Origin of the sequence: Thalassorhabdus alkalitolerans, assembly GCF_042656525.1 — a bacterium.
In the GTDB taxonomy this organism is placed as follows: domain Bacteria; phylum Bacillota; class Bacilli; order Bacillales; family Marinococcaceae; genus Thalassorhabdus; species Thalassorhabdus alkalitolerans.
This window is the reverse complement of sequence record NZ_JBHSOZ010000003.1, coordinates 1,153,432-1,211,102: the sequence shown is the minus strand read 5'-3', so window position 1 is coordinate 1,211,102 and position 57,671 is coordinate 1,153,432. Positions and strand designations below refer to the sequence as shown.

Annotated in this window: 55 protein-coding genes, 2 pseudogenes, 1 riboswitch and 1 other annotated feature (2 of these 59 only partly in view); of the genes and pseudogenes, 42 read left to right on the top strand and 15 right to left on the bottom strand. The window is 41.3% G+C overall.

Features of this window, described 5'->3' with window-relative positions:
• The 4 genes from preA to ACFPU1_RS08670 all read left to right on the top strand — a co-directional run.
• A protein-coding gene (gene preA / locus ACFPU1_RS08685) for an NAD-dependent dihydropyrimidine dehydrogenase subunit PreA (RefSeq protein ID WP_385940174.1) crosses the window boundary here: on the top strand, positions 1-908 show its 3' portion. Its footprint begins 376 nt before the window's first position; only the last 908 of its 1,284 coding nucleotides appear in the window; the start codon falls outside the window, past its left edge; the stop codon is at positions 906-908.
• Positions 909-922: 14 nt separating this feature from the next.
• Complete coding sequence (hydA, locus tag ACFPU1_RS08680) at positions 923-2,341, top strand: dihydropyrimidinase (protein ID WP_385940172.1); 1,419 nt, start codon at positions 923-925, stop codon at positions 2,339-2,341.
• Positions 2,342-2,472: 131 nt separating this feature from the next.
• Entirely contained in the window at positions 2,473-3,960 is a 1,488-nt protein-coding gene (locus ACFPU1_RS08675; protein WP_385940170.1) for an NCS1 family transporter, read from the top strand.
• A 71-nt stretch (positions 3,961-4,031) separates the two neighbouring features.
• Positions 4,032-4,247 carry a hypothetical protein gene (locus ACFPU1_RS08670; protein ID WP_385940168.1) on the top strand — a complete coding sequence of 72 codons (216 nt, stop codon included), beginning with the start codon at positions 4,032-4,034 and terminating at the stop codon, positions 4,245-4,247.
• Positions 4,248-4,419: 172 nt separating this feature from the next.
• Here ACFPU1_RS08670 and ACFPU1_RS08665 read toward each other — a convergent pair whose 3' ends face one another.
• Positions 4,420-6,060: a PucR family transcriptional regulator gene (locus ACFPU1_RS08665; protein WP_385940166.1), complete on the bottom strand. Its 1,641-nt coding sequence runs from the start codon at positions 6,058-6,060 to the stop codon at positions 4,420-4,422.
• Between the two features lie 304 nt (positions 6,061-6,364).
• On the opposite strand from ACFPU1_RS08665, the gene ACFPU1_RS08660 reads away from it, so the two are divergent.
• The 4 genes from ACFPU1_RS08660 to ACFPU1_RS08645 all read left to right on the top strand — a co-directional run bounded on the left by ACFPU1_RS08660 (position 6,365) and on the right by ACFPU1_RS08645 (position 9,466).
• Positions 6,365-7,174 (top strand): C40 family peptidase, encoded by an 810-nt coding sequence (locus ACFPU1_RS08660; RefSeq protein WP_385940164.1) that lies wholly within the window; start codon positions 6,365-6,367, stop codon positions 7,172-7,174.
• A 273-nt stretch (positions 7,175-7,447) separates the two neighbouring features.
• Entirely contained in the window at positions 7,448-8,620 is a 1,173-nt protein-coding gene (locus ACFPU1_RS08655; protein ID WP_385940162.1) for a MalY/PatB family protein, read from the top strand.
• 103 nt (positions 8,621-8,723) lie between these two features.
• A complete protein-coding gene (locus tag ACFPU1_RS08650) occupies positions 8,724-8,876 on the top strand; it encodes a hypothetical protein (protein ID WP_157049844.1) in 153 nt (50 codons plus the stop codon).
• A gap of 95 nt (positions 8,877-8,971) precedes the next feature.
• Positions 8,972-9,466 carry a YwpF family protein gene (locus ACFPU1_RS08645; RefSeq protein ID WP_054636372.1) on the top strand — a complete coding sequence of 165 codons (495 nt, stop codon included), beginning with the start codon at positions 8,972-8,974 and terminating at the stop codon, positions 9,464-9,466.
• 13 nt (positions 9,467-9,479) lie between these two features.
• Here ACFPU1_RS08645 and ACFPU1_RS08640 read toward each other — a convergent pair whose 3' ends face one another.
• Positions 9,480-10,103 (bottom strand): stage II sporulation protein M, encoded by a 624-nt coding sequence (locus tag ACFPU1_RS08640; protein WP_385940160.1) that lies wholly within the window; start codon positions 10,101-10,103, stop codon positions 9,480-9,482.
• Positions 10,104-10,337: 234 nt separating this feature from the next.
• Between ACFPU1_RS08640 and ytkD the strand changes: the two genes are divergently transcribed.
• Entirely contained in the window at positions 10,338-10,847 is a 510-nt protein-coding gene (gene ytkD, locus ACFPU1_RS08635) for an RNA deprotection pyrophosphohydrolase (RefSeq protein ID WP_054636400.1), read from the top strand.
• 470 nt (positions 10,848-11,317) lie between these two features.
• On the top strand, positions 11,318-12,115 hold the full coding sequence (locus tag ACFPU1_RS08630) for an alpha/beta hydrolase family protein (RefSeq protein ID WP_385940158.1): 798 nt from the start codon (positions 11,318-11,320) through the stop codon (positions 12,113-12,115).
• A 17-nt stretch (positions 12,116-12,132) separates the two neighbouring features.
• Here the strand turns inward: ACFPU1_RS08630 and pckA are convergent, their stop codons facing one another.
• Positions 12,133-13,719: a phosphoenolpyruvate carboxykinase (ATP) gene (gene pckA, locus ACFPU1_RS08625; RefSeq protein ID WP_385940156.1), complete on the bottom strand. Its 1,587-nt coding sequence runs from the start codon at positions 13,717-13,719 to the stop codon at positions 12,133-12,135.
• 360 nt (positions 13,720-14,079) lie between these two features.
• Between pckA and ACFPU1_RS08620 the strand changes: the two genes are divergently transcribed.
• Both ACFPU1_RS08620 and metK read left to right on the top strand, forming a co-directional pair.
• Complete coding sequence (locus tag ACFPU1_RS08620) at positions 14,080-14,490, top strand: thiol-disulfide oxidoreductase DCC family protein (protein WP_385940154.1); 411 nt, start codon at positions 14,080-14,082, stop codon at positions 14,488-14,490.
• A 106-nt stretch (positions 14,491-14,596) separates the two neighbouring features.
• A riboswitch (SAM riboswitch) is annotated at positions 14,597-14,707 on the top strand.
• 203 nt (positions 14,708-14,910) lie between these two features.
• Entirely contained in the window at positions 14,911-16,119 is a 1,209-nt protein-coding gene (gene metK / locus ACFPU1_RS08615; protein ID WP_054636375.1) for a methionine adenosyltransferase, read from the top strand.
• 189 nt (positions 16,120-16,308) lie between these two features.
• On the opposite strand, the gene ACFPU1_RS08610 is transcribed toward metK, so the two are convergent.
• Positions 16,309-17,199, bottom strand: coding sequence for a helix-turn-helix domain-containing protein (locus tag ACFPU1_RS08610; protein WP_385940151.1), 891 nt, complete (start codon positions 17,197-17,199; stop codon positions 16,309-16,311).
• Positions 17,200-17,360: 161 nt separating this feature from the next.
• Here ACFPU1_RS08610 and ACFPU1_RS08605 point away from each other — a divergent pair, with 161 nt between their 5' ends.
• A complete protein-coding gene (locus tag ACFPU1_RS08605) occupies positions 17,361-17,489 on the top strand; it encodes a hypothetical protein (protein ID WP_269758149.1) in 129 nt (42 codons plus the stop codon).
• Positions 17,490-17,588: 99 nt separating this feature from the next.
• On the opposite strand, the gene ACFPU1_RS08600 is transcribed toward ACFPU1_RS08605, so the two are convergent.
• Entirely contained in the window at positions 17,589-18,143 is a 555-nt protein-coding gene (locus ACFPU1_RS08600) for a gamma carbonic anhydrase (protein ID WP_385940149.1), read from the bottom strand.
• Positions 18,144-18,269: 126 nt separating this feature from the next.
• Here ACFPU1_RS08600 and ACFPU1_RS08595 point away from each other — a divergent pair, with 126 nt between their 5' ends.
• Both ACFPU1_RS08595 and ACFPU1_RS08590 read left to right on the top strand, forming a co-directional pair.
• Positions 18,270-19,052: an alpha/beta hydrolase gene (locus ACFPU1_RS08595; protein WP_385940147.1), complete on the top strand. Its 783-nt coding sequence runs from the start codon at positions 18,270-18,272 to the stop codon at positions 19,050-19,052.
• A gap of 69 nt (positions 19,053-19,121) precedes the next feature.
• Positions 19,122-20,177, top strand: a complete 1,056-nt coding sequence (locus ACFPU1_RS08590; protein WP_385940145.1) for a tetraprenyl-beta-curcumene synthase family protein — start codon at positions 19,122-19,124, stop codon at positions 20,175-20,177.
• A 31-nt stretch (positions 20,178-20,208) separates the two neighbouring features.
• On the opposite strand, the gene mnmM is transcribed toward ACFPU1_RS08590, so the two are convergent.
• Both mnmM and mnmL read right to left on the bottom strand, forming a co-directional pair.
• Positions 20,209-20,784: a tRNA 5-(aminomethyl)-2-thiouridylate-methyltransferase MnmM gene (gene mnmM, locus ACFPU1_RS08585; RefSeq protein WP_385940143.1), complete on the bottom strand. Its 576-nt coding sequence runs from the start codon at positions 20,782-20,784 to the stop codon at positions 20,209-20,211.
• Entirely contained in the window at positions 20,781-21,752 is a 972-nt protein-coding gene (mnmL, locus tag ACFPU1_RS08580) for a tRNA modification radical SAM protein MnmL/YtqA (protein WP_385940141.1), read from the bottom strand. The genes mnmM and mnmL overlap by 4 nt, the downstream gene beginning before the upstream one ends.
• 247 nt (positions 21,753-21,999) lie before the next feature.
• Here mnmL and ACFPU1_RS08575 point away from each other — a divergent pair, with 247 nt between their 5' ends.
• Positions 22,000-22,140: a hypothetical protein gene (locus ACFPU1_RS08575; RefSeq protein ID WP_385940140.1), complete on the top strand. Its 141-nt coding sequence runs from the start codon at positions 22,000-22,002 to the stop codon at positions 22,138-22,140.
• 92 nt (positions 22,141-22,232) lie between these two features.
• Positions 22,233-22,457: a binding site (T-box leader), on the top strand.
• Between the two features lie 107 nt (positions 22,458-22,564).
• On the top strand, positions 22,565-24,982 hold the full coding sequence (gene leuS, locus ACFPU1_RS08570; protein ID WP_385940138.1) for a leucine--tRNA ligase: 2,418 nt from the start codon (positions 22,565-22,567) through the stop codon (positions 24,980-24,982).
• A gap of 294 nt (positions 24,983-25,276) precedes the next feature.
• Here leuS and ACFPU1_RS08565 read toward each other — a convergent pair whose 3' ends face one another.
• The gene (locus ACFPU1_RS08565) at positions 25,277-26,563 is read right to left on the bottom strand and encodes a BaiN/RdsA family NAD(P)/FAD-dependent oxidoreductase (RefSeq protein ID WP_385940136.1); all 1,287 of its coding nucleotides are present in this window, start codon (positions 26,561-26,563) and stop codon (positions 25,277-25,279) included.
• 181 nt (positions 26,564-26,744) lie between these two features.
• On the opposite strand from ACFPU1_RS08565, the gene ACFPU1_RS08560 reads away from it, so the two are divergent.
• From ACFPU1_RS08560 to ACFPU1_RS08540, 5 genes are all read left to right on the top strand, one after another.
• Positions 26,745-27,149, top strand: a complete 405-nt coding sequence (locus tag ACFPU1_RS08560; protein ID WP_385940134.1) for a secondary thiamine-phosphate synthase enzyme YjbQ — start codon at positions 26,745-26,747, stop codon at positions 27,147-27,149.
• Positions 27,150-27,307: 158 nt separating this feature from the next.
• Complete coding sequence (locus ACFPU1_RS08555; RefSeq protein ID WP_385940132.1) at positions 27,308-28,939, top strand: putative polysaccharide biosynthesis protein; 1,632 nt, start codon at positions 27,308-27,310, stop codon at positions 28,937-28,939.
• Between the two features lie 206 nt (positions 28,940-29,145).
• Entirely contained in the window at positions 29,146-30,318 is a 1,173-nt protein-coding gene (ftsW, locus tag ACFPU1_RS08550) for a putative lipid II flippase FtsW (protein WP_385940130.1), read from the top strand.
• 84 nt (positions 30,319-30,402) lie between these two features.
• Positions 30,403-31,074 carry a hypothetical protein gene (locus ACFPU1_RS08545; protein ID WP_054636381.1) on the top strand — a complete coding sequence of 224 codons (672 nt, stop codon included), beginning with the start codon at positions 30,403-30,405 and terminating at the stop codon, positions 31,072-31,074.
• Between the two features lie 2 nt (positions 31,075-31,076).
• Positions 31,077-31,808, top strand: a complete 732-nt coding sequence (locus ACFPU1_RS08540; protein ID WP_385940128.1) for a pseudouridine synthase — start codon at positions 31,077-31,079, stop codon at positions 31,806-31,808.
• A 199-nt stretch (positions 31,809-32,007) separates the two neighbouring features.
• Here the strand turns inward: ACFPU1_RS08540 and ACFPU1_RS08535 are convergent, their stop codons facing one another.
• A complete protein-coding gene (locus ACFPU1_RS08535; RefSeq protein ID WP_083465399.1) occupies positions 32,008-32,226 on the bottom strand; it encodes a DeoR family transcriptional regulator in 219 nt (72 codons plus the stop codon).
• Positions 32,227-32,487: 261 nt separating this feature from the next.
• On the opposite strand from ACFPU1_RS08535, the gene pepV reads away from it, so the two are divergent.
• Positions 32,488-33,903 (top strand): dipeptidase PepV, encoded by a 1,416-nt coding sequence (gene pepV, locus ACFPU1_RS08530; RefSeq protein ID WP_385940126.1) that lies wholly within the window; start codon positions 32,488-32,490, stop codon positions 33,901-33,903.
• A gap of 43 nt (positions 33,904-33,946) precedes the next feature.
• Here the strand turns inward: pepV and cysK are convergent, their stop codons facing one another.
• Positions 33,947-34,879, bottom strand: coding sequence for a cysteine synthase A (gene cysK / locus ACFPU1_RS08525; protein ID WP_054636383.1), 933 nt, complete (start codon positions 34,877-34,879; stop codon positions 33,947-33,949).
• Between the two features lie 135 nt (positions 34,880-35,014).
• Between cysK and ACFPU1_RS08520 the strand changes: the two genes are divergently transcribed.
• The 5 genes from ACFPU1_RS08520 to ACFPU1_RS08500 all read left to right on the top strand — a co-directional run bounded on the left by ACFPU1_RS08520 (position 35,015) and on the right by ACFPU1_RS08500 (position 38,440).
• Positions 35,015-35,683, top strand: coding sequence for an HAD family hydrolase (locus tag ACFPU1_RS08520; RefSeq protein ID WP_385940124.1), 669 nt, complete (start codon positions 35,015-35,017; stop codon positions 35,681-35,683).
• A gap of 26 nt (positions 35,684-35,709) precedes the next feature.
• Positions 35,710-36,291, top strand: a complete 582-nt coding sequence (gene thpR, locus ACFPU1_RS08515; RefSeq protein ID WP_385940122.1) for an RNA 2',3'-cyclic phosphodiesterase — start codon at positions 35,710-35,712, stop codon at positions 36,289-36,291.
• A complete protein-coding gene (locus ACFPU1_RS08510) occupies positions 36,291-36,671 on the top strand; it encodes a CidA/LrgA family protein (protein ID WP_385940120.1) in 381 nt (126 codons plus the stop codon). Before thpR ends, ACFPU1_RS08510 begins: the two co-directional genes overlap by 1 nt.
• Positions 36,652-37,341 carry an LrgB family protein gene (locus ACFPU1_RS08505; RefSeq protein ID WP_385940118.1) on the top strand — a complete coding sequence of 230 codons (690 nt, stop codon included), beginning with the start codon at positions 36,652-36,654 and terminating at the stop codon, positions 37,339-37,341. The genes ACFPU1_RS08510 and ACFPU1_RS08505 overlap by 20 nt, the downstream gene beginning before the upstream one ends.
• Positions 37,342-37,462: 121 nt before the next feature.
• Positions 37,463-38,440, top strand: coding sequence for an NERD domain-containing protein (locus ACFPU1_RS08500; RefSeq protein ID WP_385940116.1), 978 nt, complete (start codon positions 37,463-37,465; stop codon positions 38,438-38,440).
• A 43-nt stretch (positions 38,441-38,483) separates the two neighbouring features.
• Here ACFPU1_RS08500 and purU read toward each other — a convergent pair whose 3' ends face one another.
• A complete protein-coding gene (gene purU / locus ACFPU1_RS08495; RefSeq protein WP_385940114.1) occupies positions 38,484-39,356 on the bottom strand; it encodes a formyltetrahydrofolate deformylase in 873 nt (290 codons plus the stop codon).
• Between the two features lie 178 nt (positions 39,357-39,534).
• On the opposite strand from purU, the gene pulA reads away from it, so the two are divergent.
• From pulA to ACFPU1_RS08455, 8 genes are all read left to right on the top strand, one after another.
• Positions 39,535-41,703 (top strand): type I pullulanase, encoded by a 2,169-nt coding sequence (gene pulA / locus ACFPU1_RS08490; protein ID WP_385940112.1) that lies wholly within the window; start codon positions 39,535-39,537, stop codon positions 41,701-41,703.
• A gap of 102 nt (positions 41,704-41,805) precedes the next feature.
• Complete coding sequence (locus ACFPU1_RS08485) at positions 41,806-42,648, top strand: phosphotransferase (RefSeq protein WP_385940110.1); 843 nt, start codon at positions 41,806-41,808, stop codon at positions 42,646-42,648.
• A 193-nt stretch (positions 42,649-42,841) separates the two neighbouring features.
• Entirely contained in the window at positions 42,842-43,492 is a 651-nt protein-coding gene (gene trmB / locus ACFPU1_RS08480) for a tRNA (guanosine(46)-N7)-methyltransferase TrmB (protein ID WP_385940108.1), read from the top strand.
• A gap of 86 nt (positions 43,493-43,578) precedes the next feature.
• Positions 43,579-44,421: a YtnP family quorum-quenching lactonase gene (locus ACFPU1_RS08475; RefSeq protein WP_385940106.1), complete on the top strand. Its 843-nt coding sequence runs from the start codon at positions 43,579-43,581 to the stop codon at positions 44,419-44,421.
• A 715-nt stretch (positions 44,422-45,136) separates the two neighbouring features.
• Positions 45,137-46,681 carry a BCCT family transporter gene (locus ACFPU1_RS08470; RefSeq protein ID WP_385940505.1) on the top strand — a complete coding sequence of 515 codons (1,545 nt, stop codon included), beginning with the start codon at positions 45,137-45,139 and terminating at the stop codon, positions 46,679-46,681.
• Positions 46,682-46,851: 170 nt separating this feature from the next.
• Positions 46,852-47,610: a DeoR/GlpR family DNA-binding transcription regulator gene (locus ACFPU1_RS08465; protein WP_385940104.1), complete on the top strand. Its 759-nt coding sequence runs from the start codon at positions 46,852-46,854 to the stop codon at positions 47,608-47,610.
• Positions 47,607-48,527 carry a 1-phosphofructokinase gene (pfkB, locus tag ACFPU1_RS08460; protein ID WP_385940102.1) on the top strand — a complete coding sequence of 307 codons (921 nt, stop codon included), beginning with the start codon at positions 47,607-47,609 and terminating at the stop codon, positions 48,525-48,527. The genes ACFPU1_RS08465 and pfkB overlap by 4 nt, the downstream gene beginning before the upstream one ends.
• Before the next feature lie 21 nt (positions 48,528-48,548).
• On the top strand, positions 48,549-50,444 hold the full coding sequence (locus ACFPU1_RS08455) for a PTS fructose transporter subunit IIABC (protein ID WP_385940100.1): 1,896 nt from the start codon (positions 48,549-48,551) through the stop codon (positions 50,442-50,444).
• Positions 50,445-50,588: 144 nt separating this feature from the next.
• On the opposite strand, the gene ACFPU1_RS08450 is transcribed toward ACFPU1_RS08455, so the two are convergent.
• The gene (locus ACFPU1_RS08450) at positions 50,589-50,894 is read right to left on the bottom strand and encodes a PepSY domain-containing protein (RefSeq protein WP_054637670.1); all 306 of its coding nucleotides are present in this window, start codon (positions 50,892-50,894) and stop codon (positions 50,589-50,591) included.
• Positions 50,895-51,076: 182 nt separating this feature from the next.
• Here ACFPU1_RS08450 and ACFPU1_RS08445 point away from each other — a divergent pair, with 182 nt between their 5' ends.
• Both ACFPU1_RS08445 and ACFPU1_RS08440 read left to right on the top strand, forming a co-directional pair.
• Entirely contained in the window at positions 51,077-52,150 is a 1,074-nt protein-coding gene (locus ACFPU1_RS08445; RefSeq protein WP_385940097.1) for a M42 family metallopeptidase, read from the top strand.
• A gap of 208 nt (positions 52,151-52,358) precedes the next feature.
• Positions 52,359-53,486 (top strand): zinc-dependent alcohol dehydrogenase, encoded by a 1,128-nt coding sequence (locus ACFPU1_RS08440; RefSeq protein ID WP_054637669.1) that lies wholly within the window; start codon positions 52,359-52,361, stop codon positions 53,484-53,486.
• A gap of 132 nt (positions 53,487-53,618) precedes the next feature.
• Here the strand turns inward: ACFPU1_RS08440 and ACFPU1_RS08435 are convergent.
• Together ACFPU1_RS08435 and ACFPU1_RS08430 are read right to left on the bottom strand one after the other, a co-directional pair.
• A pseudogene (locus tag ACFPU1_RS08435) lies at positions 53,619-53,806 on the bottom strand (transposase); the annotation flags it as partial.
• A 74-nt stretch (positions 53,807-53,880) separates the two neighbouring features.
• Positions 53,881-54,063, bottom strand: a pseudogene (locus tag ACFPU1_RS08430) (transposase); the annotation flags it as partial.
• Positions 54,064-54,450: 387 nt separating this feature from the next.
• On the opposite strand from ACFPU1_RS08430, the gene ACFPU1_RS08425 reads away from it, so the two are divergent.
• Positions 54,451-54,990: a DUF84 family protein gene (locus ACFPU1_RS08425; RefSeq protein ID WP_385940095.1), complete on the top strand. Its 540-nt coding sequence runs from the start codon at positions 54,451-54,453 to the stop codon at positions 54,988-54,990.
• Between the two features lie 153 nt (positions 54,991-55,143).
• Here the strand turns inward: ACFPU1_RS08425 and ACFPU1_RS08420 are convergent, their stop codons facing one another.
• Positions 55,144-55,590, bottom strand: a complete 447-nt coding sequence (locus ACFPU1_RS08420; protein WP_385940093.1) for a YtoQ family protein — start codon at positions 55,588-55,590, stop codon at positions 55,144-55,146.
• Between the two features lie 135 nt (positions 55,591-55,725).
• Here ACFPU1_RS08420 and ACFPU1_RS08415 point away from each other — a divergent pair, with 135 nt between their 5' ends.
• From ACFPU1_RS08415 to ACFPU1_RS08405, 3 genes are all read left to right on the top strand, one after another.
• Positions 55,726-56,748, top strand: a complete 1,023-nt coding sequence (locus ACFPU1_RS08415) for a PTS sugar transporter subunit IIC (RefSeq protein ID WP_385940091.1) — start codon at positions 55,726-55,728, stop codon at positions 56,746-56,748.
• Positions 56,749-56,766: 18 nt separating this feature from the next.
• Positions 56,767-57,090, top strand: a complete 324-nt coding sequence (locus ACFPU1_RS08410) for a thioredoxin family protein (RefSeq protein WP_385940089.1) — start codon at positions 56,767-56,769, stop codon at positions 57,088-57,090.
• A 187-nt stretch (positions 57,091-57,277) separates the two neighbouring features.
• A protein-coding gene (locus tag ACFPU1_RS08405; protein WP_385940503.1) for a DUF1444 family protein crosses the window boundary here: on the top strand, positions 57,278-57,671 show its start. It continues 407 nt past the right edge of the window; the window shows 394 of its 801 coding nt (coding positions 1-394); its start codon is at positions 57,278-57,280; its stop codon lies off the right edge, out of view.

Genomic DNA, 57,671 nt, shown 5'->3' with positions numbered 1-57,671 from the left:
TCGATGGTTTGGAATTGAATTTTGGTTGTCCTCACGGAATGGCTGAAAGAGGCATGGGGGCAGCGTCTGGCCAGGTGCCTGAACTTGTACAGCAGCAGACGGAGTGGGTAAAAGAAGTTGCAACGTCTCCTGTTATTGTCAAGCTTACTCCAAATATCACGGATATCACTTATACGGCTCAAGCAGCTGTGCAAGGCGGAGCAGATGCAGTCAGCATGATTAACACAATTAACAGTTTGGCTGGGGTTGATCTGGATTCATGGGACACTGTACCTAATGTTGCAGGAAAAGGAGCCCACGGAGGGTATTGCGGCCCGGCAGTAAAGCCTATTGCCTTAAATATGGTCGCAGAATGTGCACGACGTTTGGATATTGATGTTCCAATATCTGGAATGGGAGGAGTTTCAAGCTGGAGAGAAGCAGTTGAATTTATGCTTATGGGAGCTTCAAACGTTCAAGTCTGCACAGCTGCCATGCATCATGGCTTCAGAATTGTAGAAGACATGATCGATGGTCTAAGCAACTATTTAGATGATAAAGGAATAGAGTCCTTGCAGGGTATTATTGGAAAATCTGTTCCTAACTACTCAGACTGGGGTGATTTGGATTTAAACCACCGTGTTGTGGCCCGTATTAATAATGATACCTGTATTAACTGCAATAAATGTCATATCGCTTGTGAGGATACGTCCCATCAATGTATTGATATGTTGACAGACACCGAGGGCCAGCCCGTGCTAAAAGTCAGAGAAGAAGATTGTGTAGGGTGCAATCTTTGTTCCATTGTATGTCCCGTTGATGGAGCGATTGATATGGTGCAGGCACCCAGTAAAACTGGAGAAGGTTCAATGACCTGGAATGAACGCCAGACTGTGTTATCCAACATGGCTGAAATGCCTGTGAAATAAAAAGGAGGGATTAGATGTCAAAAAAATTGATAACAAATGGGACAATCGTGACAGCCAGTGAAGTGTATGAAGGTGATGTCTTGATCGAAGGAGGAAAAGTTTCAGCTATTGGAAAAAATCTTGCCAGGGAGGGAGCTGAAGTAATTGATGCCAAGAACCATTATTTGTTCCCTGGGGGCATAGATCCTCATACTCATCTTGAAATGCCTTTTGGAGGAACCGTAACAAAGGACGACTTTGAAACAGGAACGATAGCAGCTGCTTTTGGCGGAACCACCACTATTATTGATTTCTGTCTTACTGAAAAAGGAAAACCTCTAAAGGAGGCAATTGATGTCTGGCATAACAAGTCAAAAGACAAAGCAGTGGTTGACTACAGTTTTCATTTAATGATAGGGGAGATAAATGAAGAAGTTCTCAGCCAACTTCCGGAAGTAATTGAAGAAGAAGGCATCACCTCTTTTAAAGTGTTTATGGCGTATAAAGATGTGTTTCAGGCTGATGATGAAACTTTATACCAGACATTAATTGCAGCCAAAGAGTTGGGAGCTCTCGTGATGGTTCATGCCGAAAATGGTGATGTCATCCATTACTTAACGAAGAAGGCTCTTGAAGAAGGAAAGACTGATCCTATCTTTCACGCTCTGACTCGTCCTCCAGAAGCTGAAGGGGAAGCGACTGGAAGAGCTGCACAGCTTACACATATGGCTGATTCTCAGCTATATGTAGTCCATGTTTCCTGTAATGAAGCAGTAGAGAAAATTTCCGAAGCGAGAAGAAAGGGGGCCGAGGTTTATGGAGAGACATGCCCCCAATACCTGGTTCTTGATCAGTCATATATGGAAAAGCCTGATTTTGAGGGAGCGAAATATGTATGGTCTCCTCCACTGCGGGATAAATCAAACCAAGAATTATTGTGGCGTGCTTTAAAGAATGGGGAGTTACAAACTATTGGATCAGATCAATGTTCCTTTGATTTCAATGGGCAAAAGGATCTAGGGAGAGGGGACTTTACAAAAATCCCTAATGGCGGACCGATAATAGAAGACCGCTTTAGTCTCCTATATTCAGAAGGTGTTGCCAAAGGAAGGATTTCCCTGCAGAAGTTTGTTGAGGTTACGTCGACAAATACTGCAAGATTATTTGGGCTTGCACCGGAAAAAGGAACAATCGCAGTTGGAAGTGACGCTGATATTGTAATTTTTAATCCTGATGCTTCAAGAACTATCTCAGCAAAAACTCACCATATGGCTGTTGACTATAGTGCCTTTGAAGGAATGGAGGTAGAAGGAGAAATCGTTTCTGTATTATCGAGAGGTGATTTCATTGTTAAAAACAAAGAACTCACCGCTGTACCAGGAAGAGGAGAATTTCTTAAACGGCAAAAATTTAATACTTCAGAGAGATCAGAAGAGAGATTTACTGTCATGTAAAAAAGACTTATGTCTTTGATGAATTCTCCCTGCTAAAAACTCCCTGCTTGCAAAGATAAATATACACAGCTTCCAGCCCGGAATGAATGCCCCTTTCATATATCTGAATATTCAGTAATAGGAGGATGAACATGAAAAAAGATAGTTATTTAAAATCTCCGGATTTGCTGCCTGTAAAGCACTCTGGAAAGAAGATAAGCACATTTGGGTTTTCTGTGATGTGGGTAGGAATGGCTGTGGTACTTGCTGCCTTTGCCATAGGGGGTGAAGGGGTAATAAATTTACCGCTTGGCATGGTGCTTCTTGCTACGCTTATCGGGACGATTGCGATAGGCTTGTTTATTACAATCGTTGGTGATATTGGGATTGAACATGGACTCTCATTTCCTGTTTATATGAGAGCGCCATTCGGAACGGTTGGTACCCATCTCCCCTCTATTACCAGAGGTGTAACAGCATCTTTCTGGTTTGGGATTAACACGTTTTTTGGTTCAACTGCTATTAACGGAATATTAAACATTTTGACAGGGTTTGATAACTGGCTTCTTTGCTATGCGGTATTTGCCACGGTACAGCTTGTAAATACGGCTATTGGAATCAAAGCAGTAGAAAGATTTGCAGACTTAGCAGCTCCTGTTATTATTCTTATCTCCATATGGATGTTCTATGTGCTTGCAGGGTCAGCAACATCGCAAGGAATTAATATTTGGACATGGGTGGAAGCTCCTGTCTCGGGGACTTCTGCATTGATGGCATTTATCGTGGTTATTTTTGCTAACATGGGTTTTTGGGCGACTCTGGGAGCAGATATCCCCTCAATTTCCAGGTTCATTAAGGCTCCAAAGAATGAAAGAAGCTGGCTGAAAAGAAACAAAGGTACGCTTGTGGGCAGTGTGGTTGTGCTTCCAATCATTCAAACATTCATTGTCAGCATCGGTGCAGTAGCTTACATTTCATTAGGGGTGTTTGACCCCGTAGAAGCTTTGCAGCAGACAGCTACTGGGGCAGCGCTGGCGGTATTACTTCTTATGATAGTCTTTTCTCAGTGGTCAACAAACACATCAGCAAATGTAATTCCTGCTGCAACAATTTTTTCAAACGTAGGCGGCCCTAAAGTTCCGTTTTATGTTGGTGTATTTATGGCTGGGGTGGTAGGGACTGTTGTACAGCCCTGGAACCTATTTAATATTCTTGTCCCATTTCTTTTAATTATTGGAGGCATTCTCTCGGCGATAGTAGGGATTTTAATCGTAGACTACTATGTTATTCGGAAACGTCGGGTAAATGTCCCTGATTTATATAAAAGTGAGGGCCAATACGCCTATTACAAAGGAATTAATGCAGCTGGGTTTATTGCATGGACTATCGGCGGAATCAGTGCCTATCTATTCATGGATTTCTCCTTTATTGTCGGTTTGGCAGCTGGAGGCACAAGCTATTATATTCTGGCAAAATACTGGTGGTTTAAGAAGTATAATCAAGCTGAACTAGAAGATGAAAATGATGAGAAGTACCTTGGTATCACTGTGGGAAGAGACTGGGTGATTGAAGAAGAAGCGGTGGGAGCAGAAGATCATGAAGGGGCCGACGAAGAAGTTGCCGGCACGGGGACGATATAAAAGTTCAGCTTTATAGATTAATGTCTAGGCAGTAAATTCTTAAAATCAAAGAGACAGACAGGAGGGATAGGATGAGAGAACATGAGGAATACATGGAAGAAAAAAATGAAATCGATAGACTGCTCGAAGAAGGGTATACAATTTCAGGGGTGATAGAAAACCTCGAAGGAGCTTTTGTGAACTTTACAAAAGATACAGATATGGTACAGCTTCACATTCAAAATTCAGATGCCAGGAAGTACTTTTCCTTTGTACTGATGAAACAAAAAGAACAATTTAATAGGTAAAGAGGCTGGGACAAATCAGCCTTACTAAATATAAAAAGGTACCGATTATCTTCCTATGATGATAATCGGTACCTTTTTATATTAATCATAGACGAGTCGTGATATGCCGGTCGGTATATGTGTCCACGTTCATCACCATCACTGGCCCTCATTATTTAGTGTTTCTCTTTTGTTACTTATTATTGAGGTTGAATGAACCGAAACGGTATTCATACGCGTAAAGAGCCATCTCTAATGAGAGACGTTTTGGATTCTCTAATATATCATGACCTAGGAGTTCTTCAATTTTCTCCAACCGGTTATATAGGGTTTGACGAACAATAAAAAGAGATGAGGCTGTTTCTTGTTTTGCACCAAGGCAGGATAGATAGGTTTGGAGTGTCTGTAGAAGAACTCTTGATTTATCGGAACTTTCAAAAAGAAGAGGCCCTAAATATTCATTTATAAAGTCATCCAGTTCTCCCCTTTCATCCATTTGAAGAATGCTGCGATAAATATGAAGGTTTTCATAAAAAGGGATGTTCATAGGGCCGATCTTTTGTTGAATTCGAAGTGTTTCTTTTGCGGTGCAAAAGCTTTTTTGTATGTCCCTACTCGATGTAACAAACTTACCAAAGGCAAGCTGCTCATACATTTTTGCTTGGCCTTCTTGCTCTGTTTTTTGAAGCTTTTTGTAGCATTCATAGACTCGCTGAGGAAAAGAAACTGTTGGATTTCCAGCCGTATTAATGAGGACATACACGATGAAATTTTGAAGAATAGCAGGAATAAATAATATCTTCTTTGCTTCAAAATATGCTCTGGCTACCATTGATTTTTGGATGAAATAAGATTCAAAGCTTTGCTGGTTCACTTGGATGGAAGTCTTATCAATCACACATATGGAGCCTTCCGTGAAAGAAACACCAGGATGCAATTCCATTAGTTTCGTGGTCAGCTCTTCCTCGTCATGGGCACCCTGAAGCCAATCATGAACCCATGCCTCTTCCTCATATCTTTTTCTCTCTTCTATATAAACAGTGCGCATGACTTCTTGAGCTGCTGCCGTGGCACAGCGATCAGCTGCCAGTTCATTAAATTCTGTTATTTTCTTACCAGGTGAGTAAAAAATCAGATCAGCAAAATGGTGTCCTAAAATAGTAACGGGTTTACACAAACTAGAACATGCTGGAAGAGATGACTGCTTATTTATCCATTCATTTATAAAATTTTGTTGTTGTTTAGTTGAAAGTGGAGGAAAAAAATAACTGTCTCCCTGGATAGGCACAAAGAAAACATGAAGTGATGTTAAACGATGAAACTCCTTTAATAGGGCGAAAAGTCCTTTTCCATTTAAAAGACATTCATTAAGTGCAGTAGAAACATTTTCAATTTCTTTAAGCATGTAATGATAATGATTAATGAAAAAGCTGTGAAGATCCTGTGTAATATCTATATACCTTACTTCCTCATGAAAAAGAATTAAAGGAAAATCATGCTCCTTTGCTAGATTAATCATACTCTCGGGCAGTGAAGAAGTATATGTTCCAAGCTCGATACATAACCCTGAGGCATTGCTTTCAATTAGCTGCTGCAAAAACGTATAAGAAAGCGTCTCGTCATCATGCCATCCTATACCGGTGGTAAGTATAAGTTCGTTTCCGTTAAGAAGTTCTTTTACTTGCGTAACCTCTATGATATGAACCCAGGAAACAGGACGAGTAAGGGATTTGTCGTTTCCTATAAGAGACACATGTTGAAAAAGGGGACGGGTTAAAATATCACGAATTGTAATTTGGGTTACGGGCCGAAGTAATTCTGTATTAGTACTCATAAATTCCTCCTTTAAACGATTATGTTCACCAGGCAGAAATTGTACAGGTTGTCTACTAAGTTACATTAATTGGATAATCCTTTTGTTTTAGTGTATAGAACAATTATTTGAATAACAGGCGGGTTGTAATGTATTCTTACAAAAAATTTCAAGTTTTAGTAAGCGACAAGTTGTCTATATTTAGGGATGAAATTATAAAAGGCTACTGAAGAGAAAAAACAGAAAAAAGTCGAAATCAAATGATTTAAAAGTAATCTTGGATCGGGTAAAATGAATGGGAAATTAATAGATGGAGTGTGAATCTTTGAAAAAACTTTTACTATTTTTCTTGTTTCTAAGTGTTCCTTCCGCTGTGTATTTATATTATGAAGCCGCCGCAGGAGATGAGGAAGCAATCGTCCGAGTGGAGGGCCATGAGCTGTCTGTGCATCAAAGCCCTCTTATTACTGAGGAAACAGTATTTCTTCCTGTTAAAGATATAGTAGAGGAAGCAGGTTATGAAGTTGATTGGCTTCCCGTTAATGAAGAGATAGTCATATACAATGGTGAAAGAGAAATTTCCTTTCGTGTGGGTGCAAATACGGCAAGAGTGAATGAAGAAAACGCAGATCTTCCATCTACTTATGTCAGTGAAGAAGGAAGCGTTATGGCAGAAATAGCTTTTTTTGAAGAAATACTCAAACTGGAAACCGTGTGGGATAGCAGCAGCCTTACTGCTGATCTCTATCTACCAAGAGAGATGAAAGTAAACGGGGTAATAGAATCAGCAGAACAATATTTGGACACTCCTTATGAATTTGGGGCTTCTCCTCATACAGTCGATTATTTTGATTGTTCCTCTTTTACTCAGAGAGTGTATAAAGAGAATGGTATATCCCTCCCTCGCGTTTCTAGAAACCAAATTACAGCGGGAGACCAAGTTAACAAAAGTGAAATAAAAAAAGGAGACTTGGTTTTTTTTGATACAGAAGAAGATGATACTATTAATCATGTAGCAATATATATCGATTCAGAAACCTTACTCCATGCTACCGATACGAACGGGGTTGATTATACTCCTTACACCGACTACTGGAAGGATAGTTACGCAGGAGCAGCAAGAGTCATAAATTAGAGAATTGTCCTGAAAAAAGGAACCCGGATATTAGTGCAGCCCCCCCGTATTTGTTGGGGGTTTTTTTGTGGTGAAGAAGAGCGCCAGTCCCAACAGTTTAAGAGTCAGCTTCCTTTGGTTTGAGTGAAACTTTTTGAGAAAAAGGTTGAAAAACAGGAGAAAATAGTGTTTCTTGAAAAATCACAAAAATAAGTGCAAACTATTAAGAAATGTGAATTCTGAAATACAGTAAGAAACTGAGTACATAAAGAGGTCCAAGGGAGGCAGCGAGATATGAATTTTGATGAGGTTTTTGAAAGAAAACAAACAAATTCAATGAAATGGGACTTATTAAAGGAACGATATCAATCAGAAGATTTATGGCCAATGTGGGTGGCTGACATGGACTTTCAAGCTCCACAACCAGTATTAGATGCGATGAGACAGGTGGTGGACCACGGAATTTTTGGTTACCATGCACGGCCTGATTCCTTGCGTGAAGTAACAGCTGGGTGGCTGAAGAAAAGGTTCAAGTGGGAAGTTCAAAAAGAGGATTTTGTTTTTACGCCAGGAGTAGTCCCGGCGATCAGTCATCTGATTAAGACATTTACCGCTAAAGGAGATCAAGTAATCATCCAAACACCTGTTTATTATCCTTTTTATTCATTAATCAAAAATAGTGAGAGGACTCTTGTAAAAAACCCTCTTAAAGAAACTGATGATGGATTTGTCATGGATCTTGATGACCTGGAAGAAAAAATGAAGGCAGGGGCAAGGATGCTCCTTTTATGCAGTCCACACAATCCAATTGGACGTGTATGGAAAAAAGAAGAGCTAAGAAAAGTTGGGGAATTAGCCGAAAAATACAACGTGCTTGTTGTATCAGATGAAATTCATGCTGATTTAATATTAAAAGGAGAACATGTGCCTTTTGCTAAGGTTAATAACGATTTAGATGTTTCAGTCATTACTTGTATGGCCCCGAGTAAAACGTTTAATTTGGCTGCCCTGCAGCTGTCCTACGTAATATTTCAGGATAGTGAAGATAGAACGTCATATGAAAAACATTTAAGTAATGAATTTGTCGGCATTGATAACCCGTTTGCTACTGTTGCTGCTGAAGCCGCCTACCTTCATGGAGAACCATGGCTTGAAGCACTTCTTGAATACATTAAGGGCAATGTGGAATTAGTTAAGCAAGATATTGAAACAAATATGCCGAAGATAAAAGTAGTTGAGCCGGAAGGTACTTATTTAATCTGGCTGGACTTTAGAGAGTTTGGTATGTCCGGATTGGAGCTCCAGGAGTGGCTTAGAAAAGAAGGGAACCTTGCTTTGAGTGACGGGCACATTTTTGGCCCGGAAGGCAGTGGTTTTGCCCGCATGAATCTAGCATGTCCAAGGTCTCATGTCGAGGAGGGTCTTCGTCGACTTAATCAAGCCTATAACTCATATAAGGTAAAATAAACAGGAATTTAGCAGGAATATTATTTTTCTCCCCGAAATAGAAGGCGTATAGGCTTGGGACAGAGAGAACCTGGAGAAAGTTTGTTGTAAAGGGGCTTACAGGATGGAGAAGGAAGTACTGCAGGATTTTTTAATACAACAATGCAAAATAGAATTAAAACGGGACTTAACAACAGGTGAAAAAGAGTTTTTGCAGTGGGTGGTCACTAGAAAAGATGCAGGGGACAAAAAGCAGGCATCATTAAGGCTTTGTTAAACAAATAGTAAGAAAAGGCGGGCTGCAGAGAGAGCCTGCCTTTTTTTAATTATGGTACAATTAAAGAAAAGATACGGTCGTTTAGGAGTGATGGAATGAAGACGTTTCGGCTTGTAGCTATGCAATTGGTACTTTCTGAAGAGGACAAAATTATTCAAGAAGCTCTTCCATTGCAGGATGGATTAATCATAAATCGTGAAGAGAAAAACAGCCTTTGGTTAATTGAAGCAGTGATCCCCAAAGAGAAACAAGAATTATTTGAGAAATGGAAAGAAACTCAGGAAAAGTTTGTAGTAGAAGTAACGATAACTGACGAGAGAAACGACCCCGCCACAATGACTGCTCAGGTAAGGGATGTTATTACCTTATCCAATTCTATAAGTGTTTTATTTGATGGGAAAATGGCAGTACAAAAAGATGATGTCTTTAATGTCATTCTTGAAGGCCTCATTGAAGACGGTTTTTCGGGAGAAAAGCTTTTAGAGGAGTTCAAGAACAGAAAAGAAGACCAAGGCTCATGGTCTCACAGAGTTGCGGAAAACTTATACAAAGAAGTAAAAGGAGAAAGAAGCGAGGATTCCCGCTCCTAATATCACATCCCCTTTACTCCATCATGTCGAGAAAATGAGGAGTGACAAATCCTTCAATAAGTGCTGCAATAATAATAAGTGGAACGACCACTCCAAAGTAAGTTTTAAAAGCCTGTCCGATCCTGAGTGTCAACTCAATGGAATCCCTGTTCGGGGAAAAGATTTTCTTGGCAATACTCAGGCTAATATATATTCCTGCTGCACTGCATAAAAACAAGCCGATCATTTCAATTATTCCATGAGGAAGGATCCCCAAAGCGAATACAGATAGAGGGTTTTCCCCAGCTGCTTGTGTAAAGGCTAACACAACGCTAACGGATAAGCCGGTAATGACAGGGCTGAGAGCTGGCAGGAAAAGGACGGGAATAAATCCAAGGATTAAAACGAAGAAAGAAACTTGAAGATTATTTAAAACGATGACCCAAAACAAAGTTGAATGTTCTGCGTCTGGACCCGCTCCCATATTTTCAAATTGCGCTCCCAATTGTTCCATGGCTGCATGAACGATTGGAGGATTACTTATCAGAAAGATATAGCCTCCGGCAGCGATGGCCAACGTTAGAATAAAGACGATGAGAAAAGGGAGTTTATAAATATCTTTAGCTTTCTCCCATTCTTTTTGATAAAACTCTTTCATCGTGAATAACTCCTTTAACAACTCCTTTGCTGAGCACACATACAGGATTAATGAACTGTTCAGCAGGGAAAGAGTAATACTGAAAATCTTGTTCCCTCGTCCTATAAAAAGCAAACATAACCAGTGAAAAAAGCTTGTTGTATTACGTTACTGTTTAAGTGAATAATCAGGAATGGTATGATGATAAACAAAGTAACGGAATTTTATTTTGGTGCAAGAGATGAGGCAGGTACAATGAATTTTTTTACTTTCCATGATTATTACAACAATCAAGTTAAACTAGCCTTTTCTTCCAATCCCTTTTCAGAGCAGCCAGGCCATGTTTGGGTGATTTGTGTGTTTAAGGATCAATGGCTTCTTACTCATCATCCTAGAAGAGGTCTTGAGTTTCCTGGTGGAAAGGTTGAAGCTGGAGAAACGCCTCAAGAAGCTGCCAAACGTGAAGTGTGGGAGGAAACAGGAGGAGAAGTGAACACCATAGAATACATTGGTCAATATGAGGTAAAAGGAAAAGCTGATACCGTGGTCAAAAATATTTATTTTGCCACCATTGAAGACTTAATTGAAAAAGCTGATTACATGGAAACAAAAGGACCAGTTATACTAGAAAACCTTCCCAGAGACCGGAAGAGCCTTTCAAATTATAGCTTTATTATGAAAGATGAAGTACTTACGCATTCTTTGCAATTTTTGTCTGATAATGGATTGCTTCCTGCCTCACAACAAAGAGACCTTCCTAGCTAATGAACTCCAGCCCCATTGTTAGACACCTCATCTAACAATGGGGGTTTTTTATGGCTGAATGTAAAATAGAAGGGAAGTTACAAGCTGTTGCTCGTACTTGAATAGAAACGATAATGAGAAAGTATCGTTTCTATCGGCTCCATCCGTTAAGAGGGCAGTCATCGTTTTGGTCTTCTCCCGAAAACGGTTGACAGGATGCCATTTACCTCTTTCTCTTAAAAAAAGCCTTTTTCAATTGCTGCATAAAGGGGAGTATAGAAAGTAGGACAAATTCCCTCGGCTATTGTAACGGTTTCGGGCGACGAAGAATGGATGCATGACGTTGCAGAAATAAGCCGGTGGAAACAGAACAAGAGCGACTCGGTTCTGCAATCCCTTCGCAGCTACTCTCCATGAGTGTTTTGAGGATGGTGTAAACGTAAAGAGAGTGGATGGTCATACCTATAATAAAACAAAGGAGAGGATGATCTTTGACTACCTTTCAACAAGTACCCTCCACGTCTAGTACTGTGAAGCTGTATGAAGTGACTTATCAAAGTGGTCCTTATCAAGTAAAAGGGTGTCTGGCAAAACCTGTTAACCATACTGCTACATTGCCAGGTTTGTTATATCTGCGCGGAGGATATAAATCATTCGGCATGGTTAGCAAGGAGTGGGTAACCACACTTGCAAAAGAGGGATATGTAGTGTTTGCCCCATACTACCGGGGAAATGAAGGAGGGGAAGGCTCAGAAGATTTCATTGGGGAGGACCGGGAGGATGCTGCAGCTGCATTTGACGTATTAGCCGGCCTTGAGGGGGTTGATGAGAGAAGAATTCACATAATGGGTTTTTCAAGAGGGGGAGCAATGGCTTTGTTCACAGCCATTGCCAGGCCTCAGTCTTCTTCTGTGGTAGTATGGAGCGGTGTAACCGATATGCGGCTGACGTATGAGGAAAGGGAGGACTTACAAAAGACATTTCGAAAGGTTACAGGCGGCACTCCCGCTCAAGAGCCGGAAGAATATGAAAGGCGGACCCCTATAAAGTATATTGAAAAATTATCCGTCCCATTGTTAATTATTCACAGCAGAAAAGATGAGAATGTTTCAATCAATCATGCATACTTACTCCAGCGTGAAATGGAAAAGTATGAAAACCCATGCGAAGCAAAAATATATAATGATTTTTCGCACCATCTAAATGACCTTGATCGCAAGAAGGTACTTCAAGAGGCTTGTGACTGGATGAAAAAATGGGAGGAAAACAAAAGAAAAGACGCCCTCTAAGGCGTCTTTTTCATCATTTAGATTGTAGGTCCAGCATTTTTAATTTCTTCTAACGTGTTTTCAAACTTTGAGAAGTTCTGTTTGAATTTAGAAGCAAGCTCTTTTGCTTTTTTCTCGTAAGCTTCAGGATCTTCCCACGTTTGCTTTGGCTGCAGGACTTCATCTGGCACTCCCGGACACTGAACAGGAATGTTTAAGCCAAAGATTGGATCTACGGCTGTCTCGACAGAATCAAGCTCCCCTTGAAGTGCAGATTGAATCATAGCCCGAGTATAAGGGAGGTTCATTCTCTTTCCGACTCCGTATGGGCCGCCGGACCAACCGGTGTTGACTAAGAAAACCTGGACGTTATGCTGAGTGATCTTTTCTCCTAGCATTTCAGCGTAATGAGAAGCTTCTAATGGGAGGAAAGGAGAACCAAAGCATGTTGAGAACGTTGCTTCAGGTTCCGTTACCCCTCTTTCAGTACCAGCCAGCTTACTCGTATAACCGCTTAAGAAATGGTACATTGCCTGTTCTTTTGTTAACTTGCTGATAGGAGGCAGGACGCCAAACGCATCAGCAGTTAAGAAGATAATTGTTGTTGGATGCCCGGCCATACTTGGCACAAGAGCATTATCAATATTATCAAGAGGGTAGGCTGCACGCGTGTTTTCCGTCAAAGCCGTGTCTTCATAGTCAGGCTTTCCTGTTTTCGCATCAACCATTACATTTTCAAGAACAGAACCAAAACGGATCGCATCCCAGATTTGTGGTTCCTTGTCGTAAGAAAGATTCACACATTTTGCGTAGCAGCCGCCTTCGATATTAAAGACACCGTTATTTGACCAGCCATGTTCATCATCACCGATTAAAAAACGATGAGGGTCAGCTGAAAGAGTCGTTTTCCCTGTACCTGAAAGCCCGAAGAATAATGCTACATCACCTTCTTCTCCCACATTTGCAGAGCAGTGCATCGGTAGAACATCCTTTTCCGGGAGAAGGTAGTTCATTACTGAAAAGATTGACTTCTTCATTTCCCCTGCGTATTCCGTTCCGCCGATCAATACAATTCTCTCTTCAAAAGAAACGATGATAAACGTTTCCGATTTTGTGCCATCAACTTCAGGATCGGCCTTAAATTCAGGAGCAGAGATAATCGTAAATTCCGCTTCATGGCGGTCAAGTTCGTCTTCCGTTGGACGAATGAAAAGCTGCTTTGCAAACAGGTTATGCCAGGCGTATTCATTTATGACCTGAAGAGGAAGACGATAAGCAGGGTCAACACCAGCATATCCACGTGTAACATATACTTCGTCTTTTTCTTGAAGGTGAGCAAGTACTTTTTTATACAGATTAGAAAAAATTTCTTTATCAATAGGCTGGTTGACAGGACCCCAGTCCACCTTTTCACGTGCAGGAGACTCATCAACAATATATTTATCTTTAGGAGAGCGGCCAGTATATTTTCCGGTATCTACACTAAGGGCTCCAGAAGCTGTCAGTTTCCCTTCGTTCCTCATTAAAGATTTCTCTACTAATTTAGAAACAGGCAAATCATAAAGGACATTTCCCCCGTGTAACACATTTTTTAATTCGGTAGTGAAGCAGACGGTATTATTCATGGCAGCAAAATCCTTTCTATCCAAAAAGTTAAAATTAAAGTAACCTTTATCCTCTATGTTGAAATTAGTATAACACATTTAAAGATATAGTCTATACTATTTTTAAAAATTTAAGTGTGTTTATGATTTTTTTGGAAAAAAGCCCAGTAAAAGCGGTCTTCAGGGGATGGTTTAATATTAGAGTATGGACTACTGTGTTTTATGTACCTTATGTTAGTCCTTTTACCTTTTGTGGAATATGTCACTACAACGATATTTTTACTTCCTATAATTAATTGTGCTTTTTGGAAAGTGATTTCTGTGATTTTTAGATGCTGTGGAGGTAGAAACATACTATAAAAGTAGAGGAAGGTGGACGCTATGGCAGCCAGCTGGTCAAATAAATCTTACATCGTCTTTTATGACAGTTTATGTCCTTTGTGTAAAAAAACAAAGAGATACTTTGAACGTATGGATTGGTTCAATCGAATGCACTGGGTTTCTATTCATGAACCTGGATTGAAAGAGAAATTTCCATTTTTACAGCAGCAAAAAATTCAAGAAGAGATTCACTTTATTGTTAACGGTACTTACCTGTATACAGGTTTTGAAGCGGTACGAAGAATGATGCTCTTAATGCCTGCTACTTCTCTTATTGGGGCACTCCTGCATTCTCCCGGAATGTTAAAAGCCGGCCGGAGATCCTACAAATGGATTGCAAAAAATCGTTATTCTATGCTGAATGAAACATGCGAAGGCGGTGCTTGCTCGATTCAGCAAAGATCGAATTAAGTTATGCTATTTTAAAAAAAGGTAACGTATTTCTTTAGAACAGCTTATAGATGTTTCTAAGTTGACATAGCAATGTGACTACGTTATGATATGTCGCGAACGGATACTCTTATCCCGAGTTGGTGGAGGGACAGGCCCTGTGAAACCCAGCAACCACCCCAGCGAAATGGGGGAAAGGTGCTAACCTGGCAAGACAGTTTGTCTTGGAAGATAAGAGGCGAAAAAGGTGAAACGATCAAAACCCTTTTCCTCGCCAAGGAAAAGGGTTTTATGCTATACGATCAGTCTTATAAGATCGTATGAAAATAAGGAGTGCTGACCATAGCCGCCTTGTTTAGATTTTTCTTTCTCCTTTTACACTTGCCGCATCTGGGAATGAGTGCCGTATTATTCGTAATCGGAAAAGGAGGATATAATTAGATGGAAGCAAAAGGAAAAAGACTTTTCACTTCAGAATCTGTAACAGAAGGACATCCAGATAAAATTTGTGACCAGATCTCAGACGCTATTCTGGATGAAATCTTAAAAGAAGATCCAAATGCAAGGGTAGCATGCGAAACAACAGTTAACACTGGCTTAGTACTGGTGGCAGGTGAAATTACGACATCTACATATGTCGATATCCCTAAAATTGCAAGAGAAACGTTAAAAAACATTGGGTATACAAGGGCAAAGTATGGTTTTGACTATGAAACGTGTGCCGTTTTAACGTCCATTGATGAGCAGTCAGCTGATATAGCCCAGGGTGTGGACAAAGCACTTGAAGCAAGAGAAGGAAATATGACAGAGGAAGAAATTGAGGCAATTGGGGCAGGAGACCAAGGATTAATGTTTGGTTATGCAGATAACGAAACAAAAGAGCTTATGCCTTTGCCAATTTCACTTTCTCATAAGCTTGCCCGCCGTCTCACGGAGGTACGTAAAAAAGAAATTCTTCCATATTTACGTCCTGACGGAAAGACTCAGGTAACGGTTGAATATGGTGAAGATGGAAAGCCAGTCAGAGTGGATACCATTGTTATTTCTTCCCAGCATCACGCGGATGTGACACTTGAGCAGATTGACCTCGATTTGAAGGAGCATGTGATTGAGCCAGTAGTGCCTGCAGAACTATTAGATGCAGAAACGAAATACTTTATTAACCCTACAGGCCGTTTTGTTATTGGCGGACCCCAAGGTGATGCTGGCTTGACCGGCCGTAAGATTATTGTTGATACTTATGGAGGGTATGCCCGCCACGGAGGCGGTGCGTTTTCCGGTAAGGATCCTACAAAGGTCGACCGCTCTGCTTCTTACGCTGCCCGCTATGTTGCAAAGAACATCGTTGCAGCAGAATTGGCAGACAAATGTGAAGTGCAGCTTGCTTACGCGATCGGAGTAGCACAGCCAGTATCCATTTCAATCGAAACGTTTGGCACAGGAAAGGTTTCAGAAGAAACACTTGTAAAAGTGGTGCGGGAAAACTTTGACCTGAGACCGGCAGGAATTATTAAAATGATGGACCTTCGTCGTCCTATTTATAAGCAGACTGCTGCCTACGGCCACTTTGGACGGACTGATATCGAGCTTCCATGGGAAAACACCGATAAAGCAGAAGCGTTGTCTTCCATGGCCCAGCAATATGAGTAAGTAAATAAACAGGCTGTTGAGAAGTCTTTCTCAGCAGCCTGTTTTTCTATGAGTCAGCTTATTCAATAATTCAATTCCCCAAGCCCGTGCCTGCCAGGGTTTTGTCGGACTCTTTATTCTGCAGGTGTCTGGAACATATGTGAAAGCTCAAAAAAACCATGATCATATATCATGGTTAAAGGTGAAGTACTATTGATCATAAGATTTTAATTTTTCTCTGAGAAAAGCTTGTTCTTTTTCAACGATTCTCCTGAAATGATCCTGGTTCGTAGCTTTAAAAATTGCAAATGCGTTGTTGCAGCAGGAAAGAGCCTCGTCGTAATCATTGAGTAATACCAGGTTTTTTCCTTTTTGATAATAAAGTTCTCCAAGTATATAAAGACTTCGTGCGTGCAAGGATAAGGTAATACCTTCTTCACAACAAGAAATAGATTCTTCGTAATCTTTTACTTTTGTAAGCGATTTAGATAATGTGTACAAAAGTCTGATTGGAATCGATGGATCTTTAATTCTTTGAAACGCCTGTAGTTGCTTTAAGGTTTTTTCACAGATTGCAATAGCTTCTTCGCACTTATCCTCAAGGTTGAGAATAACAGCTATACTATTATATATTTCCCCTTTTCGTTCTGTAAAATCAGACATTTCATCTACCTGTAACGATTGCTGAAGCAATGACAGGGCATTAGCTGGATCCTTATCTACATGGTAAGCACAGATTCCTTTGTGCCACAAAAAGAACTGAAGATTAGACCCAGACTGAAAAAGCGGATTGTTTCTTTCTTGTTCCATTACATTCCTGACTTCCTTATAATCCTGAGAGGTAATAAGTTCTCTGATCTGATAAAACACCTCTTCGGCATAATAGGGACGGTCAGACCGCAGATCATCAAAAAAGTAATAAATATCGGTGCCCAGGCGTTCAGCAATTTCAAAAAGAGTATTTGAATAAGGGATTATTGTTCCATTTTCTATTTTGCTGATTTGAGCTTGAGTACATATTCCTTTGGCTAGGTCTGCTTGTGTCATTTTTTGATATTTTCGTAGTTCGTAGATCTTTTTACCTACTCTTGAGAAATCCATAGGATCCTCACTCCCCCGCTATGCTTAAAATTATTTTACTCTATGTTTTCAAGAGAAGGAAGAAGAAAATTGTGGTTTTTTTTAACAGGACGCTGAATAAAAGGGATTTTTCAAAATTATTCAGTGATTATAATAGGAAGTAGAAGAGGGAGGGGAAGAAATTGATCATTTTACCATTTGTTTTTATTGGGGGAACGTTTGGGAGTCTTATGTTACTTAATAAACAAATTAATAAAAAAGAAGCTGAGGAAAACAGAGCTGACTTACGTGATCTGCCTTATCATCATTAATAGAAAACAAAAAGAAGAGAAAGGCTTCCCTTTCTCTTCTTTACATATTGGTTTTGGTCCATCTTGTTTTGATGCATTAATGATTCACTATATTCGCATTTAAAAAGATGCAGTGACATCTTCTCTGCTAAGCTCCATCTTACTTTCCTGCATTTCTCTGTAATACTGTCCTTTGTCCCGATATGATTGCCTGACTCTTTCCATTTCTTTTAAATCTTCTTCATTCAGCTCTCTGACAACTTTTGCCGGTCTGCCTAAAGCAAGAGTATTAGGGGGAATTTTCTTCCCAGGCGGAATTAGGCTTCCTGCCCCTATGAAGGCCCCTTCACCAACCTCTGCCTTATCAAGTATTTGCGCTCCCATCCCTACGAGGGCACCTTTTCGTATAATGCAGCTATGTAGAAGAGCCATATGACCCACGGTCACATCATCCTCTAGGAGCAGTGTATTTTCCGGACTCTGATGGAGAACCGAATTGTCTTGTATATTTACTCGGCTGCCAATAATAGTGGGGGCTACATCCCCTCGGATGGCAGTATTAAACCATACACTTGATTCTTCCCCAATTGTTACATCACCTGTAATTGTCACGTATTCAGAAATATAAGCACTCTTAGCTATCCTGGGAGATTTCCCTTTAAATGGATAAAACATAACATCCCTTCCTTTTTGTAAGATAGTACTGTAAGTGTAGCAAATAACATGTAAAATAAATAGAATAGAGACAGCTGTTATCTAGTAACGGGGAAGTCGACTTTCTAGAAAGGCAGGACGATCCAAATGAAGAAATGGAACAGCGAACATGCTATCGGAGTAGTAATCATAATTCACGGGGCTGGCGAGCATCATGGACGCTATCGCTGGGTCATAGATAAATTTAATAAGGAACGTTTACATGTGGTAGCAGGTGACTTGCCAGGGCAAGGACAGACTCGTGGAAAGCGGGGCCATATAGATAGTTTTGATCAATATATAGATACAATTTATAACTGGTATAAGGAGGCTGCTGAATATGACCTCCCGGTTTTTCTATATGGTCACAGCATGGGAGGATTGATTGCGATTCGCTCAATGATGGAGAAGCATATGCCTATGAAGGGAGTCATTTTGTCTTCCCCTTGTCTTGGCTTATACGAATATCCAGGAAAAATGAAGGAATGGGCAACGAAGCTTCTTCATAGAGTTACCCCTACATGGGGCGGTGAATCAGGGATTCGCACAGAATATGTAACGAGAAGCCCGGAAATCAGAGAAGCCTACAGGAATGATGAACTCCGGGTCACAAAGGTGAGTTACCGCTGGTATCAGGAATTAATCAAAGCAATGAGAATCAGCTTGATGGAAGCTGAGCGCTTCCCGGATGTTCCTCTTCTCACTATGGTTTCCGGTGATGATTATGTAGTTGATAAATATGCCGCTCATCGCTGGTTTAACCAGCTAACAACAAGTGACCGCTCTTTAAAGGAATGGAAAGGGCTATACCATGAACTATTGAACGAACCAGAAAGGGATTTGGTCTTCCGCTATGTTATGCGATTTATCCATACAAGATTGGAAGAGTAATCAGTAGTTTTGTGAATCAAAGCATGGTATCTTGATTAAATGAACAAATAAGTTTTAGGAGGACCAACGTTGAAAGTTCCAACTCAACCATGGACGATACTATATAAATTAAACAAAGAAACGATACCAGCCGCTCATTACTTCTTAAAAGAATGGAAGAAAAAAGCCAGCGAAATTCCTAACCAGGAACTGAGAGAGCAAGCATTGGACAGTCTTACAAAAAAATATTTTCATTGTGAGGGTGGCTCGGCCTTTGGATTGCTAGCCGGTCAGAGACAAAATCAAGTCATTCAGTTTATGGTAGCCTACCAGACAATCTGTGATTATTTAGACAACTTATGTGATCAAAGTGAATCACTGGACCCGAATGATTTCAGGACTCTCCATAATGCCTTGGACGATGCCTTGACACCTGGTGCAGAGCTTAAAAACTATTACTATTACAGAGAAGAGCAGGAAGACGGCGGTTACCTTCATTCCCTTATTGAAACATGTCAAAATACATTAAGAACCTTTCCTGGTTTTCCAATGGCACAAGAGGATATGAGAGAGCTGTCTTCTTACTATCAGGATCTCCAGGTTTATAAGCATGTAAAAAAGGAAGAAAGAGAGCCTCTTTTAAAAGAGTGGTATAAGAAACATGAAGACGTAATGCCGGATTTAACATGGTATGAGTTTTCTTCTGCCACCGCCTCCACGCTTGGTGTATATACTCTTGCCGGATATGCGGCCCGCGGGGAAGGAACGCCCTGGCTTTTTTCTAACATTAAAAATGCCTACTTTCCTGCTGTTCAGGGTCTTCATATATTACTAGATTATTTTATCGATCAAGAAGAGGATCACGCGGATGATGAACTTAATTTTATAAACTACTATGGAAATGAAGACGAGATGGTGCATCGTATGCACTTTTTTATGGATAAGGTGAAAACCAGTATTGAGAGACTGCCGGACCAAAAGTTTCATCAATTAATTTACCAGGGAGTTATCGCAATTTATCTAACAGATAATAAAGTCCAGTTGAACAAGGAAATGAAAGAAACAGCCAAACAAATCGTTCGATTTGGCGGCTTGTCATCAAGATTCTTTTATGTGAATAGCTGGGTGTTTCGAAGAATTAAATAAAAAAGAAATTGAAAAGAGGCTGACTCTGCTGTCAGCCTCTTTTTTCTATCGCTACTATAAAGGGGGGATTATTCGTTTGATTCGTAAACTGGTAACGTAAAACATGAGCTTCCTGCTGATCCAGGCTTTCAGTAAAGGACAGAAGCTCATCACGTTCAATTTGTCCTTCTGCATGGCCATGATAAATGACGAGAATAATTAACCCCCCATCAGGCATAATGCTAAGAAGGTTTTTTACTGCGGTGATTGTTGTTTGAGGAGACGTGGTGATTGTTTTATCGCCCCCAGGGAGGTACCCAAGATTAAAGATAGCTGCTTTTAGTTTGAGGTGTTCCGACTTGGGAATAACGTCTGCTGCCTTGCAATGACTTTGTTGGAGCAGTGTGACGTGAGTCTCTAAGCCCGCCTTTTTGAGACGTTCCTTTGTGCTTTGTATCGCTTCTGGCTGAATATCAAAGCTGTAGACTCTGCCACTTTCACCTGTACGTTCAGCCAAGTATAACGTATCATGTCCATTCCCGGCAGTGGCGTCAACTGCTATATCGCCTTCCTGGACAACCAGATCTATGAGATGGCGGGCAAAAGGGAGAATGCGGTATAGATTCACGTTCCCCTCACCTCGCTTGGATGATAGTATTTTCCTTGCCATGTATCCCTTTTCTGAAATTCTGCTTCTATTGCATTTAACACTTTCCATTTGTTCATGCTCCACATCGGACCTACTAATAAATCTGCAGGTGCATCTCCTGTTAGACGATGAACAATCACCTGAGGAGGAAGGAGTTCAAGCTGGTCAACCACAAGACTTACATATTCATCAAAGTCCATAAACTCTACAAGACCTTTTTCATATTGCTTAATCATAGGGGTTTTTTTCATCAGATGAAGAAGGTGAATCTTAATCCCCTGGATATCAAGCTTTGACACTTCTCGAACAGTTTCACGCATCATCTCATTTGTTTCCAATGGCAGGCCATTGATAATATGGCAGCAAACCCGGATTCCGTGTTGTCTGAGTTTGTTGACCCCTTCAATATAACAGGCATAATCATGAGCTCTGTTAATCAGTTGAGAGGTTTTTTCATGTACAGTTTGAAGTCCCAGCTCTACCCATAAGTAGGTGCGTTGATTAAGTTCAGCGAGATACTCTACTACATCATCAGGGAGACAATCAGGGCGAGTGGCAATGGAAAGGCCGACAACCCCTTCCTGTTGTAGAATGAGTTCATACATTTCTCTTAACTCTTCCACGGGAGCATAGGTGTTGCTAAAGGCTTGGAAATAGCCAATGTATTTTCCACTTTTCCATTTTTTATGCATACGCTCTTTTATCCCATGAAACTGCGTAAGTAGGTCATCTTTGCGGTCACCTGCAAAATCACCTGAACCCCTTTGGGAGCAAAAAGTACATCCCCCGGATGCTACCTTTCCGTCTCGGTTTGGACAATCAAATCCTCCGTCCAAAGGTACTTTAAAAATTTTTTCTCCAAAATGGCTGCGAAGCTCATAATTCCATGTATGATAACGTTTATCTCCCCATAGCTGAGGAGTGTTCTGATAAGCATTAATAGACATTATTTTCTCTCCTTGTCAGTGTAATCTTGTCTTCCTTTATTGGTGACAAGAGAGTCCTAGTAGTAAACAGTACGTCTTATTGTAGCATGACTGCTTAATGGGAGAAAGTTGATGGGCTGCCTCAAGAGAAAGCAAAATTTTTCAGAAATAGGCTGCTGTTCACATCAGTGGACAAATAAAGCCTTCTTGCTAAACGTTAGCCTTTCCCATACAATCAATTCGAAAGTCGAAATAGGGGAGAGAGGGAATGCCTGAATCGATCTGGCTTTTAACCATTGGCATGATGATTAACGTAACAGGGATATCTTTCATCAAGGAAAAAAGAAACCGCAGCAATACACCGGAAAGGTTATGTTTATATCCTTTTGGATTTGGTGAAAATACTTAAAACGGCAACCTTGACAGGAATTTAGTAAATCCATAAAATATCAAGTATTAGTATGTAAAGCAAAGCTAGTTGTTATACGATTTCATTAATAGACAGCGACGTAGCAGAAGGGCTAGTAGCATTGTATCCGGGATCAGAGAGTTGACGGCTGGTGCGAGTCAATCAAGGAGCAATGTGAACTCACCTTTTAGTCTCAAAAGCGAAAAGGATTAGTAGCTTTTGACGCAGCTCTGCGTTATGGAGGAATAAGTGAGTGCTTTTTTAATAGGCACTAAACAGGGTGGTACCGCGGGAATTGACAGCCTCTCGTCCCTATCGTTTAACGCTAGGGATGGGAGGTTTTTTTACGTGCAAGAACCATGAATCACAATTTGCCTTTATAAAAAGCTAGTAAAATACTTATAAATTTCGAGGAGGACCACACATGGCATTTTCCCATGAAAACATTGAAAAGAAATGGCAGGAATATTGGGAACAAAATAAGACGTTTAAAACAGAAGAAGAAGAAGGAAAGCCTAAATTTTACGCTCTTGATATGTTTCCGTACCCTTCAGGCGCGGGTCTTCATGTCGGGCACCCGGAAGGATACACAGCAACTGACATTTTATCAAGAATGAAAAGAATGCAAGGATATAACGTTCTCCATCCTATGGGATGGGATGCATTTGGACTGCCGGCGGAGCAGTATGCCCTTGATACAGGAAAACACCCTAGAGAATTTACACAGTCAAATATAGATAATTTTCGCCGCCAGATTAAATCATTAGGCTTCTCCTATGATTGGGACCGGGAAATTGATACAACAGACCCAAATTATTATAAGTGGACCCAGTGGATCTTTTTACAATTGTATAAAAAAGGGCTTGCCTATATGGATGAAATTGCTGTTAACTGGTGCCCGGCACTTGGTACTGTTCTTGCGAATGAGGAAGTAGTAGACGGGAAAAGTGAACGAGGCGGCCATCCCGTTGAAAGACGCCCCATGAAGCAATGGATGCTTAAAATAACAGCATACGCAGATCGTCTGCTAGAAGATTTAGAGGAACTGGACTGGCCGGAAAGCGTCAAGGATATGCAGCGCAACTGGATTGGCCGCTCTGAAGGAGCAGACGTGAACTTTACCATTGATGGGACAGACAAGTCATTCACCGTATTTACAACTCGCCCTGATACCCTATACGGAGCTACGTACTGCGTCTTTGCTCCTGAACATGAGCTTGTTGAAGAAATTGTAACCCCAGAGCAGGCTGATAAGGTAAAAGAATACCAGCAAAAAGTAGCCACAAAAAGTGACTTGGAACGTACAGAGCTTCAAAAAGAGAAAACAGGGGTCTTTACGGGTGCTTATGCAGTGAACCCGGTAAATGGTGAAAAGCTTCCAATCTGGATTGCCGATTATGTACTTGTCAGCTACGGAAGCGGAGCCATTATGGCAGTTCCCGCTCATGACGAGCGCGACTATGAGTTTGCAAAACAGTTTGACCTGCCTATTAAAGAAGTAGTAGAAGGCGGTAACATAGAGGAAGAAGCCTATACGGAAGACGGTCCCCACGTCAATTCTGGTTTCTTAAACGGATTAGGTAAAGAAGAAGCGATTAAAAATATGATCGAGTGGCTGGAAGAAGAAAAGAAGGGCACAAAACAAATTACCTACCGCCTACGGGACTGGCTGTTCAGCCGCCAACGGTACTGGGGAGAGCCCATTCCTATTATTCACTGGGAGGACGGCACAATGTCTCCTGTTCCAGAAGAGGAGCTGCCTCTTGAGCTTCCTGAACTGGATGAGTTCAAACCGTCAGGGACTGGTGAATCTCCCCTTGCAAATGCAGAGGGCTGGCTTGAAGTAACAGATCCTGAGACAGGCATGAGAGGCCGCAGGGAAACAAATACGATGCCTCAATGGGCAGGGAGCTGCTGGTACTACCTGCGGTATATCGACCCACAAAACAGTAAGGAAATCGCTGATCAGCAAAAAGTGAACCGCTGGCTGCCAGTGGATATTTACATTGGCGGTGCAGAGCATGCTGTTCTTCACCTTCTTTACGCCCGCTTTTGGCATAAGGTGCTTTATGACATTGGTGTTGTCCCTACCAAGGAGCCATTTCAGCGATTATATAACCAGGGGATGATCCTTGGGGAGAACAACGAAAAAATGAGCAAATCAAAAGGAAACGTAGTAAATCCAGATGAGATTGTAACCAGCCACGGGGCGGATACCCTTCGTCTGTATGAAATGTTTATGGGACCACTTGACGCCTCGATTGCCTGGTCAGAAAATGGCCTGGATGGAGCAAAACGGTTTTTAGACAGAGTGTGGCGCTTGCTTGTGACTGACGATGAGAAGCTTAGCAATGCTGTGACTGAAGACGAAGGCAGCAAAGAGTTTGCTCGTACTTATCACAAAGCTGTTCAAAAGGTTACAGAGGAGTTTGAAAACCTCCGCTTTAATACAGGGATCAGTCAGCTGATGGTATTTATCAATGAAGCCTACAAGCAGGATAAGCTTCCTAAAGAATATGTGGAAGGCTTTGTTAAGCTTCTTTCACCAGTAGCACCTCACATCTCGGAAGAGCTCTGGGAAAAGCTTGGCAATAATGAAAGCATCGCCTACCAAGAATGGCCGACGTATGAGGAAAGCATGCTGGTAGAAAATGAAGTAGAAATTGTTCTGCAAGTTAATGGAAAAGTCCGTTCCAAAACAGTTGTTCCTGCAGATGCCGACAGAGATCAAATGGAAGCTCTTGCAAAAGAAGACGAGAAGATTCAAAGTGCAATTGAAGGGAAAACGATCCGCAAAGTCATTGCGGTTCCAGGGAAACTGGTAAATATCGTTGCTAATTAAGAGAAAAGGCCGCTCGCTAATCGTTTACATTCGTTTAGCGGGCAGCCTTTTTTGTTGAGGTGAAAGTTTATCAGAATTACGGGGAGAGAGCAATCTAAATTTAAGCCAAATCCATAGCAGAAATCTGTAATCATCTCACGCCTATGTTACTTTGTATAAATGAAGGTTGTGTATAACTTTGTGGGTAACTAAGAAAATTTTACACAACTTTTAAAAATAACAGGGTGAAACCCTTAAAGTAAGGCATTTATTATCCACAAATCAGTAACATAGTTATCCACATTATGTGAATAACTATGTTGAGGAACCCTGGTTATGCTCGAGAGCCTGCTCAGCGGCACTTTGTCCTGCAGTAAAGCCTGTAGAAAACGCTACTGTTATATTAAAGCCGCCAGTATATCCATGGATATCAAGAACTTCCCCGCAAAAATACAGTCCTTGCTTTAATCTGGATTCCATTCGTTTTGGATGAATCTCTTTTATGGAAACTCCGCCTCCGGTTACAAACGCTTCTTCAATGCTTAACGTACCATGAACATGAAAACGGAAGTCATGGAGAAGCTGTGCCAGTGTGCGAAGGTCCTGATTATTTGTTTCCCCAAGAGGCACAGATTCCTTAATTTCTGATCGGTGTAAGTAAAAAGAAAGCAGGCGTTCAGGAGCCATGCCTCGCAATGCATTTTTAACAGCTTTGTTTGCCAGCTCTTTCTTTCTTTTGATTAATTCCTGAAAAAAATCTTCTTCATTTTTATCAGGCTCTATGGAGATCCCCATTTCGATCGAGTCCACCGGAAACTTTTTAAATGCTTTCACAACATATTGGCTGCACCGAAGAGCAATAGGACCGGAAACCCCAAAGTGAGTAAAGATCATATCACCACGGTGAGACTTAATTGGCTTTCCTTTAGGGTTATACACAGTAAGTTCTGCCCCTTGAAGAGATAAGCCTTGAAGAGATTTTTCTTTAATAAAGCTCTCCTCGGAAGTAATCGGAACTTCTGTAGGGTAAAGCTCTGTAATTGTATGGCCAGCTGCTTTGGCCCATGGATATCCGTCACCGGTTGACCCGGTATGAGGAACAGATTTGCCCCCCGTAGCGATTATGACTGCATTCGCATCAATTGATTCTTTGTTTTGAAGGGTGATGCCAAGAACTTTTTTATCGCTGTACCTGATTGTTTCCACAGGAGTGTCTGTTAACGTCTCTACCCCAAGTTCCTTCATTTTATTCAATAAAGTTCTTACCACCGTTATTGCCTTATCATTTACCGGAAACATCCGTCCCATGTCTTCCTCTTTTAAAGAGATTCCCATTCCTTCAAAAAATGCGATGATATCCTCGTTGTTAAAAATCGAAAATGGACTGTGCATAAACTTCCCATTGCCAGGAATATGAGCAATCAGATCTTTTGTCTCCATTCTATTGGTGACATTACAGCGTCCGCCGCCAGAGATAGCAAGCTTTCGACCGAGTTTTTTACCTTTATCAACAAGGAGAACGCTTGCACCATTTTTTGCGGCTCCAATAGAGGCCATCAGCCCGGAAGGCCCTCCCCCAATAACAATTACATCATATTTCATCGATCTATCTCCTTTTCCTTGTATAACGATTACATACCAAGTGTGCTATGGTTGCTAAACAATAAATTGTAACGATATCATAACAAAGGAGAGAGAGCATTGCGACTTGAGACATTTTTATAAAAAACGGGTTGAAGTTGTGGAAAGAAGAGGGTATACAAAAAAGGGGAGGAGGATTAGGATGTTAACAAAACTTTCAATTAATACTGCTACAAGAGACGAAATGATTGATATAACTAGTAAAGTAAAGAACTTCATCAAAGAAAGTAATGTAGTTTCAGGTATTGTGACAGTCTATACAGCCCATACTACAGCAGGCATTACTGTAAACGAAAATGCAGATCCAGATGTCAAACATGATATGCTGATGAGGCTTGACGAGGTGTATCCCTGGGATCATTCTAAGTATCGTCACGCAGAAGGAAATTCAGCCTCACATTTAAAAGCGAGTACAGTAGGAACACAGCAAACGTTAATCATAGAAGAGGGAGAACTAATCCTGGGAACGTGGCAGGGAATCTACTTTTGCGAATTTGATGGACCGCGGACCAGAACTGTCTATGTTAAGGTTATGAGTGAAGAATAAGCCATAATCAGGGAGGGCATGGATTATACTTAGTTGTCCTCTCTTTTGTATGGAAGATCTGTACGTATTATATATGTTTTTTACTAGGCGTTTTTATAATCTTATCAAGGCAGCACATGTAACCCTTACAGAGAAAGTACATAATTGGAGATGAAGGAATGGGAGATTCAAAATTTTTACGTGGGACGATGATCATGTCGTTGTCTACATTTTTATCTAAATTCTTAGGAATGATCTATGTCTTTCCTTTTGTTGCGCTTGTTGGAAACCAGGGCATGGCTTTGTACCAGTATGGGTACCTTCCCTACACTCTCTTGTTGAGTTTGGCAACACTAGGGGTGCCGATGGCTGTATCCAAGTTTATCTCCAAGTATAATGCTCTGGGAGATTACCGTACGGGCCAGCGATTGTTTCAATCAGGGCTTATTTTTATGACGATCACAGGGTTTATCGCTTTTATTTTATTATTTATGATGGCGCCAACGATTGCAGGCTGGATCATTAGTGATCCTGATGATTTAAGCGGTAATGCTCTATCAGATGTTGTATTTACGATTCGTATGGTCAGTGTTGCTCTTCTGATTATCCCTGCTATGGCAGTGATCCGCGGTTATTTTCAGGGGTTTCAATCTATGGGGCCGACAGCTGTATCCCAGGTTGTAGAGCAGATCGTACGAATTATTTTCATATTATCAATGGCTTATTCCATCCTCTACATTTGGGACGGGGAACTTGGAACTGCAGTTGGTTTTGCTACCTTCGGAGCGTTTGTCGGAGGAATTGGAGCGCTGGCTGTTCTGTTGTATTACTGGAAAAAAAGAAAACATTTAATTAACAAAAAAATCGAGGAAAGTACTGTCGATCACAATATTTCCTTGCCCTCTATGTACAAGGAGCTTATATCCTATGCACTTCCTATTTCGTTTGTAGGGTTAGCCATCCCTTTGTTTCAGCTGGTAGACCTTTTTTCTTTCAATAATGCATTAATTAACTCCGGGGCATTTATTCAAGGAGAGGCAGAAACTGCTTTTGGTGCTTACTCTGGTTCAGCACACAAATTAATTTTAATCCCAGTGGCTCTGGCGACTGCTATGTCTATCACCTTGATCCCGACTATTACAAACTCCTTTACAAATAAGGACCATAAGCTTTTGCAAAGCCAAATCACGCAGACTTACCAAATTATTTTATTTCTGTCGATTCCGGCAGCAGTAGGTTTATCCATTTTATCTTATCCTTCGTTTGGTGTGCTATTTGGTTTTGAAGACGTATCCGTTGGAGGGTATATCCTTAGATACTATGCACCGGTAGCTATATTCTTTTCATTATTTTCAGTAACCGCAGCAATTTTGCAAGGGATGAACCTGCAAAAATTTGCTGTCGTCTCGCTGACCACCGGGGTAGTCTTGAAGTTGTCATTAAACTACTGGTTTGTATTTATCATGGGGCCTGTGGGAAGCATTATGGCCACTTATATTGGATACGCTGCGGCGATTACGATCAATGTATGGGCAATAGGAAAGTATGCAAAATACGACTATACTCTCCTTGTGAAAAGATTCGGTCTTATTGCAGTGCTTGTTGCAGTAATGGGAATAGCCGTCTGGATTGTACAGGGAGGAGCTATGGTCCTCTTTCCGTTAGATTCTTGGTTTAATGCATTCCTTGTTCTTTCATTTAGTGTCTTTACAGGAGGAGTCCTGTACTTGGCAGCGAGCATGAAAACAGGATTGGCAGGAAAGGTGCTTGGGCATCGTTTTTCTATCTTAAAAACAGGGGACAAGTCATAGGAGATGAGAGGCGTCATTTATTGTTCACGAAAAGGGAGGCTCACTTGCAAAGGCAGGGGAAAGGGCTAATGTGCTGACTCCTTTTGTCGAGCGTTAATAGATGAATAGCCCCTTCATCCTCTTTCTCTAAGTGATGCAGGGTGATATAATAAGACAAACTACAGGTCGTTAATCTGTGGATAGATTGGGAGAAATTGGGGGAGGCCATGAAGTTAGAAAGGTATAAGGATTTTGACTGGATTCTGATAGGAGCTGTCTTTTTATTAAGTTTCTTCGGGATTATCATGGTCTACAGTGCCAGTTACCCACTGGGAATCGACCTTGCCGATGATCCTGCGTACTTTTTTAAGAGACAATTAATATTTTTTATCGTAGGAACTCTTTTATTTTTTGTGGTGATGCATTTTCCCTACCGTTTTTATCGTAAGCTGACTCCTTTTATTATAACTGCATCTATCATTATGCTTGTGCTCGTCCTGCTGGTGGGATCAGAAGTAAATGGAGCTCAACGGTGGCTGGGAGTAGGGGCATTTCGAATTCAGCCCTCTGAAATTGTAAAGCTTGGCATTGTCATATACTTAGCTCAAGTCTATTCTCAAAAGCAGCAATATATCAACTTATTTATTAAAGGGGTTATCCCCCCATTAGTAGTGGTAGTGTTTATTTTTACATTAATTATGCTTCAACCGGACTTGGGGACAGCCACAGCAATTCTGCTGGTGACCGTTATTATTGTCTTTTTATCAGGAGCTCGTTTCCGTCACCTTGCTGTGCTGGGGGGGCTTTCTGCTGTTGTTGTAGCCTGGCTGGCATTTCAGGCTCCTTACCGGGTCCAGCGTTTAGTAGCCTTTAGAGATCCTTTTGAATTTGCTGGTGATGCTGGCGGCTACCAGTTAGTACAATCATATATAGCCATCGCTCACGGCGGAATAACCGGAACGGGTTTAGGGCAAAGTGTACAAAAGCTTCATTATCTTCCGGAGCCTCACACTGACTTTATTCTGGCAGTAATAGCTGAAGAACTAGGAATGCTGGGAGTAGGGTTTCTATTAATCTGTCTCCTCGTTATAGCTGTTAGAGGACTTATGATCGGAATTCGCTGCAAGAACACATTTGGAACGCTGCTTGCTTTGGGTATTATATTTCAAATGATGAGTCAGGCTATTTTTAATGGCGGGGCAGTAACAGGACTTCTTCCTATTACAGGGATTACCCTTCCTTTTATCAGTTATGGCGGATCATCTCTTTTGGTATCTTTAGTCGCAGCAGGTATATTAGCAAACATCTCCAGAGAGAATTCGAAGGAAAAAAGGCTTGCTGAACAAGAGCCTGCTCATTATTCTAAAAAGCCTCATCAGGCTAAAGCGCATCACCTATAAGGATTCGGAAAGAACGTTGTCAGCCAAAGGCGGACAGCGTTTTTCATTCATTAGGATTCATGATTAAGAAGAGGAGGGTGTAAATTGTTACTGGTAGGATACGGGAAACTGGGAAGAGCGGTAGCTGTCTCAAAAAACAATGATCCTGTTAATGTTTATAATCGGACTGAAAGCAAAATAAAAGAAGAGCAAGAGGCTAATCTTATATACTGCGGACCGGAAAATTTTCACTTATTTTCCAGTGTGCTATTGTGTCTGCCTCCGCAAGCTTATGAGTCTTTCTTTACAAAATACGGCAGTTATTTTAAAGAGGGAACCATTATATACCATACAGCAACGGCAATGATGCAAAGTGAAGTCCAGCCTTTAGCTCAAGGATTGAAGGTAGTCCCATGCAAGTTCGCAGGCCATGCCCTACAATCAATAGAAGACCGAAGTGGCGGCGTATTTGTTATTCCAAGGGGTTACCGGGAGGAAAGAAAAGGGCTGGAGGACTGGCTTTCTTCTTCTTTTAAAGTAATAGAAGGAAAGGAAGAAGATGTCCTTGAAGCAAATAAGGCTTCGACTGAAGAAGCAATGAGAATGATCTATTCTCTGCAAAAAAGGCTGGAGAAATCCTCTCTTCCTGATGAAGCAGCAAAGCAGATTATTACTCAAATTCCTCGAGGGGTAATTAAATCGTATTTACAAGGTAATCATGGCCATTTCGCCAAGAAAGTCCTTGAGGAGCTAACGAGCGAAGGTGAGGAGAGATAGGAATGCGATTAGATAAATTACTGGCTAACATTGGTTATGGAAGCCGAAAAGAAGTAAAAAAAATGCTGAAACAAGGAGGTGTCTTAATTGACGGAGTCCCTGCTAAAGGCGGCAATGAACATGTAGAGCCTGAAAAACAGGAGATCAGTGTATTTGGGGAGCCTATTGAATATCAGGAATATATTTATCTAATGATGAATAAGCCCGCTGGTGTGATTTCAGCAACCGAGGATGAAGTCCAGGAAACAGTGATAGATCTCCTTGAATTTGAAGATGCTGTACGTGGAATGTTTCCTGTAGGGCGACTTGATAAAGACACAACAGGACTCCTTCTTCTTACAAATGATGGGAAATTTTCACACGCTCTGACTTCACCGAAAAAAGGATTAACCAAGACATATGAAGCGCTTATCAACAAGCCGATAACAGAAGAGGATGTGCTTGAATTTCGCGACGGGGTTTATTTAGACGATGGCTATAAAACAAAGCCGGCCGTATTAAGCCAAAAAGAAAATGGTCAGCCTAATGAAATTACATTGGTCATAACAGAAGGCAAGTTTCATCAAGTGAAGCGTATGTTTGAATCAGTGGGAAAAAAGGTGCTGCAGCTTAAGCGTACGCACATCGGCTCCTTGCCATTGGATGAAGATCTTGAGCCAGGAGAGTACCGTGAAATGGCCAAGGACGATGTAGAAAAGCTTCTTGAAGAAGCGTACCAGAAACCCGTGGATTAATTTTATTGTCCATTTTTGCGTTTCTTTCAGAACAGACCTGGATTTATCTCATGCTCAAAAAAAGAGAAAATAGGCTGGGGGAGAGCTGGTGATCCATAATCGTGTAGTTGTTTCAAAAGGTTGAATCTGTTAAAAGTGCAAGCAAAAAAAACCGGCCACACGGCCGGAATATATATAAGAATCGTAACAAGTATTGTAATCAGGATACTTTTGTTTTCTTTTTGGTTGTGGTCCAGGTCCCTCGTGACGGGCTTTGGACAAGGTTGTTATACTCCAGAACATTCAAGTCGCGCTGTATGGTGCGCGGGGTGATACCGAACTCATCAACCAATTCCCTGGTTGTCACTGACCCCCTTCTCTTAATATAGAGGTAAATGGACTTAATTCGGGTAAGCATACGGTCGGTTGAAGTTCTCAAAAAACCACTCCTTAACCTTTTTTATGGTTGGAACAACCTGTTACCTGGGCCTCTCTCTTTTTATTACTATATTGATAAGGAGCTCTAACATGCTTCTTCTTTTGTCCTGATGCATATGACTCATATTTTATGGGACAAAATAGAAAAGCGTATGCACAAGAGCCAATAGTCTTATCAATAGCCCTGGTTACTATTTTATTGTACAATAATTCCGAACATTTGGCAAAAAAATCAACTTATAATTCAGGAAGGATGAAAAAAATGACTATAAATTGGATGGACGAAGTCCTGCAAAGAAAAGAAAAAATTTTAAGTGAAACAAGTGAGTTTCTTTCTATTCCAAGCATATTGGACGAAACGACGGCAGCACCGAACGCTCCTTTTGGAAAAAAAGTTGCAGAAGCACTGGAATACATATTAGAAAAAGGGACGAAAGATGGGTTTTCCACTAAAAATGTAGAAGGGTATGCGGGCCATATACATTATGGTTCATACAAAGAAACTGTAGGAGTGCTATGCCATGTTGATGTAGTGCCACCAGGGGACGGATGGACTAATGATCCATTTAGCCCGGTAATTAAAGACGGCAAACTCATTGCACGCGGGGCGATTGATGACAAGGGACCGACAATGGCTGCCTATTTTGCTCTGCAGTTGATTAAGGATCTTGAACTGCCACTATCAAAAAACATAAGGTTAATCATCGGGGCGGACGAGGAAAGCGAGTGGAGATGTGTCAAACGCTACTTTGAAGAGGAACCAGTACCTGATACAGGTTTTGCTCCTGATGCTGAGTTCCCTGTTATATTCGCAGAAAAGGGCATTTGTGATTTTTTCTTTAAGGGGGCAGGAAGCAAATCAAAAGATGGGAAAGCTGACTTCCATTTAGATAAATTTAATGCTGGTCACCGCTTGAACATGGTGCCTGAGAAGGCGGAGGCTCATATTACGGCTGAGAGCGAACAGAAAGCATCAGATATGGCTGAACGTTTTGAATCCTTCCTGAAAAAAGAAGAGGTCACAGGCAGGAAGGAAAGAAGTGGAGATACACTGGTGTTAACACTCGAAGGTAAAGCCGCACATGGCTCTCTTCCTCAGCAAGGAATCAATGCTGGCGTATTAATGGCCCAATTTCTAAATAAGGTACCAATGGATAAACGTGGAGGGTCGTTTGTCGAACTCATTAGTACCCATTTTTCCGATTTTGTAGGAGAAAAAGCCGGTATCGAAATAGAAGATGAGGTAAGCGGCCATTTGACAATCAACCCAGGACTGGTCCGGTACAATGAAGAGACAGATGAGCTTGGTGTAAATATTCGCTACCCCGTAAAAGCGTCTTACGAGACAATTAAAGCTCAATTGGAGCACATCGCCCAGAAGTTTGAGATGAAAATAGATGTGGCGGCTCACAAAGGCCCTCATTTTGTTGATCCTGAAGACCCGTTAGTTCAAACTCTCCAAAAAGTATATGAAAAGTACACAGAGGACAAGTCGTCTCCTATTGCGATAGGAGGGGGAACTTATGCAAGAGCTATGACCTCTGGCGTTGCTTTTGGCCCTCTTTTCCCAGGGAGAGAAGAAGTGGCACACCAAAGGGATGAACATATTTTTGTAGAAGATTTATTGAAGTGCACAGCTATCTATGCGGAAGCGTTGTACGAGCTATCAAAAAAATAAAAGAAGCGCCCGAGAACCGGGCGCTTCCTTTATTAGAACCAGGCTAGAACTCAAACAGGTCTGTTGATAAGTAACGTTCTCCTGTATCACAGGTGATAGCAACGACTGTTTCCTCTGGGGTTAGACGTTTAGCTACTTCTAATGCTGCAAAGCACGCTGCACCCGAGGACGGCCCAACAAGTATTCCCTCTTTTGCGGCAAGTTCCCGTGTGGTTTGGTAGGCATCTTCATCGGTTATTTTGAAAATTTCATCGTAAACCTCTTGGTTCAGGACTGGAGGGATAAAGCCTGGGCTGGTGCCTACAAGTTTATGTGGCCCTGGTTTACCTCCTGATAGAACAGGAGACCCAAAAGGTTCCACTACATGAGCAGTCATACGGGGAAAAAATTTCTTTAATTCCTCGGCTGTTCCCGTAATTGTGCCTCCTGTTCCCGAAGCTGCTACAAAAGCACTTAAAGGCTTTTGTATATCTTCTTCTACTGCTTCTTTGATTTCCACAGCCGTTGTTTTTCGATGAGCATTTGGGTTGGCTTCATTCTCAAACTGCATAGGTAAATAGCTGTTGGGTATTTCTTGTGCCAGCTTGTGAGCTTTGTCAATGGCTCCGGGCATTTTTAAATCTCCTGGGGTTAACACGACTTCTGCCCCGTATGCCTTCAGAAGGTTTATTCTTTCCAAGGACATCGTATCAGGCATGACAAGAATGGAACGATAGCCTCTTGCAGATGCATTCATTGCTAAGCCAATTCCTGTATTTCCTGAAGTTGGTTCAATAATTGTTGTATGCTGATTTATAAGTCCGGCTTTTTCTCCTTCAACAATCATATTTTTAGCTGCTCTGTCTTTCACACTGCCACTTGGGTTTTGAAACTCCAGTTTAAGGTATACAGAGGCGCCGGTATTGCCGGGTAATCTATTCAGTTTTAGAAGAGGAGTATGTCCTACGAGGTCCGACATGTTGTTGACCACTCTCATTATTTCACTTCCTTCTTTGATGCAGCATCTTATAACGATGAAGAACACTGTTAGTTTGTATATTCTTCAATATTTTATCATAATTGAAATTACAAATTCTATCCCCTGATCTGGCGTAAGAAAAGAGTAAGCAAAATGAAAGGCGTGTTGTTAGTGTATAAAGGAGTTATGTTTGATATGGATAATACCTTATTATCCTCTACGATAGATTTTAAAAGAATGCGAAAGGATTGTTTCCAAGTTGTAACCAAATATTATGAGGAAGGCTCTACGCTTTTTTCACCAGACACTGCCGCTCCTGCTGAAATGATAGAATGGGGAAAAAAGCAAGGAAACAAAACAGGTAACCATGCAATGGTTGAGGAAATGCTGGCCTGTGTTGAGGAATGTGAGAAAGAAGGCATGAAAGAAGCGGCCTTAGAGCCTGGGGCAAAAGAGGTTCTTTCTTACCTTTTAACCAAAAAATATCATGTGGTGGTTGTTACTAACAATGCCACAGCCTCAGCCGAGTATGCTTTAAAAAGGACAGGAGTGGACCACCTTTTTAAGGACATCATAGGCAGAGATAAAATGAAAGCTTTAAAGCCATCCTCTGACTCAGTCATGTCTGTTTTAAAAAAGAATCCTGCTATTCCTGCAAAAGGGTGGCTTATGGTGGGGGATTCCTGGATTGACGGGAAAGCAGCAAACGGAGCAGATGTCCCCTTTATATTGTATAAAGGACAAAGGGAAGAGATAAGAGAAAAAGGGGTAAAGCTCTTATCACATATCCAGCACTTAAATGAATTGTACAAAATATGTTAAGTCAAAATGTAAAGGAGGAATGCCCCTTGGCACAGCATCCACATTATTTTATCGGCCTGACTGTCTCTGAGGACGCAAGGAAAGAGCTTCATACGATGGAGCAGCGACACTCTCAAACCTTATTATTTAAAAAGTGGGTACATCCTCAGGATTACCATATTACATTGGCTTTTTTAGGAGGAAGCTCCGATTCACAAATTGAGAAGGTGAAACAAGAGGTGAGAGAATATGTTAAGGATATCCCCCCTTTCTCCCTGGCTTTAAAAGGAGTTGGAACATTTGGCAAAAAAGATGAGCCTAGAATATTCTGGGCGGGTGTAACAGAGCCAAAAGAACTTCACACCCTGCAGCGGCAGGTTGTTCACGCCTGTGAGACACTTGATTTTACTTTTGACAACAAGCCCTTTCGTCCTCACATCACACTTTCCAGAAAGTGGAAAGGGGAAGGGTCTTATCAAAAACATGTGGAAGAATCTCAAATTGAAAAAGATTTAACTTCTAGCTCATGGAAGGTGACAAACTGTGTTCTTTTTCGGACTCACTTAGACCGGACACCGAAATACGAGATCATAGCCACCTTTCCTTTTGGGAACGTGGAGGAGGAATAATGGACGTTATCAGAACGATTTTGCATATTGCTATTTTATATGGTTTTTATGTATTAGGAAGCTGGATTCAGGAATTGTTTAATTTAGTGATACCAGGAAGTATTATAGGAATGCTTCTCCTGCTGTTTCTTTTTTTTACAAAAGTATTGACTCCTAAAATGGTGGAGAGAGGAGCAGTCTCTCTCCTTTCTCATATGCCAATATTGTTTTTGCCCATTACGATTGGCATTATCGAATTTCTGGATGTTCTTTCTGGAGGTGGAGTGCTGCTGATCTTTGTAGCGCTTATTAGTACAGTGATTGTAATGGTCGTTTCATCATTGGTCAGTCAAATACTAGCTAAAAGGAGGGAGAGACAGCTTGAACGAATGGTGGATTAGTCTGATTGCTGTGGCTGCTACCCTGGTTACATACCGGCTGGGGATATCTTTGTACCGGATGCTTCCAAGCCCGTTTATGCTGCCGCTGTTAAGCTCTACATTTCTGATTGTAATTTTTCTTTTAATTACCGATATATCCTATGATACATACATGATTGGCGGGCAATGGATTGAAAGCTTGTTAGGTCCTGCTATTGTGGCACTCGCCTACCCCCTTTATAAGCAGGCGGAAATGTTAAAAAAATATTTTTGGCCAATAATCGGTGGAGTTTTGCTGGGAGCCTTTGTGGGAATTTTGTCAGGGATTTATTTAGCAAGGTTATTTGGTATTGAAGAATTTCTTTTGTTTTCGTTAGTACCCAAGTCTGTAACTACTCCGGTGGCAATGGAAGTTGCAGCTTCAATAGGCGGCGCCCCACCCCTGGCAGCTGTGTTTGTCGTGGTAGCAGGGATAGGCGGTGTTGTCCTCTCAGGTTATTTATTCAAACTATGTAAAATTGATCATTTTCTTGGAAAAGGAATAGGCCTTGGTGCTGCATCTCATGCCATTGGCACTGCGAAAGCTTTGGAAAATAACGAAAAAGAGGGCGCCGCAAGTTCCATTGCTATGACGTTAAGCGCAGTTGTTGTTTCCATCTTAGCCCCGCTTATCATAAGTTTTCTATATTGATTGGCGGCTGCCAGAGAAGAAATAACAAGGTTCTTAGTATCTGGCTGATCAAAAGTTAAAGGACAGTATGGTATAATGAGGAAAATCTGAATTGAAACAAACTTCGTTGGAGGTTGCGTGAGTGGCTCACTTGATTAAGCTAGACGATTACATTTCCAGGTACCAATTAGATTTACAAAGATATCCGAGCCAGTTTACCCGTTTAAAAAAAGAGCGGTGGGAGCTTTTAAAAGGCTCCTGGATCCAGGTAAATACAACAAGGCTTGAGAGCAAAAAAGAAGATGTTTACGATGACTGGTTTGAAGACGTCAATAAAGGGTTTGTAGCAAAGACTTTTGAAAAAGTAAAAAAGCTTCGAAAGCCTGCTAAAGAAGATGGTGCGGGAGAAGACTCTTCATTCTCCTACTTAAAGGGGAAAACAAAAGAAGATATCAGGGAAATATTTTATTATGAGTTATTTCAATCTCAGTTAAAGTGGGCCAGCTCATCTTTATTAGAAGAGTCAAGAGTACATCCTCGCTATAGGTATGATTATCGTCTTCGGGATTTTTTACGAGATTTTCCTGATAATTACTTTTTCATGTATTATCCAGTTTTCGTAGTAAAGGGTGCGCCAGTAGAAATGGAAATTATTATTTTGTCACCCACTGAAGTATGGTGTTTATCTGTTCTTGAAGGCAAAGATCATAGTGTGTTTGAAGCATCATCTGACCGCTTCTGGAATGAGTACATTGATAAGGAAAGAAAAAAAAGGCTTAGCCCTTTACTCTCTCTAAATCGAATGTCAGCAATTATAAAGGCAGTTATGAAAGAAGAAGGGTTTTTTATGCCTGTCAGGCAAGGAGTACTTGCGCCTTCATCCATGATTGATAATAAAATCGCGGGAACCAAGGTAGAAATGATTGATAAACGGACTTATCCCGAATGGCTTACTAAAATGAAGCGACATCCTTCTCCTGTCAAAGGACTGCAGCTTAAGACAGCAGCTGCCTTATTAAAGCATACTCATACTGTAGCCTGCGAGAGAGAAAGTACGGAGGATAAGGAAAATCCTGATGATCACCTTTCCTTTTCTGAAGGATATGGAAATAACAAATAAAAAAGAAAGTCGGTCTCCCTGAAAAGAGAGATGACTTTCTTCATTAGCTAAATACAATTGTTTTATTACCATGAACGAGGACTTTGTCATCGTTGTGCCACTCTACAGCTCTGGCAAGCGCAATTTTTTCAACATTACGGCCTCCAATTTTCAAGTCGGCAATAGAGTATCGGTGGTTTACCCGAAGAACTTCCTGTTCAATGATAGGTCCTTCATCTAAGTCATCAGTCACATAATGGGCCGTAGCCCCGATAAGTTTGACCCCTCGATTGAAGGCTTTTTTGTATGGATTAGCTCCAATAAAAGCCGGTAAAAACGAGTGGTGGATGTTAATAATTTTATGGGTGAAGTGGGATACAAACTGTGGTGAAAGAATCTGCATGTACCTGGCGAGGACAATGAAGTCAATGTCCAGATTTTTTAATAATTCTATTGCATCCTCTTCAGCATCGTGCTTATTTCCTTTGTTAACGGGAATATGATAAAAAGGGACGCCATACGATTCTACAGTAGCTTGTAAGTCTGGGTGGTTGCTGATAATTGCAGGGATATCCACTTGCAGTTCCCCAGAACGCCATTTCCAAAGCAATTCCAACAGGCAGTGATCTTCTTTGGAGACAAAGATTGCCATCCTTTTTATCTTTCTTTCACTTTCAATTCGCCAGCTCATATCGAAACGATCTCCAACCTCACTAAAACGCTCTTGAATCAAAGGGAAGTTGTGATCAAAGTCTTCCAGGTCAAATTCAATCCTCATGAAAAACATACCGCCTTCTGGATCGGTACTATATTGATCAGATTGAACAATGTTAGCATTGTAGTTATATAAGAAATTTGAAACTGCTGAGACAATGCCTGGCTGGTCAGCGCATGATATTAATACTCTCGCACGGTCTTGTTTCTTACTTTGTAGCATTTCTCTATCCTCCGTTATTCTCTTGTATCAGTTACGGGTTATACTATACCACTCCTTATGTTGAAAAAAAAGCGCCCGTTCCTATAAAGCACAGTTTCTAGAGAGGACTGATGCTTTATGTTCACCACAGACATAGGCAGCCGGAAATAATCCAATGATTTCAACAAGGGGGAAGCCAATGAAAACAGATCTGCAAAAAAAAAGCAGCCATGCACGTATTAAGGCCTGGTTTGAAACCCTTTCAAAAATAGTGGTGGAAAGCACCTCTCCAATTGAAGAAACACAGTGGCAGCTGGTTCAAAAGCAAAAGAACAGCAACAGGGACACTGATATTCTTGCTTCTTTCTCTATTACCGGAAACAGGCTTATCTTTACTCTCGATTATCCTCTTGTTATGGGTGAAGGGTATTTTGTTATTACTCCCTCAGGTGCCCGCATTCGGGTACTGTCGGGCTCAGCTGTGAGAACAGAAGAGTTTGACAGGTTGTATGCTTACCACGGGAATGACCTTGGAGCAGTATGGGGACCGTCTTATACGGAATTTGCCGTCTGGGCGCCTACTGCTGAAAAGGTATCTCTGCTTTTATACAATGCTGAAGCATCTCGCCCTAAAATCAGTCTGTTAATGAATAAAACAGAGAAGGGAGTATGGAGATATACACTAAAAGGCAACCATGAGGGACTATTATATACTTACCAGGTATTTGTTAATGGAGTCTGGCATGAAACGGTTGATCCTTATGCTAAATCGTTGACCGCAAATGGACGCCACGGAGCGGTTATTCGTAAATCTGAAGACTTATTAAGGCCTGAGCGCCCGCCATTCATATCTCCTGTTGATGCGATTATTTACGAGGCTCATGTGCGAGATATGACTACCCACCTCAAAAGTGGAGTGAGGGAAAAAGGAAAATACAGCGGGCTGGCAGAACGGGGAACGAGAATAGAAAGAGAAAACATTACTACTGCTCTTGAGCATATTATTGAAATGGGTGTTACACATGTTCAGCTTCTTCCCGTTAATGATTTTGGAAGTGTGGATGAAAACCGTCCGTTTATGAATTATAATTGGGGGTATGATGCTACCCACCATTTTTCCCCTGAAGGAAGTTATGCTACAGACCCCAATAATCCTTTTTCACGTATAGAGGAACTTAAGAATCTTATTCATACACTCCATGAAGCTGGACTTCGAGTAGTGCTTGATGTTGTATTCAATCATGTTTATATAAAAGAAGATTCTCCATTTGAAAAGCTCGTCCCAGGGTACTACTTCAGGTATGATGAACATGGTTTACCATCAGATGGTACAGGAGTAGGAAACGACACGGCTTCTGAACGGGCAATGATGAGGAAATACATTGTGGATTGTATTACCTATTGGGCAGAAGAATATCAAGTTGATGGGTTCCGTTTTGACTTAATGGGAATTCATGACATAAAAACGATGAAGGCCGTCCGGCAGGCAGCTAACCAAATCGATTCTTCTATTCTTATTTACGGGGAAGGGTGGGATATGCCTACACCTATTCCCTATGAGGAAAAAGCGATTATGGCCCATGGGAAACATTTGGAAGGGATTGGGTTTTTTAATGATGCTTTTCGAGAAGCGATGAAGGGAAGCTCCTTTAATATAAAAGAACGGGGCTTCATTAATGGGAAGAGAGAAGCAGAAATTGAAGTAGAGAAATACATGCACGGCAGCATTCCACTGCAAGCTGGAGATCCTTCTTTGTTTACAGATCCTGCTCAATCTATTAATTATATAGAATGTCATGATAATATGACGGTGTGGGATCAATTGAAAGTTTCCGTGCCAGAAGCAAATGAAAGACTGTATGAGAAGATGCAAAGGCTCGCCCTTACCGCTGTGCTCACCGCTCAGGGTATTCCTTTTATTCATGCGGGTCAGGAGTTTTGCAGGACAAAACATGGGCATGTAAACAGCTACAATGCTCCCGATTGGCTGAACCAAATGGATTGGGAAAGGAAAAAGCAATACCGTAAGACTGTGGAGTACGTAAAAGGACTTATTAAAATTAGAAAAGAAATACCAGCTCTGCGATTAAAGGATCAGGAAGAAATTCAAAAGAGGTTTTCTTATATTCAGACACCCCCGCATGTGGTCGGCTTTCATATTAAGAGACTCTCGGAGGAAGAAGATTTTAAAGAACTGATTGTCTTTTTAAATGGGGCATGGGAAAAGGTAGAAGTGTCTTTGCCGAAAGGTATCAAATCTTGTCAAGTTATCGTTGACGATCAAAGAGCAAGTTTGATACCATTAAAAACAATTGACAGCAGTACTATTGCTGTTCCGGCAATAAGTGCTACGATATTGTATCGATAAAGCAGAGTCCTCTTTTTATTGACTCTGCTTCATTATATAATAAACATTTAAGGTTATATTCTCCACGCCCGTTACGGCAAATAATGTATAAAGGATTTCGTCATGAAAAACACGGATTACTATATGAAAACGAGGGTGAAGTTATTGAAACCGCTACTTGGAGAAGGTTGGGATCTAGAACCAGCCGGAGGGGCCACTGGTGAAGCGTACATAGCACATGATGGAGAGAGGAAGCTTTTCTTAAAAAGAAATTCATCTCCCTTTTTAGCTGTGTTGTCTGCTGAAGGAATTGTACCAAAGCTGTTATGGACAAAACGGTTGGAAAATGGAGATGTGATTACCGCTCAACAATGGGTTTATGGACGGGAGTTAAGTGCTCATGAAATGACAAGGGTAGATGTTGCAAAGCTGTTAAGCAAAATCCATTCATCAAGTGAACTGCTGGATATGTTTAAGCGGATAGGCAACGAACCTTTAACACCTGCCAGCATTGTGGAAGATTTGCAGAATCAGATTCTTCATGGAGGACTTTCTCACCCGATGCTCCAGGAAGCTGTCACTTACCTTTCTTCAATGAGAGAAAAAGTTGCTCCTCCTGAAATGGTCGTGTGTCATTGTGATATCAACCATAATAACTGGATTATTAGTGAAAAAGAGCATCTCTATCTTATTGATTGGGACGGGGCAACTGTTGCAGATCCCGCGTTGGATCTTGGGTTACTTCTTTATGAATATCTTCCCAAAAGCCAGTGGGGAGTATGGCTTAAGTCATATGGCGTTATACTTGATGATCAGCTTGAAGTGAGAATGCATTGGTATGTTATTTCTCATGCATTATCTGCATTGCTTTTCCATCTCCAGCAAGGTGAAACTGAGGAAATCGAAAGATGGAATAAAGAATTAAGAAAACTATTAACGTCCAATCGCTTATTCCCTGAAAAATAATGTATTTCCCGGGGAATAGAATCATTTTCTGTCGGAAGTCTGTGTCCTCCTGAATACCAGGAGGTTTTTTGTCTGTCATCTCCTGTTTTATATTTTAAATATGTTCATCCTTAACATGGAAATAAACAGGCGGGCACGAAAGAGCAATGGAGAGAGGTTCTTAGAAAACACGTACCAAAAGGAGGAAATCAAAATGAGACTTAGGAATAAGCCATGGGCTATGGAATACTTACAGTCGCATCCTGAGTATGTCATCACTAACCCTGATGATATCCAATCGTGGAAACAGCATTTTGGGACCGACCATCCCCTTCATGTAGAAGTAGGAACTGGCAAAGGGAAGTTTTTAAAGGATATGAGCGAAAAATATCCTAATATTAATTTTATAGGTGTCGAAAAATATGAGAGTGTTCTCGTTTCCGGTGTCGAGAAAGCAGTAGAAAGTAAGCCCACAAATCTTGCATTCATCCATGCCGATGTAAATAACCTCTTTGATTATTTTAAAGAAAATGAAATCGACCAACTATATATAAATTTCACTGATCCTTGGCCAAAAGCACGACATGAAAAAAGACGATTAACCTACAAGGGTTTCCTGAGTAAGTATAAAAAAGTATTAAAAAACAATGGGGAAATTCATTTTAAAACAGACAATCAGGGGCTGTTTGAATATTCTATTGAAAGTATGTCCAGCTTTGGAATGATTCTTAAAAATGTAAGCCTGGATCTGCATAAAAGCAGCTGGGATGACAATGTAATGACGGAGTATGAAGAAAAGTTCTCCAAGAAAAATTATAGAATTTATCGTTTAGAAGCTCAATTTGAAAAACCCTCCTCTACATAAAAGGAGGGTTTTCGCATGGAGTCGGAGAAATAAGTACTAGAGAGCACCACGTAAAAATGTAAGCGAGTTCAAAAGGAGGAGAGCAAGTGGAACAATTAACGATTGGAGATTATACGTTAACATGGCTTCAAGGAGGAGTCACACATTTGGACGGCGGAGCCATGTTTGGTGTTGTGCCAAAACCTCTATGGTCAAAGTTGTATCCAGCAAATGAAAACAATCAAATTGAACTCAGGTCTGATCCTATTTTGGTTCAAGGCAAGGGAAAGAACTTTCTAATTGAAGCCGGACTTGGAAACGACCGTTTTTCAAAAAAGCAATTGAGAAATTATGCGATTACTGAAGAATCTTTTATCATAGAAGGTTTGGACACAATGGGACTATCTCCGGACGACATTGATGGTGTGTTAATGACTCATATGCATTTTGACCATTGTGCCGGCTTAGTGCATAAAGAAGAAGAAAAAGATGTACCTTTTTTCAAAAATGCAGTAATCTATACTTCAGAAATAGAGTGGGAGGAAACAAGAAACCCTAATATTCGATCAAAAAATACATACTGGGAGCAAAATTGGAAGCCTATAGAACATCAGGTTCAAACGTTCAAACAGCAAACAGAGGTGCTGCCGGGCATAACGATGATCCATACGGGTGGTCATAGTGCAGGACACAGTATTGTTACGATTGAACAGGGGGAGGACATGCTCATTCACATGGCCGATATCATGGGTACTCATGCACATAAAAATGTGCTCTGGGTCATGGCATTTGATGATTATCCAATGGATTCAATTGAAGCAAAGAGAAAATGGATGGATATTGGGTATAACAACGAAGCATGGTTTAGTTTTTATCATGATTATAAGTACAGAGCCATTCAATTTGATGGACAAGGAGAAATAAAGAGGAGTATTACAAGGGAAATATAAAAGAACAACGGGAAAATGGGAAGCAGAAGCTTTTTGTCAGAATGTCGAGAAACCCCTTCTGCTTTTCTAAAGCAGAGGGGTTTCTCATTCCGTAAAAAATTTATTTTCGGGAATTTGTTGTAGGTAAAGAAGATCGCAAACCACCTTACACCCTAGGTCTACTACTCATAGTAAGTTGTCTTCTGGCACTAATTGATCGATGGAGACTACCTTTAATTCAATTCTTTCTCTGAATGGATGTAACATGGCATTCACCCCAGGTAAAAAATTGTAAACGAAACTTCCACATGACTTCACCACGATTTGGAGAAGCGAAAGACGACGACTCCTGGGGGAAAAGCAACAGCTGAAGATCCCGCAGGGCGATGTTCCCGAGGAAGCTGAAGCGTTGGCCGCGGACAGCGTCCGTCTGTAGTGAATGGAGAGTGTGGACTTTTTAGTCGACTAATTATACCTTATAAATTTGAATAATAGGTTAATCAATCAATAAAATGCTATGGAGAAAGTCTTAACAGTTTACAGGAAGCAGAAGCTTCCTGTTTTTTTATGGTTATTTCACCAGATTCACAGGTAGATGACTGCATGTTTTTCTCCTATAAAAGGGGCGGGCAATAAAAGGAGTCCTGCCACTAAAATTTGTCATTTTGGGCACCTTAAAAGTAGAAATGGGACCGAAATACATTTCACTTTAAAGGAGAGAAAGAAAATTAGTACAATACGACGCGGAAAAAAAGAAAATTCAAAAGTAGACTGGACAGTATTTGGGTTATCTGGAGGTTTATTGCTACTGTTTGCCTTACTATCATTTATTAGTATGGAGGCAGTAGGTTTATTTGTAAGTGAAACGTTTGCCTGGTCTGCTGCTTACTTTGGGGCATTTTGGCAGGTTCTTATGCTGGCTACGTTTGCAGTTGCTATTGTATTAGCTTTTTCGACCTACGGTAAAGTGCGATTAGGCAATACAAGCTCTCCTGAGTTAAGCAATTTTAAATGGATTTCGATTATTATGGCTACTTTGTTAGCAGGAGGGGGAGTGTTTTGGGCTGCTGCGGAGCCAATGTATCACTTCATGGAAGTACCTCCATTGCGCGGTGGAATTACTGAAGGAACACAGGAGGCGGTAGCACCTGCCTTATCCCAAAGCTTTATGCACTGGGGGTTTTTGGCCTGGGCAATATTGGGGACCATTAGTGCAGTCGTAATGATGTACGGATATTATCATAAAGGAATGCCGATGAAACCGCGAACGCTCTTATATCCGATGTTTGGGAAAAGATTAAATGAGAGCGTGTGGGGAAAAGTGATCGATGCTTTTTCCATCATTGCCGTAGCTGCCGGCACGATAGGACCGATTGGTTTTCTTGGACTTCAGGCCAGCTATGGGTTAGAAGCACTTTTTGGAATACCGGATATTTTTATGACGCAGCTCGGCATTATTATTGGAGTGGTAGCTATTTCAACTGTTTCAGCTGTAACAGGTTTGCATAAAGGAATACAGCTGTTAAGCCGGTTTAATGTTACTTTAGCCATTGTTCTAATGCTCGCTGTATTAATTTTGGGCCCGGGAGGCTTTATTATTGATTCTTTTATTTCTTCTTTTGGAACCTATGTTCATCAATTCATACCAATGAGCACTTATCGGGGAGACCAGGGATGGCTCAGCTTTTGGACGCTCTTCTTTTGGGGATGGTTTATCGGGTATGGGCCGATGATGGCTATGCTTATCAGCCGGATATCCAGGGGGCGGACCATCCGGGAAATTGTCATAGCGGTAGGGATTATTGCTCCGGTCGTAACAACATTCTGGTTTACCATTGTCGGAGGGAGCGGTATCTTTTTTGAATTGAATAACCCTGGTTCAGTTTCTGACGCTCTAAATGAAGCAGGAATGCCGGCATCAATGATCGCCATTACTGAACAACTACCTTTAGCGGTCATAATTTCTCCATTGTTTTTATTATTGACGGTATTGTTTGTCGTAACCACAGCTGATTCAATGGCTTACACCATTGCTATGGGTGTTACAGGACAAGGAAATCCCGGCAAAAGCATGAGAATTTTTTGGGCAATTCTCATGGGGACGATTGCGGTTATTCTGCTTTATTTAGGGGAAGGCAGCATTGACGCCCTTCAATCATTTATCGTCGTTACTGCTGTACCGGTCAGTGTTTTATTATTGCCTATGTTATGGCTTGCCCCAAGAGCAGCAAGGAAATTGGCTGAAGAACAGGGCCTGGTTACCCCTTCTAAAAGATCATAAAAAATAATCGTCCCGCTCATAAGGCCTCCTTCCTTTTACATTTAACAATAGGATGTAAGAGGTGTGATTGATTTTGGTTATTTTTGATTGAAAATGAATTAAAATGATTGATCATGATCGGGTGTGGGTATATAATTACAATGTAAGCGATTAAATGAGGGGGGGAGTATATGCTTCATATAGAAAGAAAAGAAATAATTTTGTCTGTATTAAAGAGTAAAGAAGTAGTTTCTGTTCAGGAACTTGTTGATGCAACACAAGCTTCTGAATCAACCATTCGCCGGGACCTTACAGATCTTGAAAAAGAGAACTATTTGAAAAGAGTTCATGGCGGCGCCTCTCTCCTTCGCAAAAAGAAAGAAGAATTAACTGTAGCAGAAAAAAAGGTAAGAAATATAGAAGAAAAAAAAGCCATAGCAGAATATGCTGCCAGCTTAATTAATACAGGAGAAAGTATTTTCTTAGATGCAGGGACTTCCACAATTGAGATGATTCCTCACCTTGCGGAAAAGAAAGTGGTGGTTGTCACAACTGGTGTTTATCATGTGCCTCTCTTGCTTGAACATCACATAGAAACCTATGTAGCAGGAGGCCATGTGAAACAAAATACCGGTGCTTTAGTTGGAACAAAGGCCTTGCTTTCACTGAGAGAATACCGGTTTGATAAATGCTTTTTAGGAATTAACGGTGTGCATCCAATTCATGGGTATACCACTCCTGATCCTGAGGAAGCAACTGTAAAACAGACCGCCCTGTCATTAGCAGCTAAAGCATATGTCCTGGCAGATCCCTCCAAGTTCGGCGAAGCTGTTTTTGCTTCAGTAGCTCCTATAGAACAGGCTGCTATTGTAACAACTGATTCATTACATGAGGAGTGCTTAGAGGAGTTAAAAGAAAAGACAGAAATTAAGGTGGTCAATCAACTATGATTTACACTCTCACTTTAAATCCAGCAGTAGATTACATTGTCAATGTATCAAATTTTGAAATTGGACAGGTAAACAGGGCATCAAAAGAAAGTAAGTTTGCTGGTGGAAAAGGCATTAATGTTTCAAAAGTGTTAACGAGGCTGGAAAAAGAAAGTACGGCTCTTGGGTTTATCGGAGGATTTACGGGCCAATATATTCAAACGTCTTTAGATAAAGAGAAAATTTCCTCTGAATTCATTCAGGTAAACGGTGATACAAGGATTAACGTGAAGTTAAAGACAGAAGAGGAGTCTGAAATCAATGGTATCTCACCAACTATTTCAGAAGAAAATCTAAGCAGCTTGAAAGAGCAGCTTGGCCATCTGAAAAGTACAGATGTACTGGTGCTTGCAGGCAGCGTCCCGGATACTGTGTCTTCTTCAATCTATACAGAAATAATAGATATGGTAAAAGAAAGAAATGTAAAGGTGTTTGTGGATACGAGCGGTCCGGCATTAAAAGAAGTAATGAAAACAAGCCCCTTTTTTATTAAGCCTAATCATCATGAATTAGCTGAACTTCTTGATGTAACAGTCAACACAGTAGAAGAGGCAGCTCATTTTGGAAAAAAAGCCCTTGAAAAGTGGGATATTACTCATCTTTTAATTTCAATGGCTGGTAAAGGAGCCGTTTATATTTCAAAAGATGAAGTTATGCATGCCACTGTTCCTTCAGGTAATGTAGTTAACTCGGTAGGGGCTGGAGATTCTATGGTTGCTGGATTTATAGCCGGCTTTGAAGAGGGACTTCCCTTAGAAGAAGTGCTGGCAACAGCGGTAGCCGCAGGCAGCGGGACAGCTTTTTCAAATGGTTTTTGTACAAAGGATCTCGTACATTCGTTGAAAAAGAACATTAAGATTACATCTCTCCAACAATAAATACTAGAGAGGATGAAAGAGATGAAAATTACAGAGCTTCTCAAAGCTGATACGATACAGCTCGACTTGCAAAGCTCTTCAAAAGAAGAAGTCATTGATGAATTAATTGGTACTCTTGATAAAGCGGGGCGCCTGCATGACCCTAAAGGATATAAAGAGGCCATCGTCGCCCGTGAAGAACAGAGCAGCACAGGAATAGGTGAAGGAGTAGCCATTCCCCATGCCAAAACAAGTGCTGTAAAAACACCGGCCATTGCTTTTGGGCGTTCTCAAAGCGGACTGGATTACGATTCTTTGGACGGCCAGCCTGCTCATTTATTCTTTATGATTGCTGCCAGTGAAGGGGCAAATCAAACACATTTAGAAACGTTATCACGTTTGTCCACCCTGCTGATGGACCAGGATTTCCGTGCCATCCTGTTGGAGGCTTCAACAAAAGAAGAGATTCTGATTGCCATTGATGAAAAAGAAAAAGAAAAGCTTGGTGGAGAAGAAGAAGAGGAAACAAGTGCGCCTAAAGAAGAGTCTGGAAAAAGGATTCTTGCGGTTACGGGCTGCCCAACAGGGATAGCCCACACGTATATGGCAGCTGATGCCTTGAAAGATAAAGCAAAAGAATTGGGTATTTCGATTAAAGTAGAAACGGCTGGATCAGGCGGAGTGAAAAACAAATTAACCTCTCAGGAAATCGAGGAAGCTGACGCGATTATTGTAGCAGCTGACACGAAAATTGAGATGGAGCGTTTCAGCGGCAAGCCGGTCATTCAAACAGGAGTGACCGATGGAATCCGTAAACCACATGACCTCCTTGAAAAAGCTGTCAAAGGAGAGGCTCCTATTTATAAAGGGAGCGGCGAAGGAGCAAAGTCTGAGGAAGGGGAACAGACTCGAGGAGGGTTTGGACGAGGCATATACAAGCATCTTATGAACGGTGTTTCCAACATGCTTCCTTTTGTTATCGGTGGTGGTATTTTAATTGCAATATCCTTCTTCTTTGGAATTGAATCAGCAGACCCTGCCCATCCTGACTACAATCCTTTTGCTGCAGCCTTAATGTCTATAGGCGGGGAGCATGCCTTTGGACTTATGGTGGCGGTTCTTGCTGGTTTTATTGCCATGAGTATTGCTGACCGCCCGGGGTTTGCTCCTGGTATGATAGGCGGTTTTATGGCAACAACAGGAGATGCAGGGTTTTTAGGCGGTTTAATTGCAGGTTTCTTAGCAGGTTATGTCGTCATCGGCGTTAAACGACTTTTGGCTAATCTTCCAAAAGTCTTTGATGGAATTAAAACCATTCTTTTTTACCCATTGATTAGCATTTTTGTTGTTGGTATTCTCATGTATTTTGTGATTATAGGGCCGATCAGTGCTTTTAATACGTTCTTAGAAGGCTGGCTTGGCGGCATGGGTACAGGAAACATCGTTCTTCTTGGTATTATCCTTGGAGGAATGATGGCTGTAGACATGGGCGGGCCAATTAATAAAGCAGCCTTCACGTTCGGAATTGCAATGATTGAAGCCGGAAATTTCGGTCCCCATGCAGCAATTATGGCTGGCGGTATGGTTCCTCCTCTTGGACTTGCCTTAGCAACTACTTTCTTTAAAAGCAAGTTCACAAAAGATGAAAGAAATGCCGGGGTAAGTAACTATTTCCTTGGGTCCTTCTTTATAACTGAAGGGGCGATTCCTTTTGCAGCTGCTGATCCAGGACGAGTGATTCCTTCGATCGTGATCGGTTCAGCAACAGCTGGAGGACTGGCCATGTTCTTTAATGCCGGGCTGCCGGCCCCTCATGGCGGGATCTTTGTTATCCCGACAATTCAAGGAAGTCCCCTTGCTTATTTATTAGCCATCGTCATTGGAGCTGTAGTAACTGCTCTGTTAGTAGGATTCTGGAAAAAACCAGTAACTAAATGATAAAGAAAAGGTGTCTCCATAAGGTCATACTGATTAGTGACCGGAAGAGACACCTTTTTCTATTGCCTGTGGGTAACTTACGAAATAGTAAGCAAAAAGAGAGTATCGCCAAAAGTCGGCTTTTGGTGACACTCTCAATAATAATTATGAAGATAACTCAAGAATGGTTCCTGTTTTTGCATCTACCACAAAATCCATTTGCTTTGTTTCATCCTGTTCAGTGCTGGATATTCCGCCGCGATAGACTTTATAAACGAGGTTATCTTTATTGTATTTTTCGGGAGTCATATGGATCCATGATCCGTTAACCGGGATGTGGTCCTGCACGTTTTGTTTAACTACTTTAAGCGCTTTTTCAGGAGAAATATGTTCCCCGCCAATTTTGTCTTTCAGCAGGTAGCCTGCTAAAAAGCCAAGTCCTACACCAATAAGAATATCTCTGATTTTCATGCTTTCCCACCCTTTCTTATCAAGTAATTTCAAGTATAACTCACATCTATTAAATTTCCAATTAAATGCTTTATTACTATTCCTTTTTTTTCCTGTGTTGTTGAAGAGCAGGAAGGAAAGTAGATAAAAAACTATTATTTCTGTAAAATGGTAAAAGAATATTTAGATGAAGGGAGCTTATTATGAATCAAGAAACTCGTGAAATGTTTAAGACATTAACTGAATTACCTGGAGCCCCTGGGTTTGAACATGAAGTACGGAAATACGTTCGACAAGAACTTGAAAAATATAGTGATGATATTGTTCAGGATCGCCTCGGAGGAATCTTTGGGGTAAAGAAAGGAAAAGAGGAAGACCCAAAAGTCATGGTGGCAGGTCACATGGACGAAGTGGGCTTTATGGTTACTTCTATTAGTGAGAAAGGACTTATTCGTTTCCAGACCCTTGGAGGGTGGTGGAGCCAGGTTCTTTTAGCGCAGCGTGTTGAAATTATTACGGAACAAGGGCCTGTTATAGGAGTAATAGGGTCAACGCCGCCTCATCTGTTAGAAGAGGCACAGCGTAAAAAACCTATGGACATCAAAAAAATGTACATAGATATTGGTGCAGATAATAAAAAAGATGCAGAAAGCATCGGTATTAAGCCTGGTCAGCAAGTTGTGCCTGTCTGTCCTTTTACTCCTATGGCCAATGAAAAGAAAATCCTTGCAAAATCGTGGGATAATCGGTACGGCGTTGGGCTGTCAATTGAACTTTTAAAAGAGCTGAAAGATGAAGTCATTCCTAATACTCTATATTCCGGCTCTACGGTACAGGAAGAAGTGGGGCTTCGTGGGGCGGCAGTCGCTGCGCAAATGATAAAGCCAGACATTTTCTATGCTCTTGACGCCAGTCCTGCAAATGATGCTACAGGCGGAAAGCAAGCCTTTGGTCATTTGGGTAAAGGAGCGTTAGTACGAATTTATGACCGTACAATGATTACTCACCGAGGCATGAGAGAGTTTGTTCTTGATACGGCCGAAAGCAACAATATAAATTATCAGTTCTTTATCTCTCAAGGAGGTACAGATGCAGGAAAAGTCCATATGTCTAATGATGGTGTTCCATCAGCCGTAATAGGAGTATGCTCTCGATATATTCATACAGCAGCATCAATTCTTCATATCGATGATTATGCCGCTGCTAAAGAACTCATTACCAAGCTTGTGCGAACAACCGACAAGAATGCCTTGGAACAGATCCGCAGCCAGGTATAATATAGTTTCTTTCCAAAAAGACCGCTCCTAAAGGTGCGGTCTTTTATTGATGGGTCAGTTATCTAATAACACGGCTTCTTGTGACAGAGCCTTTTGGAAAAGCCCTTGATGAGTTTTAAGAAAAACCATAAGGCTTATGCTTCATACGTTTAACCTTTGAATAAATCGGTAAAGAGATAACTAATCTTTAGGGAAGGGTGTGTAAACTTTGAAAGCAGTTACTTATCAAGGGCTCGATGATATTCAAGTAAAGGAAATGGAAGATCCTAAAATACAAACAGGTGACGACATGGTTATTAGGATAACGGCATCAGGGATCTGCGGATCAGATTTACATCTTTATAAGAATGGGATTCCTTTGGAAGAAGATTACATTATAGGGCACGAGCCAATGGGGATCGTGGAGGAAGTTGGTCCGGAAGTAAAGAACTTGAAAAAAGGTGACCGAGTTGTTATTCCATTTAACGTGAGCTGCGGAACTTGCTTTTATTGTGAGCACCAGATGGAAAGTCAATGTGATGAAGCAAACCCTCATGCGGATAATGGCGGCCTTTTTGGATACTCTAAGCAATTCGGAAACTATCCTGGCGGACAGGCTGAGTTTTTAAGAGTGCCTTATGCAGACCAGACCTCTTTTAAAGTTCCAGAAAGCAGTGAGCTGGATGATGAAAGTGTCTTATTTTTATCCGATGTAATTCCGACTTCCTGGTGGAGCGTGGAAAAGGTTAAAAAAGGTGATACTGTCCTTGTGCTGGGCTGCGGTCCTATTGGACTCATGACTCAAAAGCTGGCCTGGATAAAAGGTGCAGAAAGGGTAATTGCAGTGGATCATGTGCCGCACAGACTAGAGCACGCAAGAAGAACAAACAATGTGGAAGTTTACAATATGAAGGAAACAAAGGAAATAGGAGCACTGCTTCATGAAGAAACAAAAGGCGGTGCAGATGTAGTGGTGGATTGTGTAGGGATGGACGGAACCGTTCACCCAGAAGAGGAGTTCGGTTCTGATGCTGATAACCAGGCTGGTACAATAAGTCCAATTGTGACAGCTTCTCAGGCTGTCAGGAAGTTTGGTTTGATTCAATTAACAGGTGTATATGCTTCGGCAGCTAACGATTTTCCTCTAGGGGATTTATTTGGACGAAACGTGTCGCTTAAAATGGGGCAGGCACCAGTCGTTCATATGATGCCTAAGCTATATGAAATGGTTGAAAATCGTGAGTTTGATCCAACGGATATTATCACTCACCGAATGTCCATTGATGAAGCTCCCGAAGCTTACAAGATTTTTGACAAAAAAGAAGACGGCAACATAAAAGTAGTGTTGAAGCCGTAAACTCAGAATCCCTTTACAGGGATTCTCAGACTGTCGAGGAACCCACGCTTTTCTAAAGCGTGGGTTCCTAATGTTTTGGAGAAATGTCGTCTTCCAGCCATTTTATTTGCTCTAAAAATGCAAAAACACCCCTTAGCTAGCTGTAAGGTGGTTGGCGATCTTCTTTATATTCTGCACTGTGGCTGTCATCAGCGCCTGTTCCGATGCGCCTTTCAAACTGTGCAACCGGCAGTAGCTAAACCCGTGGAGCTGTTAGCGTTTGCGAAGCTTCGCTCAATCGTTTCTTTTCTCTTTTTATAAATCGTCTTTCCTTCTTTGGAAAGTCTGTGTTCCCTTAGGATTAAAGCGACGGTGAGCGATAACACCCATGATGTTCCGTTCTTCTATTCCTTTGCATAACGGCACTGTCGATGGGTGGACGACCGTTGTCTTCACTGTAGTAGGGCTTGACTTTGTCATATATAAAGGAAAAATCAATTGTGGCTGCAATTTTCCGGAGTAAGTGGTCTTAAGGAACCAGTTGATCAATCGATATCATTTCCAATTCAACTTGCTTCTCGCGGATTGGACATAACATGTGTTATCCTCCTTTTTTGAGTAGCAAAAGACGGCGACTCCGGCGGGAAGAGCAGGAGCTGAAGACCCCACAGGGTGATTTTCCCGAGGAGGCTGAGGCCCTGCCCGCTGCATAGAAGCCACCGTTCATGCGAATGAAATGTAGCTTGAACGGATGACGCACTTGTACCTTTAGGTAAAAGCGTCCGTCTGTAGCGATTTCTTACTATATATTGTACTATAATCATCTGATTAATCGGATGATTAAAGGTGAAAAAACAGGTTGTGAGACGACTTTCTCACCAACCTGAGAATCACTTTACAGGGATTCTTTTTTTTGTTTAAAGTTAGTCTATACTTTTAGTACATAGAGTTTGTTAATCACGATTAATGTGTGAGGTGGAGTATTATGCTAATAGGAGTCGGTTCAACGAATAATGCGAAATTAAAAGCTGTGGAAGACGCTCTTCAAGAGTGCAAGATTAAGATTCAAGGAATAAACGCACCATCTCAAGTCAGAGACCAGCCGTTAACTGACGAAGAAACAAAAGAGGGGGCAGTAAACAGGGCGATTTACTGTATTAAGCAAAATAAAGATATAGTGATAGGAATTGGCCTTGAAGGAGGGGTCACAAAAATGGAAGACGGCTTGTTTTTGTGTAATTGGGGAGCACTTGCGGACCAGGAGGGGAGAATTGTAACAGCCTCCGGTGCAAGAATTTTACTACCGGAAAATGCTGAGGAAGATATAGAGGCGGGCCTTGAATTAAAAGATATAATAGAAAAGATTACAGGAAGAAAAAATGTACATCAAAGCGAGGGAGCTGCAGGTCTTTTGACAGCTGGGTTCGTACATAGAAATGAATTATTTTCCCATGTTATCAGACTCCTGTATGGGCAATGGTTGTATCAAAAAGCGGAACTGGAAGGTGACCAGAGGGGGAGATAAACACTACCAGCTCCCTCTGTGAGCAGTCATTGCTCACGAGGAAGCTGATATGTTGCCCGGTGCCATAACAGGCATCGTGAATACAAAATGAAGGGCAGCTTGATCAGAGCTGCCACTTGCCTTCCGATAAAGCGTAGAGAAGCTAAGTACTTTTTAATTGGCTTCAAAAACGTAGGAAAGAGCTTTTAAGGCTTGTTCTTTCGTTTCAACTACAACATTTGCTTTGTTTGCAAGCTCCTTTACAGGGTGATGAAGCTCTTTTGGTCTTACGATAATTAATGGCTTATTTAAAGCAATGGCTGTAGCAGCGTCCATAGCTGTGTTCCATTGTTTGTACTTCTCTCCGAACAGCGCGATCACCACATCTGCTTTTTGCAGCAGGATTTGAGTACGGAGATTATTAAATGCTGATGCAGCTTCATCCTTAAAGATGTTGTCTGGCTGTTCACCTAGAATTTCTTCTCCAATATTATCGGAGCGGTCATGATTTTCCATAGGGCCAAAAAATTGTAAAGGAAGCTCCCATTCACTGGCAGCCTTTCGAAATTCTTCCCGCCAGTTATCATGGATTTGTCCTGCTAAGTATACATTAAGTTCCAAAAGTGGTTCCTCCTCATTTTTTGTATTTTTCTGATTCCATTTAACTATAATATTCTTGTAAAGGTATTTGCAAACAAGTATGATAATAATCAGGCACATAAATTGTCACATTTACAATAAAGGGAGAGGAAAGGCATGAAGGACTTTTTTTTACGTAAAGGTGTAAAGTTATCTGTAAAGACATACGGGGTGACTGCACTGAGTTTCATGGCTTTGGGGCTTTTTTCCTCCTTAATCATAGGTTTAATTATGAGAACGTTAGGGGAGCAGTTAGGAAACTATCCTATTGGTCCTTTTTTTGAGGATATGGGCACACTGGCCATGGGATTAATGGGACCGGCTATCGGTGCAGCCGTGGCCTATGGATTAAATGCTCCTCGTCTGGTTTTATTTGCGGCTATTGTGAGCGGTGCCGCGGGAGCAGAACTGGGCGGGCCTGCTGGAGCTTTTATCGCTGCACTATTGTCAACAGAAATAGGAAAGCTTGTCTCCAAAGAAACGAGAGTGGATATCATTGTTACACCCTTTGTGACCATTTTAACTGGGTTTACGGTTGCGAATTGGCTCGGACCGGTGATTAATTCAGGATTAGTTCAGTTTGGCCAGTTAATCATGTGGGCAACAGAGCAACAGCCCTTTGTAATGGGTATTCTTGTAGCCAGTTTAATGGGACTTGCCTTAACAGCTCCTATTTCAAGTGCTGCTATAGCCATTATGCTGGAGCTTGAAGGTCTGGCAGCGGGGGCTGCTACAGTAGGATGTGCAGCACAAATGGTTGGGTTTGCTGTAAGCAGTTACAGAGAAAATGGAATGTCAGGGCTAGCTGCACTAGGGATCGGCACATCTATGCTTCAGGCACCCAACGCGTTAAAAAACCCTCTCATCCTCATTCCTCCTACTGTAGCAGGAGCTGTTCTTGCACCGCTTTCAACGATGGTCTTTTTTATGGAGAATAATGCCGCTGGAGCTGGAATGGGGACAAGCGGACTTGTTGGGCAGATCATGACCTTTTCTGTCATGGGGTTTTCAGGTGATGTTCTGTTAGCGGTTCTTCTTTTGCATGTTGCAGGGCCTGCCGTTATTTGTTTCCTTGTTTCCGAGTGGATGCGAAAGAAAAATTGGATTAAACTAGGAGATATGAAAATCGAACAAGGATAAGAAGGAGGGCCAATAACGGTGGAAGCTTTACTTACAGCAGGTGATTTTGAAAAAGCGATACAAGGAGAAAAAGTAATTGTTTTGTTTTCTGCTGATTGGTGTCCAGACTGCAGAGTGATTGAGCCTGTCTTACCAGGCATAGAAGAGAAATATCGGGATTTTACTTTTTACCATGCCGATCGTGATGAATTATTAGAAAAGTGCCAGGAATATGATGTGTATGGTATCCCTAGTTTTATTGGTTTCCATCGTGGGAAAGAAGTTCATCGTTTTGTAGATAAAAAAAGAAAAACAGAAGAGCAAATTATTGAATTTATAAAAGATACAATAGAAAAGCTTTAACAAAAAGACTCTCCCTGCTTTCCGGCAGCCGTTTTTGGGAGAGTCTTTCTCAATGGCCAAATCTTCTTGTAAGCCGGCATCTAGCATACTGGATACAGGCCGGGGTCACAATAGTTGGGAATGGAATTTACACATGTTAAAATAAAGCGATAGACGGATACGGACAATTGAGGTGAGATGATTGAGTATTAAAGATATAAATGATTTAAAAGAGGTTTTAGAGAAAAGGCTGGGAGGAAAAGATAAGTCGCTCAGCTTTGATAAGGAGCAAAGTGTGCTCCGGGTAGAATATCTCCCCCTAAAAAAAGGGGTAGACCTTGACTTAAACAAACTCTTAGCAAAATACGAAAACAAGCAGGAAAAAGCAATAGACGAAATTGTCTATTACATTACCACTTCCTTTGAAGCAATGAACAAAAGCATTACGTTAAAAGGGAAAGAATCCCATATATATCCAGTGATTCGTTCCACTTCCTTTCCTACCGAAACAAAAGACGGGCAGCCGCTTTTATATGAAGAGCATACAGCAGAAACAAGAATTTACTATGCTCTTGACATGGGGGAAGCTTATACGATGCTTG

Coding starts and splice junctions, on each gene's coding strand:
- ACFPU1_RS08560 (WP_385940134.1), top strand. CDS start 26,745: ATGTTAACAAAACTTTCAATTAATACTGCTACAAGAGACGAAATGATT.
- ACFPU1_RS08645 (WP_054636372.1), top strand. CDS start 8,972: ATGAAGACGTTTCGGCTTGTAGCTATGCAATTGGTACTTTCTGAAGAG.
- ACFPU1_RS08665 (WP_385940166.1), bottom strand. CDS start 6,060: ATGAGTACTAATACAGAATTACTTCGGCCCGTAACCCAAATTACAATT.
- ftsW (WP_385940130.1), top strand. CDS start 29,146: ATGAAGTTAGAAAGGTATAAGGATTTTGACTGGATTCTGATAGGAGCT.
- ACFPU1_RS08675 (WP_385940170.1), top strand. CDS start 2,473: ATGAAAAAAGATAGTTATTTAAAATCTCCGGATTTGCTGCCTGTAAAG.
- ACFPU1_RS08565 (WP_385940136.1), bottom strand. CDS start 26,563: ATGAAATATGATGTAATTGTTATTGGGGGAGGGCCTTCCGGGCTGATG.
- cysK (WP_054636383.1), bottom strand. CDS start 34,879: ATGAGAGTGGTCAACAACATGTCGGACCTCGTAGGACATACTCCTCTT.
- metK (WP_054636375.1), top strand. CDS start 14,911: ATGGAAGCAAAAGGAAAAAGACTTTTCACTTCAGAATCTGTAACAGAA.
- ACFPU1_RS08575 (WP_385940140.1), top strand. CDS start 22,000: ATGCCTGAATCGATCTGGCTTTTAACCATTGGCATGATGATTAACGTA.
- ACFPU1_RS08620 (WP_385940154.1), top strand. CDS start 14,080: ATGGCAGCCAGCTGGTCAAATAAATCTTACATCGTCTTTTATGACAGT.
- ACFPU1_RS08610 (WP_385940151.1), bottom strand. CDS start 17,199: ATGGATTTCTCAAGAGTAGGTAAAAAGATCTACGAACTACGAAAATAT.
- ACFPU1_RS08640 (WP_385940160.1), bottom strand. CDS start 10,103: ATGAAAGAGTTTTATCAAAAAGAATGGGAGAAAGCTAAAGATATTTAT.
- ACFPU1_RS08465 (WP_385940104.1), top strand. CDS start 46,852: ATGCTTCATATAGAAAGAAAAGAAATAATTTTGTCTGTATTAAAGAGT.
- ACFPU1_RS08600 (WP_385940149.1), bottom strand. CDS start 18,143: ATGTTTTATCCATTTAAAGGGAAATCTCCCAGGATAGCTAAGAGTGCT.
- ACFPU1_RS08555 (WP_385940132.1), top strand. CDS start 27,308: ATGGGAGATTCAAAATTTTTACGTGGGACGATGATCATGTCGTTGTCT.
- trmB (WP_385940108.1), top strand. CDS start 42,842: ATGAGACTTAGGAATAAGCCATGGGCTATGGAATACTTACAGTCGCAT.
- ACFPU1_RS08595 (WP_385940147.1), top strand. CDS start 18,270: ATGAAGAAATGGAACAGCGAACATGCTATCGGAGTAGTAATCATAATT.
- leuS (WP_385940138.1), top strand. CDS start 22,565: ATGGCATTTTCCCATGAAAACATTGAAAAGAAATGGCAGGAATATTGG.
- pulA (WP_385940112.1), top strand. CDS start 39,535: ATGAAAACAGATCTGCAAAAAAAAAGCAGCCATGCACGTATTAAGGCC.
- ACFPU1_RS08455 (WP_385940100.1), top strand. CDS start 48,549: ATGAAAATTACAGAGCTTCTCAAAGCTGATACGATACAGCTCGACTTG.
- ACFPU1_RS08520 (WP_385940124.1), top strand. CDS start 35,015: ATGAAAGGCGTGTTGTTAGTGTATAAAGGAGTTATGTTTGATATGGAT.
- hydA (WP_385940172.1), top strand. CDS start 923: ATGTCAAAAAAATTGATAACAAATGGGACAATCGTGACAGCCAGTGAA.
- pepV (WP_385940126.1), top strand. CDS start 32,488: ATGACTATAAATTGGATGGACGAAGTCCTGCAAAGAAAAGAAAAAATT.
- mnmL (WP_385940141.1), bottom strand. CDS start 21,752: ATGTCTATTAATGCTTATCAGAACACTCCTCAGCTATGGGGAGATAAA.
- ACFPU1_RS08415 (WP_385940091.1), top strand. CDS start 55,726: ATGAAGGACTTTTTTTTACGTAAAGGTGTAAAGTTATCTGTAAAGACA.
- purU (WP_385940114.1), bottom strand. CDS start 39,356: ATGCTACAAAGTAAGAAACAAGACCGTGCGAGAGTATTAATATCATGC.
- ACFPU1_RS08670 (WP_385940168.1), top strand. CDS start 4,032: ATGAGAGAACATGAGGAATACATGGAAGAAAAAAATGAAATCGATAGA.
- pfkB (WP_385940102.1), top strand. CDS start 47,607: ATGATTTACACTCTCACTTTAAATCCAGCAGTAGATTACATTGTCAAT.
- ACFPU1_RS08485 (WP_385940110.1), top strand. CDS start 41,806: ATGAAAAACACGGATTACTATATGAAAACGAGGGTGAAGTTATTGAAA.
- ACFPU1_RS08510 (WP_385940120.1), top strand. CDS start 36,291: ATGGACGTTATCAGAACGATTTTGCATATTGCTATTTTATATGGTTTT.
- ACFPU1_RS08425 (WP_385940095.1), top strand. CDS start 54,451: ATGCTAATAGGAGTCGGTTCAACGAATAATGCGAAATTAAAAGCTGTG.
- ACFPU1_RS08540 (WP_385940128.1), top strand. CDS start 31,077: ATGCGATTAGATAAATTACTGGCTAACATTGGTTATGGAAGCCGAAAA.
- ACFPU1_RS08650 (WP_157049844.1), top strand. CDS start 8,724: ATGGAGAAGGAAGTACTGCAGGATTTTTTAATACAACAATGCAAAATA.
- ACFPU1_RS08450 (WP_054637670.1), bottom strand. CDS start 50,894: ATGAAAATCAGAGATATTCTTATTGGTGTAGGACTTGGCTTTTTAGCA.
- ytkD (WP_054636400.1), top strand. CDS start 10,338: ATGAATTTTTTTACTTTCCATGATTATTACAACAATCAAGTTAAACTA.
- ACFPU1_RS08655 (WP_385940162.1), top strand. CDS start 7,448: ATGAATTTTGATGAGGTTTTTGAAAGAAAACAAACAAATTCAATGAAA.
- ACFPU1_RS08445 (WP_385940097.1), top strand. CDS start 51,077: ATGAATCAAGAAACTCGTGAAATGTTTAAGACATTAACTGAATTACCT.
- pckA (WP_385940156.1), bottom strand. CDS start 13,719: ATGAATAATACCGTCTGCTTCACTACCGAATTAAAAAATGTGTTACAC.